Source organism: Trichococcus patagoniensis, assembly GCF_003051085.1.
GTDB classification, from domain to species: Bacteria; Bacillota; Bacilli; order Lactobacillales; family Aerococcaceae; genus Trichococcus; species Trichococcus patagoniensis.
This window is the reverse complement of sequence record NZ_QAOM01000006.1, coordinates 1-56,410: the sequence shown is the minus strand read 5'-3', so window position 1 is coordinate 56,410 and position 56,410 is coordinate 1. Positions and strand designations below refer to the sequence as shown.

The following is a 56,410-nucleotide window of genomic DNA, read 5'->3' as shown; positions in this document are numbered from 1 at the left end:
GCTTCACCGGGAAACAGCGCACGGATCCGGCCCGGATTCCCGGCGAGGGCTGATTCACCGGGAATTTTCCGATAGCGGCTCCGCTCCGTCAGCATGCGGAGCATGTGCATACTTTATTTTCCATCTTTGCAAATAAAAACGCTTCCCTTAGAGTCCACTCCAAGGTGTATACTTCTTTTCACAGGCGGCAAACAGACATTGCTTCCTGGATGAATGAGCATTGATCAAAATACACAACTTCGGGAAGGATGGAAAAGATATGACAACATGGTTGATTACAGGCTGCTCCACCGGCATCGGCAGGGGAATCGCGAAAGCAGTATTGAAGAATGGGGATAAGGCTGTCGTGACGGCGCGGAATATTGAGTCGGTGGCAGATATCATCGCAGCCCATCCGGAAAACGCCATTTCAGTGGCCTTGGACATCACGGACAAGGAAAGCATCTCTGCTGCCGTGAAAGCGGCCGAGGCTGCATTTGGTGGAGTGGATATCTTGGTGAACAATGCGGGGTACGGCTATCGGTCTTCAGTCGAAGAAGGCGAAGAGGACAGCGTGAATCTGTTGTTCGATACGAACTTTTTCGGCCCAATCGCGCTGATCAAGCAAGTACTGCCTCACATGCGGGCGCAGAAGAATGGCGCCATCATCAATGTTTCCTCGATCGCTGCGGCCCGATCCGGAGTAGGTTCCGGCTATTACGCCGCATCCAAAGCCGCTTTGGAACTGATGACGGACGGTTTGATGAAGGAAGTCGCACCGTTGGGGATCAAAGTGATGACCGTTGAACCCGGCGCCTTCCGCACCAAATTCTACGATACTTCCCTGAAAGGGACGCAGAAGCAGATCGGCGATTACGCCGAAACAGCCTGGAAGACGAGAAAAGAGAACATCATCGACAACCAGGACCAACCCGGCAATCCGGACAAGGCGGGAGAAGTCATTTACGAAACCATTCAAAAAGAAAACCTTCCGAAACGTTTGTTGCTTGGAACGGATGCCGTCAAAATCGTGTCCGCCGAAATGAAGGAGAGACTCCATGAAATTGAGGATTGGAGCGCCGTCAGCACACAGACGGATTACTGATCGGAATTCCGGAAAAGGTTAATGATGTATAAAGGCTGCGGAGGCGAGCATGCTGCCTCCACAGTTTTTTTACATGACTGGCAGTCCATTTCCTGAAGATTCAGTTTCAACAACGCGGCTCTTGCAAAAGCGGTTCACTTATAATAAGATATATGCATGCGCATGCAATTTTAGGGAACCGAGCAATCTGTTAGGATATTTTCGGCTGGCTCGGTAAGATGATTAAAAAGAAGATCCAAAGGGAGCGAATAATATGGCAACTATGAACAGCAAACTGACTTTCAAACGCGGCCTTGAGCTGAAGAACCGCATCATGATGGCGCCGATGACGACAAAGATGAGTTTTTATGACGGGGTTGTGACATCCGACGAAATCAATTACTACGCACTCCGTTCCGGCGAAATCGGCGCGGTCATCACAGGCGCCGCGAATGTCCAGAACGACGGCAAAGGTTGGGAAGGCGAATTGAGTGTCGCTTCCGATGTGTTCATTCCGGGCTTGATCAAACTGGCTGCGGCCATCAAGAAGAACGGTACGAAAGCCATCCTGCAGATCTTTCATGGCGGACGCATGACGGATTCCAGCGTCTTGCGTGGTATGCAGCCGGTCGCGCCGAGTGCGGTCGCCGCCGAAAGGCCGAATGCCGAAACGCCGAGAGCATTGGCCGACGAAGAAATACTGGACTTGATCGAAAATTTCAAGGCCGCGACCCGTCGCGCAATCGAAGCCGGATTTGACGGCGTGGAACTTCATGGCGCAAACACTTATTTGTTGCAGCAATTCTTCTCGCCACACTCCAACCGCCGGGACGATGAATGGGGCGGCAGCCTGGAAAAGAGATTCCGTTTCATCAATAAATTGGTTGATGAAGTGACGGCAGTCGTGGATGAATCGGGCGCCGAGAACTTTATCGTCGGTTACCGCTTTTCCCCAGAGGAATACGAAAATCCGGGAATCCGTTTTTCGGATACGCTCTTCCTGGTTGATCAATTGGCCGACAAAGGCTTAGATTACCTGCACATATCCTTGAAAGACCGTCATCTTGTCTCCGTTTCGGAGGATTATAAAGAGAAAAGCATCCTGGCCTACATCCATGAAAAAATCGCTGGACGCGTGCCGCTGGTCGGCGTGGGCGATGTGCGGACGAGTACGGATGCGGAGGAAGTTTTGGAGAATGCCGAATTGGTCGCAGTCGGACGTGCTTTGCTGATCGATCCGCATTGGGGCGCGAAAGCCCTCGACAACAAGGACGAGCTGATCCGCCAAGAAATATCCAACTACGACCGCGAAGAACTGTTCCTCGCGAACGGCGTATGGGGCTTCATGGAATTTATGATGCCGGACCGTTTGGGTAAATAAAACTGATTATTAAAGAGGCCAAATGGACCACCCGAGAAAGGGAGGGACCATTTGGCCTCTTTTTCACCTCCTATAGGGACAGCTGCACGCGATTCCCTGTAGAACGATATGGTATAATGAGGGCGAAAAAAGCGATTACAAGAATTCGTTGTGCCGCCGATTGGCATCTTTTTCCATGAATTGCACCAATAAAGGGGGAGTCTGATATGATCAGGATAAACAAGAATAAGCGCAAATTTTTCTTTGTTACGTTCCTCTTTCTGTTCATGATTTCCGGCTGCGGTTCCTCCAACGATGAAGCCGCCTCCTCTTCGGATCCTGAGGCAATCAGGGAGAGCCAGATCAGTGAGCTGGAAAACAGTGACCTGATCGGGAATGTGGATGCGTATGCCGCCATACAAGGTGTGATTGCAGAAGGACCGGCTCCGGCTGCAGCCAAAGTGTTCATCATCGAAAACGATGAATCGGTTGAGGAAGGCGCCGGAGAAAAGTACGTGTATTCGCCGTTGTATCTCGATTTTCCGGCAGAACTGCAGGCGAAGACGGATGCGGAGATGAATGTGTTGGTGAAGCTACGCAGCTATTACATGCAAACAGCCACCTATTCCAACGATGGCAAGGCCTATACGCGCTATGTCCAGATTACGATACTGGATCGGGCTGCCGGTACCATCATCCATCAGGAAACGCTGATCGGATCGGCGCCGTTCAGCATTGGTGAAAAGGAATCCTCCGGGTATGGCTATGTCGCCGATTATCAGGTATTGGATACGATTCTGGCATTCTTTGGATATGCAGAAAAATAAAGGAGGCAAACTGAAATGTCGGGTCCGATAGATTACAAAAAGGTGGAAAAAAATCTTTACCAGCCCAAGGAGGTTCCAACAATAGTCGATGTGCCAAAGATGACATTCATCATGGTTGACGGAAAAGGGAACCCCAATGAGGAAGCGGGGGAATACGCGAAGGCAATCGAAATGCTCTACGGGTTGTCCTACATGATCAGGATGAGCAAAAAAAGCGGGAATGCCCCGGCTGATTTTTTTGAATATGTCGTGCCGCCGTTGGAGGGCCTCTGGTGGACGGAGGCTGATCGCCCCTTTGATACGAGCCAGAAGGATAAACTGATCTGGACAGCGATAATCCGACAACCGGAATTTGTCACCGAGGAAGTTTTCCGATGGGCTGTTGGTGAGCTGAAGAAAAAGAAGCCCGATTTTGAGCTCACCAAGGCAAGGTTGGAAGAGTTCTCGGAAGGATTGTGCGTTCAGATGTTGCATTTGGGTCCATATGATACCGAAGCCGTTACTGTTAAGGCTATCGACGACTTTGCTGCAGCCAATGGATACGCCAATGGCATTTCAGAAGTAAGTCCGGGCGGCACCGTCCGCAGGCACCATGAAATATACCTGAACGATCCGCGTAAAGTTGCCCCGGAAAAGATGAAGACGGTCGTCCGCCATCCAATCAGAAAATAAATCTATTACTGGAAGGGCGAGGAGGGTTTGTCATGTCGGACAGCAATACGTTTTCTTTGGTCGCGCTATTCGCTTTGAGCGCGATGGTGGTGAACAGCATCGGAATTTGGGTCATCTATAAAAATAAGCAATGGGTCGATCGGAATATCGAGTACTTCATGTGCTTTGCTGCCGGCGTCCTGATTGCCTCCCCGCTGATCATCGCCTTTCCCGAGGCTCTTGAGAAAAATGCGGATGCTGGGCTGGCGGCTTTGGTGGGTTTCATTTTCATGTTCTTCAGCAACAAATACATCAAGCACCGGACGCATCAAGCGGAATTGGCTTTCGGGATCGTCGCCCTCGAAGGCATCGGCATCCATTCTTTTGTGGACGGCATCATCTACGCTGTTGCCTTCAGCATCAGCACGGCTACCGGGGTTATGGCGGGAATCGGTTTGGTCGTGCACGAGTTCGCAGAAGGCGCAATCACTTTCTCAGCATTGGTGAAAGCCGGCGTGAGCGGGAAAAAGGCCATCCTCTATGCATTCTTGGTCGCCGCTTTGACGACGCCGATCGGAGCTTTCATTGCCTATCCATTCGTGACCGGCCTGAACGATGCCGTTCTCGGGCTTGCTCTTGGTTTTGCGGTCGGGGTATTGATCTATGTTTCCGCTGCGCACTTGTTGCCTGAAGCGGAGGAGCACGACAAGGAACACTCCTATGTGGCTTTCCTTTGTGGTGTTGCTTTAGCGTTGTTGATTATGTTCACTGAGCGCTGAACCATAAAACTATATATGGATAGGGTCATCGTGCTGTGTTCACATTTTGTCCGCAATACTGTTGGATTATCGACAAAATGTAGGCGCTTAAAAATGCTATAATGAACCGGAAGTATATTTCAAGGAGGTCTGTGTTGATGAAAGATGAAAATTGCGCTTATTGCATGGAAGGCGAAATGGTGTTGGCTTTCGGCTACCCTTGTTGCGAATTGCCATACAGCAAAGTCTATGTTTTTAAAGAACAAAGTCATAAAGGCCGTGTGATCGTTGCCTACAAAGACCACGTGAGCGAATTGGTGAATATCACGGATGAGGAACGCAACGGCTACTTCGCCGACATCGCAACAGTTGCGAACGCGCTGCACAAAGCTTTCAGCCCTGAAAAAGTGAACTACGGCGCTTACGGTGATACCGGCAAGCACTTGCACTTCCACTTGGTGCCGAAATACAAAGATGACGCTTTCGAATGGGGCTCGACTTTTGATATGAACCCAGGTCGCGTGACTTTGACGGATGATGCGTACGAAGCATTGGCTGAAGAAATCCGCGCAAACATGTAGAGTGTGATGATTCGCGGGAGGGGATGAGCACTAAGATGACTAACACTAAGCGGACGTTTTTTGTCTGTGTGTGGTAGTAAGCTTAGGCGGAATCCCCTGCGAATCAGAACATGTTTCAGAGTGTTTCAGTTCCGATAATAAAGTCGACTCCAAAAAACGGGGTCGGCTTTTTTGTGCGTACTTACAAGATGGACAGGACAGAAAAATAGTCGGAGTGGCTGCGATGTTCTATAATGAGTATGATAACAAACGCAAAGACATACGGGGGAAATCGGATGATAATGGAAGAAAGAATCAAGCAATTGAACGAAAAGAACGCCATGGAATCGCGGCCTTTTGTGGTCTACTGGATGCAGAGTTCGCAGCGTGCGGAATACAACCATGCGCTGGAATATGCGATCCGCCAGGCAAACCGGCTCGAAAAGCCTTTGGTCGTCTACTTCGGGATAACGGATGGCTTTCCGGAAGCCAATGAGCGCCACTATGCTTTCATGTTGGAAGGGCTCAAGGAAACAAAGAACGCATTGGAGCAGCGCGGTATCCAATTGCTGATCCGGAAAATTTCCCCGGAAAAAGGGGCGCTTGAGATGACCGAATCGGCGGCCCAGTTGGTTGTGGACCGCGGCTATCTCCGGATCGAACGGCAATGGCGCGCTGCCTTGGCGGAGGATGCTGAGTGTGCCGTTGTCCAGGTTGAAAGCAACGTGATTGTACCGGTCGAGCTGGCTTCCCCGAAAGAGGAATATTCCGCCGCGACTTTGCGCTCCAAATTGAAGAAAGTCCTGCCGGATTGTTTGGCGCCACTGGAGGAAACAATCTGCAAGCATCCATCCATTGACTTGGAACTTCCTTACGAAGCATATGACATTTTGGATGTCGCAGCGTCCTTGGACGGATTGGATATCGACCGCAGTGTCCTGCGCGTTTCGGATTACATCGGCGGAACCGGGGAAGCCAAACAGTGGCTGGAGGAGTTCATCGAAAACAAACTGGCCGGCTACAGCGAGCGGAAGAACCGTCCGGGGGAGTCCTTCACCTCGAACTTGAGCCCGTATCTGCATTTCGGCCAGATTTCGCCGCTCTATGTTTACCGCAGGTTGATGGGGATGGACAGCGAAAGCCAACAGTCTTTCCTTGAGGAACTTGTTGTCAGAAGGGAATTGGCCGTCAATTTTGTCTACTACAATGAACAATACGATTCCTATGCAGCTGTGCCGGATTGGGCCAAGAAAACGCTGGACAAGCACCTGGCGGATGAACGCGGCTATCTGTATTTATTGGAGGAATTGGAAGCAGCCAAGACGCATGACGACTATTGGAATGCCGCGCAATTGGAGATGAACCTGACCGGGAAAATGCATGGGTATATGCGGATGTATTGGGCCAAAAAAATTCTGGAGTGGAGCAGTACGCCGGAGGAAGCCTATCGCAAAGCCATTTATCTGAACAATAAGTATCTGTTGGATGGTCGTGATCCGAACGGTTTTGCGGGAGTGAGCTGGTGCTTCGGCAAGCACGATCGGCCGTGGGGGGAACGGGCCATCTTCGGGAATGTCCGTTTCATGAACGACAAAGGCCTGAAGCGCAAGTTCGATATGCAATTGTATATGGATCAAGTTGCCGAGCGAGCAAACATGTAGAAGGGAGTGGGACGGATGAAGGAAAACGGGAAAAAGATTGAAACCTTGCATGTAGCGCTCTTGGTGCTGTTCATTGTAGCCTATATTTTTTCGGCCATCCGTCCGCTCGACCGATTGGCTTGGACGGGGCAGATGACTTCGGCGGTTCTGCTCGTATTGTTGCTGGTTGTTACCTACCGTAAGTTCAGGTTCAGCACTTTTGTCTATGTGATGGCATTTTTGTATGCGATGTTGTTGCTTTATGGCGCGCACTACACCTATTCCCAGAATCCGCTGTTCAATCAGTTGAAGGAACAGTTCGGTTGGGAGCGCAACTACTTTGATCGGGTAGGGCACTTCGCCCAGGGTTTCGTGCCGGCTTTTCTGGCGAAGGAATTTTTGCTGCGAGGAGGCTACGTCAAGAAAGGTAAGATACTGTCCCTCATCGTCATCACCTCCTGCCTCGGCTTCAGCGCGGCTTATGAACTGAGCGAATTCGCGCTGATCAAGCTTTTGGATGTGCCGGCTGAGAACGTCATGGGGATGCAGGGCGATGCCTTCGACAGCCTCTGGGATATGATTTGGGCATTGATAGGGGCAACCATCGCGGTGTTTTTGTTTGGGCCGGTCCATGACCGATGGATGCATAAAATGTCCGATTCGGATGAGTCACCGGATTAGCAAGCTGCTTCAGGATAGCTTATAATGTAGGAAAAGATAATATGCGTTAGTGTACTTACCATAAGAAAGGCAAGGTGTATGATGATGAAAGAGATTACAACAGGAAAACTGAGGCGTTTCAATCTGATCATGGGTGGATTGCATTTAGTTCAAGGCATTGCGATGCTGTTTCTGGCCACGAACGTTATCCAAAAAATTGGTGAATTCAGCCCTGAAATCAGCCAGTTCTATCTGGCTTTCAATCCCGAAACCCGCTCGCTGGAAACGGCCTCGCGTGTCCTTTTTGAATTACCGTTTGGAGTCATGGTCGCTTCGTTCTTGTTCATTTCTGCTATCGCACACGCCCTCATTTCCATTCCAAAAAATCTGAATGCTATCTATAATGCCGATTTGGCAAAAGGCATCAATAAGTTCCGCTGGTTCGAATATGCGCTCAGCTCCTCGATCATGATCGTTCTGATTGCGACGCTGTTCGGCATCTACGATATCGCTTCCCTTATCTTGATTTTCATCGTGAATGCTACGATGAATCTCTTCGGACTCGTGATGGAGCAGCTGAATGAGGGACATTCAAAGGATAACATCCAATGGGGACCGTTCATCTGGGGCTCGATTGCCGGAATCGCACCATGGATCGCCATCTTGCTCTACATGTTCGGGACCGGCAATTTCGGTGAGGTGCCTTGGTTTGTCTGGGCCATAGTCGGCACCTATTTCGTCGCTTTCAACACATTCCCGATCAACATGATCTTGCAGTACAAAAAAGTCGGGAAATGGACGGACTACCTTTACGGGGAGCGGGTCTATATCGTGCTGAGTCTGGTTGCGAAATCGATCCTTGCTTGGCTCGTGCTCTTCGGTGCGATGCAGCCATAAGATGCTTTGGCTCTTGACACCATCCTTTACACAATAAACATATTATTTTTCGAAACAGTTTACACTGACGGTGTATAGTGAAGGTGTGGAGGAAATGCAATTTATTTCTGCTTTGATAATATTTGAATAATCATGCTACAGCCGGACAGGTTGGGCGTCCACCAGAAAGCTTCTGATGGATGCCCAACCTGTCCGTTATTTGCATAGATTGAACGAGGAGGAAATCAGATGAAAGAACTGCAGAAAATTCCCGGCATCGGCCCGAAGATGGCGGAGATCCTTACTGTGTTGGGGATAAATAAAATTGCTGACCTGCGCGGCAAGGATCCGCAGGAACTCTATGACCGTTTGAACCGGATCACCGGTCAACGCCAGGATCCTTGCGTACTGTACACTTTCCGTTGTGCCGTTTACTTTGCGACCGAACCGCATCCCGATCCCGAAAAGCTTAAGTGGTGGAACTGGAAAAACTGATTGGTCTTCAGAATAAGCTTCTTTACTCTTTATACCTATAGGGGTATAATTAGTTTTATCAAATCTGACGAAACCTATAAGGTGAAGGAGACAAAAATGGCGCAGGAATTCTACAAGAAAATCTACTCGGTGCGGGAATTCTATACGATATTGTACGAAGGTATCCGCACAATGAAATACATGATAAAAGCCAAAAAGAAAAAAGAATTGAGTCCGGAATTCATCGAGAGGATCATGCTGGGCGTGACGGAAGTCAATGGCTGCGAAGTCTGCTCCTATGCCCACACAAAGATGGCTCTCGAGCAAGGGATGGCTGCGGAAGAGATCCAACAATTGCTGACGGGGTCCGCGGATGAGATTCCGATGGAGGAACTGCCGGCGTACCTTTTCGCCCAGCATTATGCCGACAGGAGAGGGTATCCGACGGAAGAATCTTGGGATCGGATCGTTTCGCTGTATGGAGAGGACAAGGCAAATGGGATTTTGGGTGCCGTTCGAGCCATCATGGTCGGTAATGCGCACGGGATCGCAATAAGTGCCTTCATGAGCCGTTTGAAAGGAAAACCTGTCAAAAAGAGCAGCCTGCTGTACGAAATCATGATGATGCTGAGCATCATCGTCTATCTGCCGCTGACGGTGATCCAAGCGCTGATTGACGGCCTGTTCAAAAAGCCGATCATCAGCTTCTGAGGACAAAATTGGGCTGAAAACATTCTCTTTGGAGATAAATATAGCCCCATCTATTTGGAAATTGCATTCATGCTCAAAAATAACCCGCCAAAACCATGGTGGCGGGGAAAATCAGTTCAAAATACAGTCAGAAAACCCGCCAAAACTACTTTGGCGGGGGAAACACGTCCGCGGTAAATACGAAATTCCCCGTCAAATCGATTTTGGCGGGGGAAAATGCCACTTTAACTGGCACCCGCAGGCACAAATCGTAAAACTAAAACGCAGATGGGGCTGCCTCGAAAAGGGGCAGTCCCATCTGCGTTTTGGTAGTAATGGCCGTCTGTCAGATCCGTTCCAGATTCTTCAGCGACAGATCCAGTATAGTAGAAGAGTGGGTCAGTGCACCTGAGGAAAGGTAATCCACTCCGGTGTCGCGTAAGGCAGTGATGTTTTCCGCAGTGAGGTTGCCGGAGCACTCAACCAAAGCACGCCCGTCAATCAAACGGACGGCTGCCTTCATCTCGGCCGGAGTCATATTGTCCAGCATGATGATGTCGGCCTTCGCCTCGATCGCTTCGTTTACCATATCCAGGTTTTCCACTTCGACTTCGATCTTATGCACAAAGGAGGCATATGCCCGCGCTGCAGCGACCGCCTGTTTGATGCCTCCCGCAGCGGCGATGTGGTTGTCCTTCAGCATCACGCCGTCGGACAGGCTGAAACGGTGATTCTTTCCCCCGCCGACTTTCACGGCATATTTTTCGAAAATGCGGTTGTTCGGCGTCGTCTTACGGGTATCGAGCAGCGTGATGCCGCTGCCTTCCAGCAGGTCGACGATCTTGCGCGTATGTGTGGCGATGCCGCTCATGCGCTGGAGGTAATTCAAGGCAGTGCGTTCGCCTGCCAGGATGACCCGGATGTCGCCAGTGACTTCAGCCAACAGCTCTCCTGATTTGACGGCCTCTCCATCCTGAAAATGGAAAATCACTTCGGTTTTGTCATCGAGGAGGGCGAAGGTACGGGCAAAGACAGCAAGGCCGGCGATGATGCCGTCCTGTTTGCACAATAGTTGGGCTGTGCCTTTCGTGTCGGCCGGGATGATGGCGTTGGCCGAAAGATCCTCGGTGGGGATGTCTTCCTGCAGCGCCGCCAAAATCAGCTGATCCATATTACTTTGCATGTGTTTCCTCCTCGATTCCGATTAATTTTAATAGCGTTTTTGTAGCTTCATTCAAGCCTTCCGCGATGGAGCGGGCATCCGGTTCGGGAAACAGGCAAGAAGGTTCACGATGGAACGCCGCTTCGATGGCTTGGGCGGCGCGTTTGCTGAAGACCAAGCTTTCCAACAGCGAATTGCTCGCCAAGCGGTTCTTGCCGTGGACGCCGTTGCAGCTTGTTTCTCCGGCCGCATAAAGGTTCGCCAGCGAAGTCTTGCTCTGCAGATCGACTTCTATGCCGCCCATGAAGTAATGTTGGGCAGGAACGACCGGGATGTAATCTTCGGTGAGATCATATCCTTCCTGCAGACAATGGGCATGGATGCCCGGGAATCTTTCGGCGATCGATCCGTCCATGTGCCCTTTCAGGAGCATCCGCACATAGGGCAAACGGTCCTTCTCCATCTGGGCGTAGATTTCTTTCGTCAGTAGGTCGCGCGGCAAGAGTTCATCAGCGAAGCGCTGGCCGTCTTTTCCGACGAGGATGGCACCTTCCCCGCGCAAAGACTCCGACATCAGGAAAGCTTTCCCCGGGCGGCCCGTGTAGAGGGAAGTCGGGTGGATCTGAACATAATTCAGGTCCTTGACGCGGATGCCGTGCTTCAAGGCGATAGCGATGGCGTCGCCCGTCAAATGCGCGAAGTTGGTCGATTTGCTGAACAGGCCACCGATGCCGCCGGTGGCAAGCAGCGTATTTTGGGCATAGACATTGGAAAGCTTACCGGATTTTTCGCGGAGCACAACGCCGTGGCAACGTTCGTCGGCGACCAACAGATCGATAAGTGTGTTGTTCTCAAGAAGGGTCACATTAGGCAACTCTTTTACGCATGCAATCAGTTTGCTGTTGATTTCCTTGCCGGTCATATCCTTGCAGTGAAGGATTCTGGCTCTGGAGTGTGCGCCTTCTTTCGTGTAGGAAAAGCCGGTTCCCTTCTTGTCGAAGGCGACGCCCAAACCGATCAGGTCGTTGATGATATTCTGTGAAGAAGTGATCATGGTTGCAACTGCCGCTTCGTTATTTTCGTAATGGCCGGCACGCAGCGTGTCCTCGAGGAAAGGCTCGAAGTCCGTTTCGTCGCGTTGGACGCAGATGCCGCCCTGGGCAAGGAAGGAATCATTCTCTTCCAAAGTCCCCTTGGTGACGATCAAGATTTTTTTGTCGCAGCCGAGGTTGAGGGCTGCAAAAAGACCGGCTACTCCAGTTCCGATGATGAGGACGTCATAGTTGCGCATAAGTCTTCACCTCGGCCAATTCCAGCATCCGTTCTAACGGCTGCAGTCCTTTTATGCGCAATGATTCATCCATTTCCACAGCAGGTTCGAAAGTCTCCAAAGCGGCGATGATTTTCTCAACGGTGTTCAGTTTCATGTCGGGGCAGACCTGCCCAACGGAAGGTGCATGGAACCTTTTGCCCGGCGATCGTTTTTCCATTTCATGGATGACGCCGATTTCCGTGCAGATGATGAAATCCTGGGATGGGCTCTTTTCGGTATAGGCGACGAGGTCCGATGTACTGCCGACAAAGTCAGCCAAATTAAGGATTTCCTCTTTGCATTCAGGGTGGGCCAGGACTTCGGCTTGCTGAAGGTCGCGTTTCATCTTCAGGACATCGACCACGCGGATGCTGGTATGAATCGGGCAATAGCCGTCATTGAAGAGGAAGGTTTTCTCGGGAAGCTGGCGGGAAATGTATCTGCCCAGGTGCTCGTCGGGAATGAAGTAGATGTAGCGATTGGGAAGGGCGGCGATGACATTTTTCGCGTTGGACGACGTGACGATGACATCGGCATAACCCTTGATTTCGGCGGTGGAGTTGATGTAGCAGACGACCGCGACATCTTCGTATTTCTCGCGGATATTCTGGATATCGCGGATCTTGACCATATGAGCCATCGGGCAATCCGCCTTCAGATCGGGCATCAGGACGACTTTATCCGGATTCAGCATCTTGGCGCTTTCGCCCATGAAGGCGACGCCGCAGAAAACGATCACTTTTTCAGTGACTTGTGCAGCAATTTTGCTCAAATAGTACGAATCCCCGATGAAATCTGCGATATCTTGAACGGCTCCAGGAACGTAGTAATGTGCGAGAATGACGGCATCCTTTTCTGCTTTCAGCTGCAATAGTCTTTCCGTAAGTTCATCCATGGTTGCTTCCCCTTTTTCGTGATAGTTTAATGAAAATGAATATATCACGTTGCTTTACAGGTGTCAAGACACCTTCAAGAAAGGGAGCAGTTTTTTTATCCCCCAATATTTGGTTTTCACCGTCATTTTGGGTGAAATGACGGTGAAAAAAGGGAGATACCTCGTAATGAGGCACCTCCCTTTTTAAGGTTTGCTTTTCAATACTTATCGAGACTCTTCTGGAATGCCTGTAAATGCCCTTCTGAAGCGTTGCGCAAAGCCGTGAAAGTGGCGCGCGCGTCATCTGGGATATCCTGTTCGAGGAATTTGTTGTACATCGCGATGTTGTCCACTTCCCCTGTGGCGCAGTTATCCAATGCTTCTCTTATACCCGCCGCCCGTTCGATGTGATCGGCTGATTCATCAGACGGAATAGCCAAACTGTATTTTTCGAACAGAATGGTCATTTCGTTGATGTGCTGGGCTTCAGAAGAAATGATGTTGTTGAATGGGGCTTCATCCCCGAAGGTTTCCAGTACGTAGGCGTATTCTCCGTGAGCCAATTGTTCATCCTGGATGGCATATACGAACATCTCTTCCATCGTCAAATCGGTGTCCGCCAGGGCACCGACCGCACCGACCGCACCGTAGCTGTTATAGGGTGATTCGATCGATTCTTCCTCCATGTCGCTCTCATCACTGTCTTCCATGATGGATTCCTCTTGTTCGGAACTGCTTTCGACCACGTCCGATGAACTGACTGCAGAAGACTCGCTTGTCGCGGTATCATTGTCCGCGGTACAACCGACCAACAGCAATAGACTCAACAATGTGGCCAACCCGTAGAGTTTCTGATTCCTGTTCATTTTTTCGTCCTTTCATTTCAAAGTGATTGGGATTTGGGATTGGGAAGGAGATAACGTTTTTTAGATGAAGATGGGTAAGAGTGAACGAATTTTCTGTCAACTTAAAGGTACTCCTCACTAGAAAAAATGTCAAAAAATTGAGACTTGACAACTGAAAAATTTCTCACCCAAAAAGCTATCTCAATATTTGCATAGATGCTCCTTTTTGAGTATTATTGACTTAGAAGAACATTTTTATTTTGCATGTAAAACCACATGCTGGAGGATACAACGGAAGAGGAGGAAATAAAGATGGAAACGAAACAACTCGATGCACCCATCAAACTCACTGTAGCGGTGACATACCTGATCATGATTGTCGTCAATGCCTTGGCCAACATCCTGCCGATAAACGGGATCGACACCGGTGCGGTCTCGGATTCCTATCCGAACTTGTTTGCGCCTGCTGGATTGACCTTTTCGATCTGGGGCGTCATTTATCTTTTGCTGGCGGGGTACACGTTGTATCAATACGGCATTTTTCAAGGCGACAAGAGCACAGTGAAGACGGAACTGTTGCGCAAAGTCGGCATCGTCTTTTCGGTCAGCTCAGTGGTGAACGCCGCGTGGATCTTCAGCTGGCATTACGGTATGATTGCGTTGTCGGTGCTTCTGATGCTGGTCATTCTGCTGAGTTTGATCTACATCAATGAGACGATCAAAAAGGAAAAACTCGATCAGAAGGAAAAACTGTTCATCCGTCTGCCTTTCAGCGTCTATTACGGCTGGATCACAGTGGCGACCATCGCGAACATCACGGCGCTTTTGGTAGATATCGGCTGGAACGGCTTCGGCATCCCCGAGTCGGTCTGGACGGTTCTTATCATCATCATCGGTCTTGCAATCGGAGCCGTCACGATGATCCGCAACCACGATATCGCATACGGACTCGTGATCATCTGGGCGTACGCGGGCATATTGATCAAACACATGTCCCAGGACGGCTTCGCTGGTCAATATACAAGCATCATCATGACCGTCATCGCCTGCATCGTGCTCATGGGCGTGGCGATCGGCTATGTGCTCTTCGCGAAGAAACAAGCGCCGTCCATACTGAAATGATTACCAATGATGTTGTTTGATTGATGAGAAATAGGTCCCGGCGGCAATTCACCTGAATTGGCGCCGGGACCTGTTTTGCGTTTACAGGCAGTTTCCCGGCAAGGCGGCCTTCACCGGGAAATAGGCGCGGAAAGGATAGGGAATTCCCGGCAAGGTGGCCTTCACCGGGAAATCGGCGCGGAAAGGATAGGAAATTCCCGGCGAGGCGGCCCTCACCGGGAATTCGTCCCGGAGCGTTCGTCATCTACCGGGCCCATCGTATTGATGGTTCTGCGCCTGCGTAAGTGATAAAATAAACATGAGACAATAGGCTTCGGAAAAGGGGACGAGGAAGATGAGTTATATTATCGAAATGGTTGAAACCCAGGAACAACCCACTTTGGTTTTGAGAACGGTTACTTACGTGGGCGAGCTTCCGAAAATATTGGGGAAGGCATTCATGGACATCGTAACGCACATCATGGAATTGGGCGAACAGCCAGTGGGTCCCGCGTTCGTCGGCTATTTCAACATGGATATGGAAAGGCTCGAATTGGAAATCGGCTTTCCGGTATCCAAAGAATTGCCGGGCAAAGGGGATATCCAACCCGGACACATCCCGGCTGGAAAACAGGTCGCGTGCATGTACAAAGGCCCTTACATGGAGATGCCGCCCGCCTATGAAGAAATCCAGAAATGGATCAAGGACCAGGGTTACAAGCCGCTTGGTCCGGTTTATGAGCATTATTATAATTCTCCGGAAGAGGTTCCCGAAAGCGAACTGCTGACGAAAATCGTATTCCTGGTGGAGTGACAAAGAGCGTGTGCCCAGAGATAACAAAGAATGAGGCGATAATATGACGGACGTACTGATCAACAAAGAAGTGGAAGCATTTTTTGCCGGGAAACCGGAAACCAACGCTTTGTTCATGGCTGTGGAAAGAAAAATCCGGGCGATCGGACCCGCCATCATCACGGTGACAAAGACCCAGATTTCTTTTGCGACGCGGACACAATTCGCCTGGGTCTGGATGCCCCAGCCGACGGACAGAAAGCGGCCGTTGCACAGCCTGGTGCTGAGCTTCGGCTGCGGGCGCCGGATTGTGGATGACCAGATTGTTGAAGCCATCGAACCGTACCCCGGCAGATGGACGCACCACGTCATCATTGCGGAAGAAGCAGATCTGACGGATGCCGTCGACGTTTGGCTGAGGGAAGCGTACCGGTTTTCGGAAACAAGGGGACGACAGCCTTCTTCAGAAATTAGGCAACCATAAAGAGAGCGTAAGGGGGGAAAACATCATGAGTGAGACGCATCTGCACAAAGGACGCCAGACAGTCAAATTGGGTTTGATCAAGGTTGTGCATGACCTCTTTCCGGAAGAGACGCTGAAGACATCCTACTCCATTTTGGAAGGTGTCTTCTGCAACCTGTACGGATCGATTCTGTCGACGAGGGAAGTGAAGCAGATCGAACGGAAACTGCGGGAGTGGGTCGAAAAAGACAGCAGCATCGTGTTGCTCCGGAAAGAAGGCGGCTATTACCATTATCAGGTGGGGGACATCATCGTGAAGGCTGTCTATCCGGCTTTTACGGATACTTTCCTTGTGGAACCTTTTACCATCTTGCCGTTTTCCTATGGGTTCATCGTGGATTTCGGGGACATCGACAAAGGCAGCGACAGACCACTGATTCCGCCGGTGCAGCTATCAGCTGCGTTCGAAAAGAATCAACGCTGGATGGATAATATCAACATTGAACAGGTCCAAGACGTGAATGACTATATCCGATCCGGCCGCACGATGAAGTTGGTCAGCATCGCCGAAGCTTTGCATGAAAAGGAAATTTCCATCATTGCGGACGCCATCCTGCAGCATCGGCGTGCCTTGCGCCTTCTGTTGGTTTCGGGGCCTTCCTCTTCAGGGAAAACGTCCTTCACTCAAAGATTATCAACACAGCTGGAAGTGAACGGGCTGAAGCCGATCGCACTGTCGTTGGACCATTATTTCGTGAACAGAGAGCATACACCTCGGGATGCCGACGGAAAGTACGACTTCGACAGTATGGAGGCGTTGGATTTGCCCTTGCTGAAGCAACAGATCGCTCAGTTGATCGCTGGCGAGCGCGTATCCGTTCCTCAATTCGACTTCATCACTGGCCAGCGTCTGGCCGAATATAAACCGATGCAAGTCGGCCCATCGGAGATCCTTATCATTGAAGGCATCCATGCGCTGAATCCGGAATTGGTCACCAGCATCAACCGCAACCTGATCTATAAAATCTACATCAGTGCACTAGGCGGACTTAACATCGACCTGATGAGCCGAGTTCCGACTTCGGAAATCCGTCTGCTCAGGCGTTTGGTGAGGGATGACAAATACCGGGGCGTCACACCGGAAAATACGATCCACCAATGGGACAGCGTGCGCCGCGGCGAATACCAGAACATCTTCAAATTCCAGGAAGAAGCCGACGTAATGTTCAATTCCAGCATGCTCTACGAAATGAACGCACTGCGACCCTTCGCGGAAACGGCGCTGCAGAAGATTCCCGCCGACAGCCCTTATTACGACACGCGCGAACGGCTCCTGAATCTGCTTAGTTTCTTCGAACCACTGGATGTGTCCAAAGTGCCGTTCAATTCCATTTTGAGGGAATTCATCGGCGGCAGCATTTATTACGATTGAAGCGAAAATAAGGAAGGACCGATGGAAATGAATAGGGAGGAAATCATCGCGTGGCTTTTGGAAGGTGATCCAGCCATCCAATATCAGACAAGGCGCGATCTGTTGCATGATGATCCGACTATATTGCCTGACTTGAAAAACAGGATAGCTGAAGAAGGCTGGGGCCGCGCCTTTTTGGAGCAGCAACAGCCTGACGGGCATTGGGGCCGCGCGTTCTATCAACCGAAATGGACGAGCAGCCATTACACCCTGCTGGATCTGCGGAACCTCTGCGCACCGGCGACACCGGAAATAAAAAAGGCGCTGGAATTAATCCTTGCGACCGTCATCGCGTCCGACGGCGGCGTCAATCCGGCGAAGAGCATCGAGCAGAGCGATGTTTGCGTCAACGGGATGTTCCTTAACTATGCCTGTTATTTCGGGACGGAAGAAGAAAAATTCCAATCCGTGGTCGATTTCATCCTCAGTCAGCAGTTGTCCGATGGCGGCTTCAATTGCCGGCTGAACCGATCCGGTGCCCGCCACAGTTCGATGCATTCCACGCTCAGCATTCTGGAGGGCATCCGGGAATACATCGTTGCCGGTTATGCCTACCGAGCGGATGAGTTGAAGCGGGTTGAAAGAGAGGCTCAGGAATTCCTTCTGCGGCACCGGCTGTATAAATCCGATCATACCGGCGCGGTCATCCATCCAAGCTTTTTGAAATTGGTCTACCCGCCGCGTTGGCGCTATGATATTTTGCGAGCGCTCGATTATTTCCAAAGTGTCGGTTATCCCTATGATGAAAGGCTGCAGGATGCTTTGGACGTTCTGAGGGAGAAACGCCTGCCTGACGGACGCTGGAAAATGCAGGCCCATCATCCTGGCGAGGTGCATTTTCAGATGGAACAGGCCGGAAAGCCAAGCCGCTGGAACACGCTCAGATGCCTGCGGGTACTGGAATATTATGATCAGGACGGTTGAGTTTTAAAGAAAAAAGTCGACGTGGAAGGAGCGCTCAGATGGCTGCAACCGGATTTCCAAAAGATTGGCTCAGCTTGCAACGGCCTCAGGAATGGCATGACTGGCTGGCGAAAAATTATGACCAAAAAGATCAGGTTTGGCTGAAAATCAAAAAAGCCCATGCTAAAGGCGAGGGTATCCTGCTCGCGGAAGCGGTCGAAGAGGCCCTTTGCTTCGGTTGGATCGACGGCAAAATGTACAGTTTGGATGCAGAAAGCTTCATCATCCGTATGACCCCCCGCCGGGCAGGGAGTGTGTGGTCGCTTATCAACCGGAGGCGTGCCGAGGCTTTGATGGAGGCAGGCAGAATGACCGAAGCCGGATTGGTGGCGATACAAGCGGCGAAGACAAGTGGGAAATGGCAAGCGGCCTATTCCTCGAAGGAAGTCCCGGAGCTGCCCGAAGAATTGGAGCAGGCATTCAAGGATGATCCGGTAGCCCGCGCGTGTTTCGAAGGCTGGCCGACCGGCGAAAAGGCCCACTATCTTTTCTGGATCGCACAGGCAAAACGTCCCGATACCCGCCAAAAAAGGATTACCGAAACATTGGAACGGGCACAAGCCCAAAAAAGCCATCCCCTTGAAGAGAATGGCCGAGCTTGATGCGGTAGACAGTCTAGAACAGCTCCTGCGCCAATAAGGAATAAGTTTTGAGCCGCGCCTGTTGGGAATGCGGCATGCTGATGATCATCGCTTCATCGAAACCGTATTGGTCCTGCAGATTCAGCAATGTTTCGGCGGCCTCTTTTGCGGTTCCGAGAATATGCGTTTTGCGGATGTCATTGATGAGCTGTTTCTCGATTTCCGTCAGCGGATAAGCAGCGGCTTGTTCCGGAGTCATCAGATGGTTGCGCATCATCCCACGATATAGCTGCATTTTGAAGATTGCATATGGCAACTCTTCATAGAGCGCTTCTTCGCGCGTATCCGCCACAATGGCGTGGAAGGCGACATTGATCTGCTTTTCGGGCATGGCTGCGGATGGGATAAAGTTGTTCTTGTAGAGATTGAAAATGCTTTTATCAAGCGTCCCGGTGAAGAACTGCGCAAAGGAATAGCCCACGCCCATTCTGCCGGCCTGCACGGCGCTGTTGCCGCTGGATCCCAAAAGCCAGGTCTGCGGAATCGTCACAGCGACAGGAGCAGCCGGAATGCCGCGATAAAGTGGATCATGCGGTGTCCGGTCCTCCAGGAGATCCAGAATTGTCTGCAATTTTTCGTAATGATTTTCTAGTTGGGGCGGGTTGCCTTGCGCCAATGCGTGCATGGATCGATGGTCGCCTCCGGGGGCTCGGCCAACGCCCAGGTCGATCCGGCCGGGCGCAAAGCCGGACAGCGTTTTGAAGACTTCCGCGATTTTCAATGGAGAGTAATGCATCATCATGACGCCGCCTGTTCCGACACGGATCCGCTCGGTCGCTGCTGCGATGAAGGCGGCAATGATTTCGGGAGCGGCACTCGCCATCAGTTGGCTGCCGTGGTGTTCGGCGAACCAGATGCGTTCATAACCGAGCGTATCGCCTAGTTGCGCTAGTTCTTTGGCGTTTTGCAGGGCCTGTTCGGCATTGCCTCCTGCAGTGATGTGGACTTGATCCAAGATGCTGAGTTTCATAATTTCCTCCATTTTTCCGAATGATCTATGCAGATAAGATACTGATATACTGACTATAACAAACCAGCATCTGTTGGACAAAGAATCAGCTTCTGAATTGTAAGCGTGAAAGGCATCCTAAGAAAAGGGAGTGGGGAAATTGAGTCTCATCCATCATATCGAAATCAATGTCAGCGATTTATCCGCCAGCAAGGCATTCTGGTCCTGGCTGTTGGAAAAGCTAGGCTTCAGCAAATACCAGGAATGGGAGCAAGGTTTCAGCTATAAGGAAGGTGATTCTTACATCGTCTTCGTACAGACATCCGACCGCTTCCTGGACGAATCTTATCACCGCGGTCGGACAGGATTGAACCATTTGGCCTTAGCGGTCGATACAAAGCATGAGGTGGACGAACTATATGCGGAACTGCAACGCCGTAACATCCCGTTGCTGTATCCCGAAAGGCATCCTTTCGCAGGCGGAAAGGAACACTACGCCGTCTTTTTCGAAGACCCCGATCGGATCAAAGTCGAGGTTGCTGCTAGGCCGGCTTCCGGACAGACGAAACACATCCATTAGAGGCGTAAATTAAAAAAAGAAAGTGGGAAAGGCTATGGAAATCGGGATCATCGTCCATTCATTGACCGGCAATACCTTGTCGGTAGCGGAGCGGCTGCAGGAAAGGCTGACAGCTGACGGGCATGAAGTGGAAATCGAACGGCTGCAGACTATCGGAGAAGAAAAAATTAATGAAGCAAAGATTGAGAATGTGAAGCTGAAAATCTATCCCGATCCGCAGGCGAACGATCTCTTGATTATCGCCGGACCGGTCAGAGGAGCTTCCGCTTCAGCTGTACTGAAGCATTATTTTTCGGAAATCGGCCAACTCGAGGGCAAACCTGCGCTCCTTTTCGTGACCCAGGCCTTCCCGTTCCCTTGGATGGGCGGCAACCGCGCCTTGAAGCAGATGGCGGCTTTGTGCGAAGAACACGGCGCCGACGTCATCGGCAAAGGCGTCATCAACTGGATGAATCCGCGCCGAGAAAGGCAGATTGAAGACCTGATGCAACAGGTCAGTGATATGGTCGCGAAACAAGATCGGCAATTGAAATGATTTTGATCCAAGGATAATCGGAAGGGGGCACCAAAAGATGATTACTATCTTCAATCCCGAGGAACAGAAGTGGCCGATCAAAGTATGGCTGGAAAATGAGGAACAAATCGGTGAGGAATGCCTACAACAGGCGAAGAACCTGGCGAATCTGCCGTTTCTGCATCAATGGGTCGTGCTGATGCCGGATACGCATTCCGGCTACGGCATGCCGATCGGCGGCGTCATCGCTGCCGAAAAGGTTATCATCCCGAATGCGGTCGGGGTGGATATCGGCTGTGGGATGAGCTTTGTCCAGACGAACATCCCGGTAGAACGGCTGATCGAAATAGAAACGCCGAACGGTAAACTGGCCCAGGCGATTGCGGGCGACATCCTGCGGAATATCCCGACCGGTTTCGAGCACCATAAGAAAAAACAGCAATGCGAATCGGTCGCCCGGTTCCTCGAAGGGCTGACGCCCGAGGAAAAGGAAACAATGCCGCAGGAATTGATGAAGGAACTGGACGATGCGGCCTATCAGGTCGGTACGCTCGGCGGCGGCAACCATTTCATCGAACTGCAGACGGACGACCAGGGACGGCTTGGAATCATGCTGCATTCCGGATCGCGCAATCTTGGCTTCAAGATCTGCCATTATTTCAACGAATTGGCCAAGGAAGTGAACAAACAAGACCAGTCTCCGGTCCCTCCCGAGTGGGATTTGGCCTATATTTCCACCGAAAGCGCACTCGGAAAACTGTATCTCCGCTGGATGCAATTGGCGATGGATTTCGCCGAGGAGAACCGCAACCAGATGATGGAGAAGGTGCTCGATATCGTCCGGCTCTGGGTGAAAAAGTACGCAGGCATCAACCATGTCAACTTGTCGGATGCCGTCCACTGCCACCACAATTACGCCGCGCTTGAGGAGCATTACGGGAAAGATGTCTGGGTCCACCGCAAAGGCGCCATCCGCGCCGGAAGAGGTGAAATGGGCATCGTCCCGGGTGCGATGGGGACGTATTCCTATCTGGTGAAAGGCAAAGGCAATCCGGAAAGCTTCCTCTCCTGTTCGCACGGCGCAGGCCGGCGCATGAGCCGTTTGGATGCAAGGGAACAATTCAGTGTCCAGGACACGATCCTGGATTTGAGGGCATTGGGCGTCTTTCTCGCGAAAGCCAAACGGACCGATGTCGGCACGGAATCGCGCTTTGCCTATAAAGCCATCGACTTCGTACTCTCGCAAGAACTGGATCTTGTCGAACCGGTCCGCCGCCTCAAGACCGTCGCAGTAGTCAAAGGCTGAAAGGGAACTAAGAAAAGAGGGGTAAAAATGGAACTGCAGGAAAGGTACATCGCTGCCGGACTGAAGCATATTCCACCAGGCGAAAAGGCTGAAGTGGAAAAGGCCATGCGCCGCATCATTGCGGAACGATTGGCAGGACGCGGAGATGTCTCGGAGGAAACGGAACGCGAAGTGCTGAGAGGATTGGGGAATCCAAGACTATTGGCTGAAAGGCAACTGAAGGAAGCGCCCCATCTGATCGGACCGGAACTGTACGGAACTTACTTTATGATCGTAAAAATCGTCATGACGGTCGCAGTCATCGGAACGTTGATCGGGAATACCGTCGATTTCATCGTCAACGGCGAGAGCGTTTGGCGTTTCGTCGGACAGCTATTTGCAACGGCACTGAGTGTGGCGATCGGGGCTTTCGGGTGGGTGACACTCGTGTTCGCCATCATGGAAAGGACGGCAAAAGAGAAAATTTTGAGGGAAATCCAGGAAGACTGGAGTCTGGCTGATCTGCCTGAGAAGGAAGTTCCGCAGAAACCGTTCAGCAGGATTGGGGTCATCATCGGCATCATCTTTACGGTGCTTTTCCTCGTCCTCGTCAACCAATACAGCCATCTCTTGGGATTCTACTATACGATGGACGGCAGCAGGGAAATGATTCCGATGCTGGATCAGGAAGTGTTCCGCAATTACCTGCCTTACATCAACGGCATGTTGGTGCTGCAATTGTTCTTCTCAGCCAGCAAGCTCGTTTTCAGGAAGTGGACTTACCCGGTAGCGACCGCCAATCTGATCCTGAATGTCCTGTCCTTTTTGCTGCTGTGGTTCATCCTTCGAGATACAGCCATCCTGAATCCGGAGCTAGTCGCGAAAATCGCCGAAGCCACCGATGGGCAACGGGTACTCAATACCGCATTCAATTCGATCAAAGCCGTCTTCCTGTTCATTTTCCTGTTGGACTCTTTCGAAGGCTTTCATGATGCCTACCGAAACAGCAAAAAGCCGGTCTGAACCGGCAAACTATCGCTGTAGGTATGTGAAAAGCGGGATGGATGGTCTATAATGGAATTGCAAACAAAACAGGTTCCCGTTGAGCGGCGGACCGGTATTTTTGGAGGGAACCAATTAGTTATGGAACAGACAAAAGCAAAAGAATACATCCTTTACAATGAGGACACGAATGAATATTTGACTAGGATCACCTTCATGGGCAGCACCGTCTACAAGACGACGACGCTCGATTTGGCGATGCGTTTCTCCGAGCAGGACAAAGAAAGCTTGGAAATGATGGGAGCCGGCAATCCGGAAAAGGTGCTGAACAACATCGAAGCGACAGCCTTCGGAAACGACAGCGATGTGAAGGAAACGTACAGACTGTCCAACCTGAGTTTCCTGTCGATCAACGACTTGACTCCGGAAGAACGGGCAGCCTTCGATCTGGAAATCGAAGAGGGCAAAAAGAAAGCCGCCAGGATCCATTGTTGCCGGATCGTCAACAGATAGTCCGCCAAGATGCGACCAATAAAAATCAATCAAACCCAGTCATTATTCAGGACAGAGCAGTAGGTATATTTTCAGGTCAGGTTGCACAAGCCAGCCCCGTAAAACGATTGCTGCTGACTTCGAATGACACTCCTCAACGGAAAATCGAGGAACGCCACCGAAAAGGCAAAAAACGGGCGCTATGCAATCATGTTGCATAGCGCCCGTTTTTTTTATTGGATTCAGTCGTTTATTTGCTTGTAGCTACTTCGATTTTTGCTGTTTTCTTGACAGTCGTCACATTGCCCAACGGCAGGACTTCTTCGCCGTATACTTCGTTCAGAACTTGTGCCAAAGCGCCGTAGATTGCTGAGAATCCGCAGAAGATACCTTCGTATCCAGCGATTCTAGAAATCATTTCATTGCCGGTGAAGTCTCCCAAAGCGAGCAGGAAGAAAAGCAATGTCAAAGAACCGAAGACGATCTGCAGGTTTTTGCTGATGCGCAAGGTTCCGACGAACATTCCCAAAGTGAACAGCCCCCACATGAACAGGTAAGCAGCCATCGCTTGAGCCGAAGCCGCTTCGCCCATACCAAGACCGGGCATAACGATCGTTCCGACAAGGGAAAGCCAGAAAAAGCCGTAAGAAGTGAAAGCAGTTGCGCCGAATGTGTTATTTTTCTTGAATTCCATGATGCCTGCAATGACTTGCGCCATGCCGCCGAAGAAAATGCCCATAGCCAAAATCATCGTGTTCATCGGGAAGTAACCTGCATTGTGGATGTTCAACAAGACTGTTGTCATTCCGAAGCCCAATAAGCCAAGCGGCGCTGGATTAGCAGTGAATTCTTTCAAGCTGACGATTGTGTTGTTCTGTGTATTTGATGCGTTTTTCATTAGTAGTCCGTTCTCCTTTGATTTCAAATCTGAAAATAATGTCAGGGTGATTATATCCATATTGCTTGCTGTCGTCAATCTGTTTCGGGAAAAGTACACTTAAAGTTCACTTATATTGCGAAAGGATGGAAGAGAAAATGATAGCGATAAAGAAAATCATTGCGGTTGGTGGGGTCCTGCTCGGGACTGCCGGTGTTGTCCATGCTTACCTGCGCACAACTCCCTCGAAGGCTGCAAGGGAATTTACCGATTTGGCGGAGGATTTGTTGAAGGAAACGGAGCCGGTAAAGGGGCGCTTCACGGAAGCGGATATTGCGACGCTGCCTGGCCCTGTCCGACGCCATCTGCGCCGCTGCGGACATCTCGGGAAACCGAAGATGGCCTACATGAAGGTCGTTTTTCCGGATGTCGCCTTTTCGCTCGGAAAGGGAAAAAAGACCATCAAGATTGCCTACACGCAATATAACTTTGTGGACGGGCCTGACCGCATCGCCTACATCGACAGTTCGCTCTATGGCATACCTTTCGAAGGGGTGGATGCCTATGTCGACGGCAAAGGCTCGATGAAGGGGATTGTCGCAAAAAATATCACGCTGTTCGACATCGACGGGGAAGCGATGGACAGGGCCAGTTTGGTGACGTTCCTGTCCGAATGCCTCTTCGTTCCGAATGCGGCCCTGCAGGATTATATCCGATGGGAAGCAATCGATGCGCACCACGCCAAAGCGGTGATCACGGCGCACGGCATCAGTGCGGAAGGGATTTTCACGTTCAATGAAGATGATGAAATGGTAGCCTTCACGACCGATGACCGGGAAGCCACGACGATGGATGGGAAAAGCGAAAAAGTCAGATGGTCGGCGCTCTGCGGCGGCTACAAGGAGATCAACGGCATCCGCCAGCCGATGGAACTGCAGACGGTCTGGCATTATGACGAAGGGGATTTCACTTATTTTGATGCGAAAGCTGCGATGATGAGTTATGACAAACAAGACTGAATGGAAAGGATTGACGGAAGCGGAAGCGGCTGAACGGAGAGCCCGATACGGACCGAACGCATTGCCGGTACCGCGTAATCGACTCCTTGGCCTGATTCTGAGACAATTCCGGGGCATCTTCAATTTGATGCTGCTGATTGCGGCGGGGGTGACCTTTTCTCTGGGAGAGCCGATCGACGGTGCTTTTATCCTGCTGTTTGTGTTCCTTGGCACAGCATTGAATGTCTATCAGGAGCACAAATCGAATCAGGCAGCCGATAAATTGAAAGCTTACTTATTGAACACGATTACGGTGATGCGGGATGGAATGGAAAAGGAAGTGCCGACGGATTCATTGGTTCCCGGTGACATACTGAAGCTTGAGTCGGGAGACATAGTGCCGGCCGATGCCATTGTCCGCGTTGCCCGCGATCTTCTGGTCGATGAAACGACCTTTACGGGAGAAAGCATCCCGGTTTCGAAACGCGCGTCCGCTTCAAATGCAACCGGCGCCGACAAGGATACAGTCGCTGCCGATGAAGAGCGCTTGCTGCAAGGGATTGTTATCGTGAGGGGGAATGCCTTGGCTGAGGTCATCGCAATCGGCCAGGAGACGCAATTGGCGCATATCGCTAAGACGGCATCCGCGGTCCAGCCAGAGAGTGAACTCGTCAAGAGTGTGGACAAAATAAGCAACTTCATCATGAAGGTGACGCTGCTGACGCTCGGATTCGTCGTGGTGGCCAATATCCTGATCGAAGGCCGGCAGGCGGATGTCACGGGCCTGCTGATTTTCGCGATTGCCCTGGCAGTATCGGCCATCCCGGAAGCTTTGCCTTTGGTGCTGACGTTCTCCCTTTCGAGAGGCGCTCTGGAATTCGCCAAACGCGATGTCATCGTCAAGCGGCTTTCCGCAGTCCAGGATTTGGGATCCGTCAATCTGTTGTGCACCGATAAGACCGGCACAATCACGGAAAACCACCTTGTTTTCAGCAATGTTTATCCGATGGCGGGATCGCCTTACGATCCGCTGGTCTTGGCGCGCTTGGCCGCCATCAACCTGCATGATCGGATACCGGAACCTTTCGACCATGCAAGCGATGAGGCCCTATCGGCAGAGCAACGCCGAATCGTGGAGGGATACAGTCTCGAGCAGGAGGAAGCCTTCGATCCGGCGTTGCGCAGCAACGGTGCAGTCGTGAAACATTCGGATGGTACGACGCTGCACATCCGCCGCGGAAGCCCGGAATATTTCTTCGGGGAAGGGCTGATTTCCCATGATGTAGTTGAGGATTGGCTGCAGAATGAGGAAGAAAAAGGCCACCGGGTGTTGGGAGTGAGCTATGATGATGGCACCGGAGCGCGTTTCGGTGGATTTGTCTCTTTTGTTGACCGTATCAAGGATTCCACTATTGCGACGGTGGCTGCCGCAAAACAGATGAATGTCGCCATCACAGTCATCACCGGCGATGCCCTGAAAGTGGCTGAGGCAGTGGGAAGGGAAGCAGGCCTGGTTACGGAGAGCGCTGAAGTCACTGAGGCTGCCGCCTTTTTGGAATTGCCGCCTGTCGAAAGGAAGAAACGCCTGTCCTCGATTCGGGTCTTTGCCCGGACGACGCCCGAGCAGAAGTTGGAAGTGATCCAACTTCTGAAGGAACAGTTCACGGTCGGTTACTTGGGTGAAGGGATCAATGATGCACCGGCTTTGAAGGCGGCGCATGTCTCGATGGTCGTGCAGTCGGCGGCCGATGTCGCCCGTGAGACCGCCGATATCGTATTGCTGCAGAACGATCTGCGGGTGATCATTGAAGGCATCCGCTTTGGTCGGGAAACGCACGCCAATACGATGAAATATATCCGCGCCACTTTGATTTCGAACTTCGGTAATTTTTATGCGGTCGCCATCGGTTCGCTCTTCATCAGTTTTTTGCCGATGTTGCCGAAACAGCTGCTGCTACTGAATCTGCTGTCCGACTTTCCAATGATGGCCATCGCGTTTGACCGGGTATCGGCTCAGGAAGTGGAACGGCCGCAGCGGTATGATCTTCATTCCCTCTACATCATTTTCGTCACGATGGGGCTCGTGAGCACGGTCTTCGATTTCATTTGCTTCGGGCTGTTCTTTCGGATTTCTCCGGCAGTGCTGCAGACCAACTGGTTCATTGCCAGCGTATTGACGGAGATATTGTTGATGCTTTCCATCCGCTCCTTGGCGCCGATCACCAAGGCAGGCTGGCCCGCACCGTCGATTGTGTTCCTCTCGGTGATCGCCATGGCACTCGCCGTCGGATTGCCGATGATTCCCGCCACTGCAGCCTTCTTTGGATTCCAAACGCCGACAATGACGCATTTGGGGATCATTTTGGGAATCGCCTTCGCTTATCTTATCGTCACGGAACTCGTCAAACGTCCGCTTTCTGGATTCGTCAAAAAGAAATAGCCACCGACAAATCAAAAAGGCTGATTCCGTTTGGAAGTCAGCCTTTAGGGAATGGGACAGAGGAAAAGCCGGATCAATTTCCCTCTGTCCGCAGCATCAGCACGCCTCCGATGATGAAGAGCAGGGAAATGCTGGCGAGCCCGTTGCGTGAGTCGCCGGTCAATTGGCTCGTGAGCGCATAGAGGGCCGGCCCCATGATGGCCGCAAACTTGCCGAGGATATTGTAGAAACCGAAATACTCATTGGCATTCTCCTTCGGCACAAGCTTGGCGAAATAGGAACGCGACAGTGCTTGGATACCGCCTTGCGAAGTGGCGACCAGCGTAGCGAGGATCCAGAATTCCACTGCGGTGGTCATCCGGAAAGCCAGCAGACAGGCGAACAGATAAATGACGATGCCCACCAAAATCATCTTTTTACTGCCGAAACGTTGGGCCAGTTTTCCATACAGGATAGTGAAGGGAAAGGACAGGATCGGGATCACCAGCACGGCGATCATAAGCATGTCGGACACGATCCCGATGCTGTCGCCGAAGACGGCGGCCATGTGGGTGATCGTGTTCAGGCCATCGATGTAAAAGAAATAGGCGATCAGGAACAGGAACATTTTCCTATTGCTGCGGATTTGATGGAGCGTTTGGTAAAGCCGGGCGAAACTGTCATGGATGATGTGTTCGCTGGCCGGGACAAAATAACGTTGTTTCACATTGCGCAACATCGGAATCGTGAAGGCAATCCACCAAAAAGCCGTGAACAGGAAGGAAGTTTTGATGGCCGTCTTCCGCGGAATGCCGATCCTCTCGCCGAACATGATCAGCAGGATCGAAAGCACGAATGGGATCGTGCTGCCGCCAATGTAACCCATCGCAAACCCGTAAGTGGAGACCCGGTCCATCCGATCCTCGGTCGCGACATCTACCAAAAAGGCATCATAGAAGATGTTTGCGCCTGAAAAGCCGACCGTCGTGAGCATATAGAAAACCAGCAACAGGCGCCAGTCGTCCGTAAAACTGAGTGCTGCGGTCGCGACAACGCCGATCACAAAGAAGAACTTGAACAGCCGCATTTTCCATTTAGGGTAATCACCGATCGTGCCGAGTATCGGTGCGGAGATGGCGATGACCAGCGTCGCTGCCGAGGTCGCGTAGCCCCAATAGGAATCGGCTAAATTCGGAGCGATTCCTTCACCGGTCGTGATCGATTTATAAAAAAGCGGCAGAATGACCGAAGAAATGATGATCGAGTAGGCGGAATTGGCCCAATCATACATGATCCAACTTTTTTCCTGCAACGAAAAACTTTTCAGCATGGCTTCCGCCTCCATTCAACTGTATTGGTATCGCTCTCATTTGCTTGTAAATTATTTATAACAGTTGTTTGTGGATAGCACAAGCCCCAAACCGGTCAAGCAGTCTAACTTTTCGGAAAAAAGGAAAAATCATGGTAAAATTCAGCTGTAGAGAACAGAAAAGAGGAGGGAATATCATGTCTAAATATGAACGCCCGGAATACACGGTCGTGCTGTCGGAGGAGCCATTTGAATTGCGGGAATACCGGGATTTCTACATCGTGGAATACGACAATGCCGGTGATCCGGATGTGGACAGCGGGTTCGGCACCTTGTTCCGCTATATATCAAATGACAATCAGTCCAACCGGAAAATCAGCATGACCGTTCCGGTGATCCAGGAACTTTCGGATGAGCGCATGAAGATGGCGTTTGTTGTCCCAAAGGAGGAATGGGACGATATTCCGCAGCCCAACAGTCCCTCGTTGGCCGTCAAAAAGTTCGATAGCGGTCTTTTTGCGGTCATCCAGTACGGTGGTTATTCGAATGATCGGAAAGAGCGCGACATGCTGGAGAAGTTGGCGCAGTGGCTTCAGCAGAAAAAGTACCAACCTTCTTCGAATTATATGCTGGCGTCCTTCAACGCGCCATTCGTGCCGCCGATGTTCCGGCATAACGAAATCATGGTGCGGGTCGGAACGGATCAACAGGATTCCGATTAAATACTGGACAATTTGGCGTTCCTTTTGTATCGTATCGGGGAACACATTTGGCAAAAAGGGGATTAGTGGATGAAAAATTTAAAAAGCGGCCTGAAAGGCTTGTTCGCGCTTTTGGCGATCATTTTGGCCGTATGGTTCAATGGCGTCGACTCGCTTTTCGAGGAACGGACACCCGATTCTTCAATCAGCATCGCCGCCAGCAGCTCGCAAACAATTGAAGAAAATATCCAAGAAAGTGAGACGCAGGAGTCGGCCGAAACGGCAACCAGCAATGGTGTCACGGAAGGGCAAGCCTATTCAACGAAAGACGAAGTGGCGGCCTACCTTCACCAGTTCAACGAGCTGCCGCCCAACTACCTGACGAAGGACGAAGCCGAGGATCTTGGTTGGGACAACTCCGAAGGCAACTTGTGGGAAGTTACGGACAGAATGTCCATCGGCGGTGACTTCTTCGGCAATCGCGAGGGACTGCTTCCGAAGCAAGCGGGCAGGACCTATTATGAGGCCGACATCGATTATGACGGTGGCTTCCGTGGGGCTGAGCGCATCGTCTATTCGAATGACGGTCTTATCTTTTACACGGATGATCATTACGAATCGTTCGAACAGCTGTATAGGGAGGGGGATTGATTGAAGATGGAAATCATCCGTTTGGAAGGCAGCGAAATGACCGATCGGAAAGCAACGCATACCTATATGAAAAAGAAATTGCATCTCCCCGAATACTATGGCAATAACCTCGATGCCTTGTGGGATTGTCTGACGACCGATTATTCCGGCAAAATGATCATCCTACAGAATCCGCAAACCGTGAAAAACCAACTCGGTGATTATGGAGACTCCTTGGTCCGCTTGTTCAAGGAAGCTGCTGCAGCCAATTCCGCCATCCGTTTGATCCTGGCTTATCCGCTGTGAAGTTTATGCAAGTAAACGAAGTGGGAAATGCCTGATTGTCAACCTAAAAATAAGGCTGAACGCAAAAAAGACGATTCGCACTGAATCGTCTTTTTTGCGGTTTTCCCAATTTCCGAACGAAAAATTCTTTCCTTGATTGTCAACCAAGCGTATAGTTGACTATATGGGGTAGACAAGTCATGGGGGTGTTCAGGTGGAAAAGAGAAACGTCAAAGTATATATCGCAGTCAGTCTGGATGGCTACATCGCGCATTCGGACGGAAATATCGAGTGGCTCGACAGTGTCGCCAGATCTGATGAAGATTACGGTTATGCGAATTTTATCGAAACGATCGATACTGTCATCATGGGGCGGAAGACCTATGATAAGGTGCTGTCTTTCGGCGGGGAATTCCCGCACGCAGGCCGTGAATGTTTTGTGTTTTCGCGAACGGAGCGAGGCTCTGATGGTCAGGTCCATTTTTACAACGGACCAGTGGAGGATCTGTTGGATCAGATCCGGCGCAAACCCGGAAAGGACATCTTTATCGATGGCGGGTCCGAAGCGATCGACCTGTTCCGTGAAAAGGGCCTGATCGACAGCTACACCGTATCCATCATCCCGATTCTGCTCGGTGAAGGGATTCCGTTGTTCAAAGAGAGCAACAAAGAGCTGCCTTTGCAATTGATAGCGGCGAAAACGTTCGATTCCGGTTTGGTGCAGCTCACTTACGAACCGATAAACGAATAAGAATATTTTCGGTCAGACATACTTGCTGCCTTCGCGGATGCTCAGATTGGACAGTCCGTCCTTATGCAAGGAAAGGAACGTGCGCACCCAATCGGGATTCGTTTTGCTGAAGTCGCGCAGACTCCAACCGATCGCTTTATTGATGAAGAATTCCTTTTGGTTCAAATTATTTTTGATGATTTCTGCCAGTAAATCGGTGTCCGTCTTTTCTTTGAAACCGAGTTGATGATCGATGGCGACGCGCCGAAGCCAAATGTCGTCCGCCACGCTCCATTCCAAGAGAATCGGTTTGCATTCCGGATAACGTTGGACGATCGATCCGACAACTCCATCCAGTCCGTCGACGGTATCCCACCAAGATTTTGTCTGGATGTACTGCTTCAGCTTCGCCAAGTCTTCCGGACCCAGGCAATCCTGGACAGCCAGCAGATAGTCGACGCCCGCATACTGGAATTCCCGTTCAACCCGTTCGAAGCACTGATCGACGAAATCGAAGTCGACTCTCTTTTCTTTTTTTGCAGTTGCAAGAAATTTTTTATAGGCTGCTTTCCGCGGAATCGTTGTGATACCCAAAAACGGGAATTGATTCCGCATATAGGCCGACATCTGGAGGGCGCGCTCTTCATCACGTAATGCCAGCAAAGATTCAAAAATGCCATCATACCACATCGTTTTAACCTGCCTTTCATAAGCGATGGGACGCATAGGTCACTCATCATGATTACTTTAGAACAGTTTTTATAAAAGTGCAATCATGATCCAAAGGAGGATATTATGGAAAAAAACAGGAAATCCAACTGGATACGTAAAATACTGATCGGCTTGGCTCTGCTGATAGTAATTGCTGCAGGTGCGTTTTTTTGGTACGTGAATGACTACTACCAAGCGACAGCGGATGCTATCGAAGCGCTGCAATCGGATGGATCGATCACCATCACCGAGACCGAGGATGCGATCACGTTTGCGCCGAATGGGGAAAATCCGGAGGAAGGCATTATCTTTTATCCGGGCGGAAAGGTGGAAGCGGAAGCCTATGCGCCTTTGCTGCGCAGCTTGGCCGAAGCGGATTTGTTGGTGGTCGTCGCCAAGATGCCTTTCCATTTGGCGGTCTTTGATGCCAATGCGGCAGAAACGATCATGGAACAGGAAGATAGTGTGCAGGATTGGTATCTCGCGGGGCATTCCTTGGGTGGAGTCATGGCTTCCAGTTTTGCGGCTGACCAAGCTGACGAAGTCGCGGGTCTCATTTTCCTGGCATCCTATCCGTCAGGAGATTTGACCGCAGCACCGTTTCCGGTCCTTTCCCTCTACGGTTCGGAAGATGAAGTCCTGAACCGCGAAAGCTACGACGAAGCGCAACGAAAGCTGCCGGCTGACTATACCGAAATCGAACTGGTTGGCGGTAATCATGCCCAATTCGGCGATTATGGAATGCAGGCGGGAGACGGGACTGCATCCATCAGCGCCGAACAGCAGCAACAACAATCTGTTGAAGCCATCACAACGTTCATCGGAAACAACCGCCAGCAATAATGCAGCGGATCAAATAATAAGAGAGATTTGCATGAAGGGAAGAAAAACATGACAGAAATAACGATAGCGAAAATGAGCCAATTATCGGAAACACAAAAAGAGGAAGTCAGAAAAATTTTCGTCACCAGCTACTACAAGGACATGAAGACGCTGCATCGCGATATTGAGCGCCTATTGGGAGGATTCCGCAGAGTCCTGCAGGAGGACCTGATCCGTGTTGCGATGTACGGCGATCGCCCGGTCGCAATGGTGGGGTGTTCGACCAACCAGCGCCGCGCCATGGAGGTAAACAAAGAAGATTTCCTGGCCAATTTCGGATTTATATGGGGACATGTCGGGTATTTCAGCTTCCATAAAGAATACGGAAATCCCTTACCAATCGATGATGAGACGCTCTATTTTGAGTGCGTGGCGACCAATGAAGCCGATCGTCGCCAGGGTGTTGCCGGCCAGATGCTGCTCAAACTAATCGAAACGGAGCCTTACCGAACTTTCGCCTTGGATGTCGTCGACAGCAACGGAAGGGCCCAGAGTGTTTATGAACGGATCGGTTTCCGCGAAGTGCACCGCAAAAAATCGTGGATCGGAAAAATTTTCATGGACTATTCGGAAAGCATTTGGATGAGCCGTCCCAAGCAGCTCACGGATCCAGCTGAATGATGCGGCATTGAAAATCCATTAGACAAACTGGGCCGGCTTTGATATAGTATTACAGATAGTAATCACATTCATTGATGAAGAAAGTACTTCGAGCAATGTTCACAGCGAGCGGGGAAGGTGGAAGCCCGCAATGGAGCGAAGAAGGAAACGCCCTTCAGAGAAAATGACTCGAAAACAAGCGCAGTCCTCTGTTCATCGGACAGATTGTAAGGAACATTTGTGAGTAGCGTCATTCGGTTTAGCCCCGTTAACGGTTCAAAAGGATAAACTAATCAGAGCCCATCTGTATTGCTTTATCGAATTAGAGTGGTACCACGGATGTTCGTCTCTATTTTGCCAGGGCAGAATAGGGGCTTTTTTTATCGTTATCGCGCATTTGCGGCACCTACGAGAAGACAAGTGATCCATTCATCATGAGGATAGGCAGAGGCATATAATAAAGGAGCAGAAAAAATATGGATTATAAAAAGATTGTTGCTGAAGAGATTCAAAAGCTGGTACCGGAGCATTTAACCTACGATCAAGTGTACCAATTGCTGGAAGTACCTAAATATACAGAGCACGGGGACGTCGCATTTCCGGCATTCGCACTAGCGAAAGCGTTGCGCAAAGCGCCGCAAGCCATCGCCGGAGATTTGGCGGCACAACTGAACCATCCTTACATTGAAAAGGTGGAAGCGGTGGGCCCGTATGTCAACCTGTTCCTTGAAAAAGCAGCGGTAACGAATGCGGTCTTGCATGAAATTGCTGCCGAGAAGCAAGCATTCGGAACAGCCGACATCGGAAAAGGCGGCAATGTGCCGATCGATATGTCCTCGCCGAACATCGCGAAACCGATCTCGATGGGACACTTGCGCTCTACGGTAATCGGAAATTCTTTGGCCAACATCATGAAAAAAGTCGGCTTCAACCCGATCAAAATCAACCACTTGGGCGACTGGGGAACCCAATTCGGCAAGCTGATCGTGGCCTACAAATTGTGGGGCGACGAAGAGAAAGTCAAAGCTGAGCCGATCAATGAATTGCTGACTTTATATGTCCGTTTCCACACGGAAGCAGAATCAGACGATACCATGAACGACGAAGCCCGCGCTTGGTTCAAAAAATTGGAAGATGGCGATGAGGAAGCTTTGCATCTTTGGGAGTGGTTCCGTTCCGAGTCGCTGCAGGAATTTATGAAAATCTACGATATGTTGGGGATCACTTTCGATTCCTTCAACGGCGAAGCTTTCTACAACGATAAGATGGATGAAGTCGTTGAACTGCTGGACAAAGCCGGTATCCTGACCCAAGACCGCGGCGCAACCATCGTTGATTTGGAAAAATACAATCTGAATCCGGCTCTAATAAAGAAATCGGACGGCGCAACACTGTACATCACCCGCGACTTGGCTGCGGCAATCTACCGCAAACGCAATTATGACTTCGCGATGTCCCTGTATGCAGTCGGCAATGAACAAAGCAACCACTTCAAACAACTGAAAGCCGTTCTGAAAGAGCTTGGCTACGACTGGGCAGAAAACATGCACCATATCCCGTTCGGCCTGATCACGCAAGGCGGCAAGAAACTGTCGACGCGTCAAGGCAAAGTCATCCTGCTTGAGGAAGTCCTGAACGAAGCGACCGAACTTTCCTTGAAACAGATCAATGAGAAGAATCCTACCTTGGAAGACAAAGAAGCAGTCGCGAAAGCAGTCGGCGTCGGCGCCGTCGTTTTCCATGACCTGAAAAATGACCGTCTGAACAATTTCGACTTCGATTTGGAGGAAGTCGTGCAATTCGAAGGCGAAACGGGCCCTTACGTCCAATATACAAATGCACGCGGCTTGAGCATCCTGCGCAAAGCAGCAGTCGAACTGGACACGACCGAAGCGGCTGACCTTGGCTTGGATGACGCTTACGCATGGGAAGTCGTGAAATTGTTGAACAGTTTCCCTGAAATCATCCAACAAGCCTACGAAAAATTCGAGCCATCCGTGATCGCGAAATACACGATCCACTTGTCCCAAGCATTCAATAAATACTATGGCAACACAAAAGTGCTGGTGGAAGACAACAAACGCAATGCCCGTCTGGCACTTGTGCAGTCCGTAGCCACAGTCCTGCAAGAAGGCCTAAGACTCCTAGGCGTCCAATCCCCAGAAAAAATGTAGAGCGAGATGAAAAGCGTTTAGATACCCGGACGTTGGAGCAAATAACGAAGTGAACCGCTTTTGTTCACTACGTTATTTGCGAAACGGTAGTGGTATCTGCTTTTCAGAACGCGTTTGCGTAGGATACGATGAATTGCGGTAGGGGGTGAGCACTAAGAGGACATTACGAGAACGGCCGTTTTTTGGCCGTGACGTAATGTCAGCTTAGGCGGAATCCCCTGCAATTCAGAGTTCGACTAAAAGGGATGAGATGATTCGCGGGTAGAGTTCGAGCACTAAGAGGACAAACACAAAGCGGACGTTTTTTGTCCGCGTGTGGTTATCAGCTTAGGCGGAGAACTCTGCGAATCAGAACTCGACTAAGTAGAGCGAGATAAAAACCAAAACCGCCTAAAATTATGCACATAGTTTTAGGCGGTTTGATTTATTCGAAACATTAAAATAAGAGAAAGAAGGGATAACCTTTGGATATCTACAGGAAGCTCATGGCTGATGAACGCGTAGTTTACCTTGCAAAAGGAACACTTGTAGGTTTATCGGCAGGCTTCATTGTCAGTCTTTTCAGATTAGGAATTGAATTTATATTGGAGAAAGTGATTGAAAGCTATCACTACATGCAAGAAGAACCAATCTGGCTTATCCCTTGGGTGATTTTTTCAGTGGTAGCCGCGGTCATCGTCGGAAAACTTGTCAAAAGCGAACCCAACATCAAGGGCAGCGGTATTCCGCAAGTGGAGGGACAAGTCCAAGGAATCATCAGCCTTAACTGGTGGCCGGTGCTCTGGAAAAAATTTGTCGGAGGTCTGCTGGCAATCGGATCGGGTCTCTTCTTAGGAAGGGAGGGCCCTTCCATCCAATTGGGATCCGCAGTGGGACAAGGTATCAGCAGTCTCACAAAAGGGGATGACGTCGAAGAGAAGATTTTGCTTTCGAGCGGTGCCGGCGCCGGTTTGGCGGCAGCTTTCAATGCGCCCTTGGCAGGCTTGATGTTTGTCCTCGAGGAAGTCCATCATAATTTTTCCCCTTTGCTTGCCATCACGACCTTCTCCTCCGCGCTTGTGGCAAATTTTGTGTCCTTGAACATCTTTGGTTTGACTCCAGCGCTGGACATCGGCATGATGAACACGATCCCGATCGCCTATTACGGCTTGGTTATTGGCTTGGGCGTTTTTCTGGGATTGAATGGCTGGCTATACACCAAAGTGGTCCTGTCTTTGCCGAACATCTACAGCAAGCTTCCATTCATCCCGGCTCGGTATAATGCAATCTTGCCATTCATTCTGGTCATCCCGATCGGCTATTTTCTTCCCCAGGTCATCGGAGGAGGCAGCGAACTGATCCTGCATTTGAGCAATTGGCAACTCTCATTGGGAGTGTTGATTGGCTTATGGGTTCTGCGCTTTGTATTTTCGATGATTTCCTATGGCGCGAATGTTCCCGGCGGCATTTTTCTGCCGATCTTGTCGTTGGGGGCAATCTTGGGCGCCATCTACGGAAAAGCGGCTTTAGCCCTGCTTTCGTTCGATCCTCAATATTTGCCGCACTTCATCATTTTTGCGATGGCGGGTTATTTCACAGCCATCGGAAAAGCGCCTTTGACTGCCATCATTTTGGTGACTGAGATGGTCGGCGGGATGAATCAGTTGATGCCGCTTGCCATTTGTTCATTCAGCGCCTTTGTCACCGCCGATCTGCTGGGTGTGGATCCCATCTATGAAAGCCTTTTGGAAAGGCTTATTGCTTCGCATGACAGCAAGCGCAACGGGAAAAAATATCTGTTTGATCTACCGGTCAGAGCCGAAAGCCATTTCTCCGGCAAAGAGATCCGTGCTGTACGCTGGCCTGAGGATGTGTTGGTTACCTCGATCCGCAGAGGCCAACAGAATGTTGTCGCTACAGGGAAAACGGTCATGCAGACGGGGGATACTTTGCATGTTTTGACGGACCTAGGTCTGGCGAAAACCGTTCAGAAAGAACTGAAGCAATTGGAAAAGAGGCAACTTTTCGACACTTGATGCATCAAGTGGGTTTTTTTCTGAAAAATATGCTATCCTTATATTGAAGTTTTAAAGTCGGTGCATCGCAAGCCTTGTTAAAGGGGGTTTTGTAAAATGGGAAGAATTTCAGACATCACATTGACCAATCAGCCGGAGCAACGCGTCATTTCCATCAAAACGGAAACGACGCTAAAAAATATGCAGACGAAGATAGAGGAATGCCGAGAAAAGATCCTCACCTATCTGAATCTGTTGGAAGAACTGCCTGCAGGTCCCTGTTTCACAATCTATTACTCATTCACGAAGCAAAACGTCGAAATTGAAGTCGGCTATCCGATCGTAAAAATGTTGCCACCGCAGGATGATATCCGCATGTCCATCATTCCGTCAGGGAAACGAGTATCCTGTCTGCACATCGGCCCTTATAATGAAATCCCGAAACTTTACCAGGAAATGGACCAGTGGTTGACATTCCATGATTTCGAAACAAATGGCATCTCCTATGAAACTTACTACAACGGCAAAGGCTTCACGCCTAAAGAATTCTTGACCAAAATCGAATTGCCTATCCAAGAGGCAGATGAATCATAAAAAATTATAGCTACAAAAAAGGCGAGCCGTCGAATAGACGGCTCCACTTTTTTGGAAAGGAAAAAAATATGCAACAAAACAAACAGCCAGCAATGGCGGAAAATAAGATGGGTGTCATGCCCGTCAACAAATTACTTATCTCGATGTCCGTACCAATGATGATCTCCATGGTGGTGCAGGCTTTATATAATGTCGTGGACAGTATTTTTGTGGCCCAGATCAGTGAAAAAGCTCTGACGGCCGTATCCTTGGCGTTCCCAGTGCAGAACTTGATGATTGCTCTGGCGGTCGGGACCGGGGTCGGAATCAATGCGTTGGTTTCCAGACGCCTCGGCGAAAAAAATTACCCAGCCGCAAACAGCACGGCCGATAACGGCATCTTTTTGAATGCAATGCATTTCCTGCTGTTTTTGGCGCTGGGATTGTTCTTTATCCCGCTTTATTTCTCCTTCCAGACGAAGGATGCAGAAATCATCGCTTACGGAATCGATTACCTGCAAGTCATCTGTGTCTTCTCAATCGGAATATTTATGCAGGTCAGCATGGAACGCTTGCTGCAGTCCACAGGCAGGACCTTGTTCACGATGACGACCCAAGCGACAGGTGCGATACTGAACATCATTCTCGATCCGATCTTCATCTTCGGCTGGTTCGGCGTTCCGGCGATGGGAACAAGAGGCGCTGCGATCGCAACCGTGATCGGACAGATAACCGCGGCTTCACTGGCGTTCTTTTTCAATGTCCGTTTCAATAAGGAAATCACTTTATCGTTTAAAGGCTTCCGCCCGGACATGCAGACGATCAAAAAAATCTATTCCATCGGCGGCCCTTCGATTCTGATGCAAGCTGTCGGCTCCTTCCTGAACTTGAGCCTGAATAATATTTTGATTCGCTTCACACCTACAGCGACTGCTGTTTTCGGTGTCTACTTTAAGCTTCAAAGCTTCATCTTCATGCCGGTTTTCGGCCTGAACAACGGGATGGTTCCAATCATCGCCTACAACTACGGTGCCGACCAAAAAGAAAGGATCAAGGAGACCATCACCTTGTCGAAAAGGTATGCGATAGCGATCATGTTCATCGGCGCTGCCGTTTTCTTGCTGATTCCCGGCACACTGCTGCAGCTGTTCAACGCGTCCGAGGAAATGCTGGAAATAGGCATACCGGCTTTGCGGATTATCAGCCTTTGCTATGTTGCTGCAGGCTATAACATCGTTTCTGGTTCCGTGTTCCAAGCCTTCGGAAGAGGCGGTCTGAGCCTGTGGGTTTCCATGATTCGTCAAGTCGTGGTGCTGCTGCCGGCAGCCTATCTGCTTTCCTTGATGGGGGATGTTTCGTTCGTCTGGTGGGCGTTTCCCATTGCGGAAGTCTTTGCGTTGGTCATGAGCATCTATTTCAACAAGAAAATCGACAAAGAAGTCATCGCGAACATCTATCCGCATACAATCGGGGATGTAGTTCCGGAATAGATAGAAAAGCGGGACAAGCCCGCTCTGCCTCGAAAGAAATTTAGGAAATCTGGCCCTGAATGAGCATCGTAGAGCGCAATGGGTCAGATTTATCTAATTTCCGAGAGGTAGGCTTGGCCCGCTAGACATCTTATTGAAAAGCAAAAGCCTTGCAGAGCCGAAAGGATTGTGCAGGGCTTTTTTAGTGCGATTGTGGGAAGGGGTGTTTTCGTTTCCGGAAAAGTGTCCGGCTTTACTTTTATTGCTCGGAATCCTAAAATGAAAGAGACAGAAAGACGTTCAAAATCAGGATGGAGGGATTTCAGTGAAGATCGGAATCATCGGAGCGACAGGCAGACAAGGCAGGTTGATTTTGGAAGAAGCACATGCCCGGGGACATGAGGTGACCGCCATCATCCGGAATCCCGCCAAGCTCGCAGACAAAAGCGTAGCCATCATGGAGCGGGATATTTTCGATGTGCAGGTGGAGGATTTGAAAGGATTCGATGTGATTGTGGATGCGTTCAATGCGCCGGCGGGGATGGAAGAGGAGCACGTCACCTCGCTGCAGTCCTTGATCGATGAACTGGAGCACCTGCCGGAAACGCGTTTGATCGTCGTTGGTGGCGCCGGTAGCCTTTACGCGGATCCCGGAAAAACGATCCGGGTGATGGAAACGGCCAATTTTCCGGAAGCCTTCAAACCGACTGCAACGAATATGGCTAAGGCCCTTAGCATACTGAAGGAAAGCAAGGTCAATTGGACGTACCTATCGCCATCCGCTTACTTTGACCCTAACGGCAACCGGACCGGAAAATACGCGGAAGGTGCAGAAACGCTGCTGCTGAACAGCGAGGGTGAAAGTTACATCAGTTATGCGGACTACGCGATTGCGCTGGTGGACGAAATCGAAAGACAACGACATCTAAAGCAACGCTACACAGTCGTCGGTGAACGGCAGTAGGTCCATACGCTGACAGGCACGACAATGCAGATCAGGAGGGGAATTCATGGAAACATTGGATTTGATCATCGATTTTCATAAAAACAACCCACGCCAAGGTCCAGGCAGCCAACAGAGCACCATCAAAGCGTTGCAATTTCTGCCGCAATTGACCCCGCAAGCACAACTTCTGGATGTAGGCTGCGGAACCGGCGCGCAGACCATGGTGCTGAGCGAACAGACGCCAGCCCATATCACTGCGGTCGACAGCAGCAAGGAATTTTTGAGCATCCTCAAACACAAAGTCCTGGAACAAGGCATCTCGAACCGTCTGACGGTCAAAGAGATGGATATGGAACAGCTTGCCTTCGCTCCCGAATCTTTAGATGTCATCTGGGCAGAAGGTGCCATCTACAACATCGGCTTTTCCAGAGGCATCCGTGAGTGGAGACCATTGCTGAAAAAAGACGGATACTTGGTTGTTTCGGAAATTTCCTGGCTGACTCCTGAGCGTCCGCAGATTGTGGAAAAGTATTGGACCGACGTCTATCCGGAAATGGGGACGATTGCGGAAAAGATTGCTCAAGTGGAGGATGCCGGCTACATCCCGGTGGCTCATTTCGTCCTGCCAGAATCGGACTGGACGAGCCATTACTACCATTACTATGAGAAAAATGAAGCGGCATTCCTGGAAAGGCACGGCCACAGTGAGGACGCAAAAGCTTTGGTGGAAGAAAACCACCAGGAAATGAAGCATTTCGAAAAATACAGTGCCTATTACAACTATGTTTTCTATATCATGCAGAAACGTTGAAACGACTGAGGCGCCCTGTCCGTTGGATGGACAGGGCGCCTCGTTTTTATTTTGTCAGAAAGGTCTTGTAGGTGCGGTCGATGAAGGTGGCTCCGATCGGCGCGGTCAGGATGATCGCTAAGACGGCGACGCTCAAAATGACGCTGCCGGCTTCGACTCCGGCAGCCAACGGGATCGAACCGATGGCCGCTTGGACAGTGGCTTTCGGCGTGTACGCCATCGCGGAGAAAATACGTTCTTTTGTATTCAGATTTGTTCCTGAAACAGCCAGGAAGACCGCGACCATCCGGAAAATCAAAGCGCCGAAAATCAAGGCAACGGCCGCAAAACCGGCGCCGCCCAAAGCTGTGATGTCGACAGCCGACCCGACCAGCACGAACAGGAAGATTTCGGCTGCGGACCAGATTTTTGAGAACTTGTCATTCAGATGTTTGGCCAATTCCGGGCGTCTTTTCAATAAGGTCGCTCCGACAGCCATGACACCGAGCAATCCTGAAAATGGAATGAATTTGGCGAACGAATCCTCCACCGTCACCAAAAGGAAACAAGCGCTCAGCACCAACATGACTTTCATCGTGTCGCGGATGTGGAAAGTCTTGAAGAGAAAAACGAGACCCAAGCCCACCAACAGACCTCCAAGCAGACCCAAGGCAATCGAAACTGGAACGGAAAGCAGTGTGATGGCCTGGAAACCGCTGCCTGTGTACATGCCCATGAACGAGGTGAACAGGACGATGACATAGACGTCGTCGACGGATGCGCCGGCCAGGATCATCTGCGGAATCCCTTTGGCTTTGCCGTAGCCGCTCTCGATCAGCATGATCATGCGCGGAACGACAACCGCCGGTGAAACGGCCCCAAGCACGGTTCCAAGGATGGCAGCCTCCAATAAACTGATGCCCAACAATTTCGGCGCCAACAGGATGACCGCCAAAATTTCGAAGGTCGCCGGCAAAAAGGTCATCAGGACGGCGGGACGGCCGATTTTTTTGAGATCGCCCAAGTCCATGGTCAAACCTGCACGGACGAGAATGACGATCAAAGCGATTTTCCGGATATCCGCGGATATGGCCAACAATTCCGGCGCCATCAGATCCATTCCATATGGACCCAACACGATGCCGGTCAAAATCAAGCCCAACAAACCGGGCAGTTGGAGCCGGGTGAAAAGAGAACTGAGAAGAAAACCAAGAATAAGAATAAGCGCGATACTGTAGATCAAAAGCTGCACCTCCAAATTTTTGCCACTAAAAAAGCTGAAGACGGACTGCGCCTATTGCGCAGAAGTCATCAGCTTGTATAAGCGGTTTAAGCGATTGGCTTAGGGAGACATTCATTCCCTGATATAAATAATATGATAGCATGCTTTCAGGGGGCAGACAAGGGGAATAAGCAGCAGTATTTTGGCTCTACTTCAAAAGCGAATGATCCTGATAAGCTGATAACATTGTCAAAATTGCGATAATCGCCCAAAAATGATAGGATAAAAGTAATTAGATTGCACGATTTAAGGCCGGGAACCAGTGATTATGGTTGTTTGAAATTTCCCAACCGGCCGCTCCGATAAGTTTTTCCATCAGAAAAATACGAGGTGACGTGTGTGAACGAAGTGAACAGAGAGAAAATTGTGAGCGAACTGAAAAGCATTCCCGGATTGAAAGGCATCGTGGGTTGCAGCATTGGAGGCAATAGCATGGAATCAGCTATTTTGCTGTACTATGTCGCCGGAGAACTGTCCGATCAGGAGCTGGAACGAGTGGTTCGCCGGGTGGATGATATTGAGGTTTCGATACATTACAATCTAAGGGAAATTGATCCTGTGGTGCACGCCATTGCGGATTGCCTTGACGGGAAGATTACGATCAAGCACGAGAGCGGTCATCCTTTCGGTATCGTGAACAGCAGCTATGCCGCTGAAATCCATTATGGCAGGATTCTTTGGGAAACACCGGACCGTCCGATTACCGCAATGAAGAAAAAACTTTCAGCGCAAGAGGCATACCCGGAAAAGTTGCGCCAAGCAACAATTGCTTATTTCATGAAGGAGGCGGCACTTTCGCTCGATAATGGCCACAGTTCGGCTATGCAGGGGGGCATCCATTACGCCAGCGGCAGTTTCTTCCAGGCAGTCAGCTCTTGGGTTCAGGTCATTCATGCGCTGAACGGGAAGTTCCTGCTCAGCGAGAAGGGTGGTGTGAAGCATGCGAACCAGTTGCCAATCACCCCGAAACAATTCCGCGTGCGCGTGAACCAAGTTTACCGATATTTTGCCGCGAACAACCCGAAGCTTGCCTATTGCGAAATCGATATGCTGGAAAGTGAAATGAACGTATTGGTCGGATCTTTTGCGGAAGCTATGGAGGGATGAATTTGAAATTTTATGATGAGTATCAGAAAAAGGTTCGCTACAAATTCGGCTTTTATAGTTTATTGTTGATGACAGTATTGCTTCTTGTTTATATCTCTAGGCCGGATGATACCCTTGGCGGGATTTCTTACAAAAATGCAATCATGGTCATCATCATGATCAGTGCCCTGTTCTTTTTGGTTAACGTAGTTTATCGGCACGCTTTCTTTGACCAATATACGCGCCGACCATTTTTGAGCAACGCCTTTTTTCTGGTGATGGCCGGACTGCAGGTGCAACGGGCTTATCAGTTGTATCATTTTGGCATGGATCTTCCTGATCCGATCAATACCGTGGAATTCCTGCTGCTGCACGGTCTGCAGATAGCCATACACCTTTCGATCCCTTTGACGTATGGTGTGCGTACGTTAGTCGATTGGCTTTCGGTAAAGAAACAGAATGCGGAAGAAACCCGACAGTCGTCTTGAACGGCTGTTTTTTTGTTTGGCATACTCGATAGGCTTATCTGTCGGGCGTACGCCCAGGATGGTATCCCGCACTGTCGAGAGATTATGTATTTGTCGGGTGAACGATTACCGGAGACCCCAAAATACCAGACAAAACGCCAATCTGTCGGGCGTACGCCCAAGACAGTATCCTGAACAGTCGACAGAATGCCAATCGGTCGACTATTTGAAGAGTGAAGAAAGTGGAAAAGCCGACAAAATACCAATATGTCGGGTTTCAGAGGAAAACATAGCTTATGAATGTCGACAGCAGCCAAGAACTCCGCTAGCAAACCCGATCAGCCACATCCAGTAATAGTTTTTTCGGTAATCGGAGCTTAATTTTTGCGAAACCGCTTTCCGGTTGCTAGGATTAAGGAAAATGAACCAGATTCGTTCAAAAAGGGGATAACTAAAATGGGAATTTCAAGAATGACTGTCAAGGGCAAAGGTTTCGCCAGCGCGCCACCGGATGCGATCGCCATTTCACTGCAGTTGGAGGACATCAAGGACACGTATGAATTGGCGATGCAACATGCGGCCTTGGCTTTGGATCAGGTCCGGGAAACGCTGTTGCCGCTTGGATTCCCGAAAAAGGAAATCCGCTCCACGCACTTTTCGATCGACAGCGCGTATGAGTACAGGAATGACTTCCGCGGCGAAAACAAGCGCTACTTCCTGGGCTACCGCTACCGGAACGACCTGAAGGTAACCTTCGGAAACGACAGCAAGCGCCTTGGCGAAATCCTGTTAGCTTTGTCGACTTGCGAAGCGGATCCGGAATTCTCGGTCTATTTTTTCATGAAGGATCGGCAGGCGGTCGAGCAAGCCCTGCTTGAGGATGCCGTGCGTGACGCCAAGGCGAAGGCACAGATATTGGCTGCTGCGGGCGGTGTCATGCTCGGGAAAATTTTGGCGATCGATTACGATTGGGGCGAAATCGAAGTGCGCTCCCGCATTTATGAAGCCTCATCGAAGATGGCTTATGACAGTGCTCCGATGATTGATCTCGAGCCGGAAGACATAAGCAACAGCGATACGGTAACGGTCGTGTGGGAAATACTGAATGCGCAAAAAGGATGACCGGGAAGTTTTCCGAAATCGATAAGGCAAGTTTGAATGATCAAGGGCTATCACAATGTTTCCACCAGCCACTGCCAATTTCTGCAACATAACAGTACCGGAAAATGCCGTGATGTTATATCCTGTACAGAGCAAAGCGTGTTTCTTACAAAAATTCATAAAAACTTCGCATTTGGAAAGTATACTGAAACTCGCTACAACATCATTAAAGGAGCAAATCCATGAAACTGAAAGAAATGCTGTCTGATTATCAGCTGGGAGAGCAGCCGAAGTGGGATGGAGAACAAATAATCACCGGCATTACCGATAGTTCCAGGGACATCACGGACGGAATGGTATTTGTCGCCATCGCTGGCTTTGAACAGGATGGCCATGATTATATCCCGCATGCAATCGCACAAGGGGCCGCTTTGATCGTCGGCGAACACGATAGCCCAGAGGCATTACCGATTCCTTACCTACAAGTCGCCAACAGTCGCCAAGCTTTGGGACAGTTGGCGGATAAGTTCTATCAGCATCCTTCCGGCAGGAAACGCGTCATCGGCATTACCGGCACGAACGGGAAGACGACGACTGCTTTTTTCCTTAAGCACTTACTGGAGCAACAAGGCTTTAGCGTTTCCCTGATCGGCACCATCTACAATGAAATCAACGGGATCCAATATTCGACGCCGAACACGACACCGAATGCCGAAAAGGTGCATGAGTTGATTGCGGCTTCAAATGATGACTTTGTTGTCATCGAAGTGTCCTCGCACGGCCTGAAGCAATACCGTCTGGAGGGTGTCGCTTTCGATTACGCTTTGTTCATGAATCTGCAGCACGACCATTTGGATTACCACAAAACGATGGCGGCCTATTTCGAAGCCAAGGCGCTTCTGTTCAACAAGCTGAAGCCGGATGGGGAAGCGGTCGTCAATACCGATGACAGCTGGGGTTTGAAATTGGCGCAGCGTCTGGTCGCAAAGGGGACTCCGGTAATCACCGTGGGTCATCAAGAGGATGCCGTTATGTCCATCAAAAAGATGACGAACCAAGCGGTCACATTGGACATTTCGGGTAAGTTGGCGGCGCTGGATCCGCATATGCCCGGTGAACACAATCTTTACGATATCGCGATGGCGGGTGCTGTCATTCAGGATCTCGGCTATCCGTTGGCGGCTGTCACGGAACAGATGCGTTCTTTTGCGGGCGTGCCGGGCAGGTACGAAATCGTCGATCTGAAGAATGGGGTCCACTGTATCGTCGATTACGCGCATACACCGGAAGCGGTCAGTTCCATTTTGACATCGATGCATAAGGACGGTGCCGAGCGGATCACGCATATCTTCGGCTTCCGCGGCAACCGGGATGCGACGAAGCGGGATGAAATGATCGCGGATTCGACAGCCCAGAGTGCGCGCGTGATCTTGACGACCGACGATCTGAATGATGTTCCGGAAGAAACGATGAGGCAGGAATATGCCGAGTATCAGCAAAAATTTGCAGGGATGCATAAAATTGACGTCATGATGGACAGGACATTGGCCATCCAAACAGCCGTGAATGATTCTCGGAAAGGCGATTGGATCCTGGTGACCGGTAAAGGCCATGAGAAATACAAGACCGCCTACGTTTTGCCGACTGCCTCCGACAAGGAAACGGTGCTGTACCTGAAGAATTCAGAAAAATAGAATAGATGATACCGGAAAAGGACCGAAAAACACTGTAATAATGGGTGTTTATCGGTCCTTTTTGTGGGAGTGGGAGCCGAAAAACCGATGAGGCCCCCCTCATCGGGAAACAGGTGCGGAACCGCTATTAAATTCCCGGTGAGGGTCGCTTCGTCGGGAAATAGTCGTGCATCTCGGGCTGGATTCCTGGCGCTCACTTTGGGGCACATCATCGCTTATTTCAAAAAAATAATCATAGAAGCAATCAGTTGACCGTTCTGAACGGAATCGATATAGTAGTGGAACAAGGCCACCGGAAAGCCGGATGGCAATCCGCAGCAGGTCTGCACAAAATAATTCCTGAAACAACTAGTGAAAAAGATGAAAGCTGAGACTAAAAGGGAGAATGATACCATGACTGTAACGCAAACGGACACACAAACCAAAACAGGGCTCTACGAAAAGATGGTCGCTTACCGGCGCGAACTGCATGCGCATCCGGAATTGTCCGCAAAGGAATTTGCGACGACCGAGCGCATACGCCACTGGCTGTCGGAGGAAGGGATCACGATTCTCGACTTCCCGCTGGAGACCGGTCTGATTGCGGAAGTCGTGGGCGCACTGCCGGGTCCGACGATCGCGCTGCGTGCGGATATCGACGCTTTGCCGGTCAAGGAAGCGTCCGGTCTGCCGTTCGCTTCCGAAACGGAAGGACTCATGCATGCCTGCGGTCATGATTATCATACGGCTTCCATGATTGGGGCGGCAATCCTGCTTCAGGGCAAAAAAGCGTCACTGAAAGGCACGGTCCGATTCATTTTCCAACCAGCCGAAGAGATCGCGCAAGGTGCGAAGTGGGTCGAAGCAGCCGGTGCTTTGGAGGGCGTTTCCGCCATTTTCGGGATGCACAACAAGCCGGATCTGCCGGTCGGCACGATCGGCATCCGTGAAGGCGGACTGATGGCTAGCGCGGATCGTTTTGAACTGGAAATCCACGGTGTCGGCGGACATGCCGGCATTCCGGACTCGACCATCGATCCGATTGTCATCGCAAGCCAGATCATCACCAGTCTGCAGACGATCATCAGCCGGAATACGAGTCCTTTCCACAATGCCGTCATCAGCATCACCCAGATCCACGGCGGCAACTCTTGGAACGTCATTCCCGAGAAAGTCTACATGGAAGGGACCGTCCGTGCTTTCCAAAAAGAAGACCGCGAGAAAATTCCAGCCTTGATGCGCCGCGCAGCTGAAGGGATTGCGGCCGGTTTCGGAGCGGTTGCCGATTTCCGCTGGCACCCGTACGTTTCCATCGTGGACAATGATGCCCGTTTCAAGGTGATCATGGAAGAGACAGCTGCCGAACAGGGCTATCGATCCGTAGAGCCGAAACCGGTCGCCGGTGGGGAGGATTTCGCGCATTATCAGACGCTTATCCCCGGTTTCTTCGTGTTCATGGGCGTCGAAGGCACGCGCGAATGGCACCATCCTGAATTCAACCTCAAAGAGGAAGCTTTGGCTGTCGCCGCTGATTACTTCTCGGCTTTGGCGATCAAGGTGCTGGATCAATGGAAAGCCTGACAGCTCTCACTGGAATGATGGCGGCTGAAATCCTGCATGCGGTACCGACCGAAAACCGCAAAACACCCGACAAAGATTAAAACCAAAAACACGTTTTTCGAAAAAACGCGGATATTTTAAATGAAGCGCGGGTTGCGTTATAATAAAGAGGTAAGTTGCCGATCCGAAAACCGATCAGGCGGCAGTCCACATATTCCCAAAAAAGAAAGGATCCTAACCATGGCAGACATCACATTTGAAATCGTCGAAGAACTCGGCGTCCTGTCCACATCCGCAAAAGGCTGGACGAAAGAGTTGAACTTGGTCAGCTGGAACGGCCGACCGCCAAAATACGACATCCGCGAATGGAGTCCGGAACACGAAAAGATGGGCAAAGGACTGACCTTCAGCGAAGAAGAGATGGCGGCCCTCGCCAAATTGTTGAAATAACCGAAAAGGCTGTAGCAAATCAGAATTGTACGTTCTGGTTTGCTACAGCCTTATGTTTTGGAATTGAATTTATGCGGCGAGATTCCCCGCCAAAGCAAGCTTGGCGGGGGAAAATGGCAGCGAACAACAAAAGATTCCCCGCCAAAACCATTTTGCCGGGGAATCTCGCCGCAGGCCCGTCCCCTTTGAATGCAACATTTTACTACGCGTGCGCGGATCCATTACGTTTGCCGCGCTGATAGAAGAGGAACATTAAAAAGGCGGAAAGCAGGGCGGTAGCGGAACCGAAATAGAAGGGCACCTGGTTGTTGAACTTGTCATAGAGCCACCCGCCGATCAGACTGGCCGGAAGCAGCGTCATCCCCAAGATGGCGTTGTAGAGGCCCAGCCCGGTGCCTTTCTTTTCCTTGCCGATGATGTCGGAGACCAGCGCTTTCTGGATGCCGTCCGTCGCAGCGCTGTAAAGGCCATAAAAGGCGAACAGAACGACGATGGCGAATGGGGTCGCAGCCTTGCCGAAACCGAAATAGATCAGCGCGAACATCAGGTAGCCGCCGATGATGATCCGCTTGCGGCCAATTTTGTCGGACAGTTTCCCTAGCGGAACGGCAAAGGCGACCGATACCGCATTGAACACCAGGTACATGATCGGGATGAAGGCATCGCTGACGCCGACGTCGCTCGCTTTGATCAAAAGCAGGGCATCCGTCGAATTCCCCAGCGTGAAAACGAAAACGATGAGCAGAAAAAGGGAGAAGTCCTTGGGGAAATCACGGAAGGCCAATTTGCCGAGCCGCTCCGATTTGGCGCGCTTGGCTTCCTTAACAAAAAAGATGATCGACAGCAGCCCCAAAAATCCCGGGATAGCTGCAAACAGGAAGACACGCCGGTAATCGCCGGGGAAAGCAGCCAATACGGCAAAGGCAATCAGCGGCCCGACGATGGCGCCGCTGTTGTCCATCGCCTTATGGAAACCGAAATTCAAACCGGCGTTGTTGTTTTCCTCGGAAGATCCGGCCACAAGACTGTCCCGGGGAGCGGTGCGGATACCTTTGCCGACGCGTTCGACAAAGCGGATCGACAGAACCTGCAGCGGCGTCGTCACGAATGCGAAGAGCGGGGAAAGCAGGGCGGTGATGCCGTAACCGATGATCATGAAAGGTTTGTTGCGGCCAATTTTGTCGCTCCACCAGCCGGAGAGGGATTTGAGGACGGAAGCAGTGCTTTCGGCGATGCCTTCGATCAGTGAAATTTCGGTTTTTGAAGCGCCTAATGTGGTCAGGAATAAAGGCAGGATACTGTAGACCATCTTTGTCGTTGTATCCGTCAGGAAACTGGTCAAACCGACAAAGAAAATATTGCTTTCGACGCCGAGGATCCGCTTCTTTTTATTTTGGTTGTCCGCCATCTCGAAAACCTTCTTTCCGCTTATTTCTTCATCTTCATTTAATTCCTTTTCGGGTCAAAAGTCCAGAAGAGCGCCCGCTCAGCGAGGTCAAACCGACCCGATTCGGCCAAATGGATAATCAACCGGAATTTTGGTAAAGTGTACGTGTTGAGATGTCCGGACTGAATAGGTATTTAGGGAGGAATGGGAATGAATAGAGTGCAGATCAATCAAACAACATTGCGCTTGGAGAAAGGCGACATCACCAGATGCGAAGTCGATGCCGTCGTTAATGCCGCCAATGAAAGCCTGCTCGGCGGGGGCGGAGTAGACGGCGCCATCCATCGTGCCGCCGGGCCGGAATTGTTGGCCGCTTGCCGTCTGTTGAACGGGTGCCGAACCGGCGAGGCGAAACTCACGCCAGGCTTCCGGCTCAAGGCCGCTCATGTCATCCACACTGTCGGTCCTGTCTGGCGGGGCGGAACGCACGGTGAATCGGATTTGCTTGCCTCGTGCTACCAAAAATCGTTGGAATTGGCCGACGCCAACGGAATCCGCACGCTTGCCTTCCCGGCGATCAGCACCGGCATTTACGGTTATCCGCTGGAACGGGCGACCGCAATCGCTGTCGGAACCGTCCGGAAATATCTGGAAAAGCATCCGGGATCCGACGTCACAGAAATAACTTTTGTCTGCTTTGACGATGCGACAGTGCGCGCATACGAGCAGGCATTCGAAGAATTGGAAAGGGGAACTGACTAATGTTTTTATTTTTTGACGTATTGCCGTTCCGCAAGCAACTGGAATACAACCAGACGATCACGTGCAGCCGCTGCGGACACTTCGGGCGCTATGAGGTCTATCTCGTGGGCAATCGTTTCCGCCTGTTTTTCATCCCGGTCATCACATTCGGGAAAAAATATCTCGTCCGCACAACCTGTTGCGATACCTGGTATTTGCTGGATCCGCAGGTAGGCAAAGCAATCCAGCGGAAAGAAACGGTTTCGATCCGGGACAGCGATCTACAGCTGTATCAGACAGGCGAACCGCTGGAAAGCAGATGTTCCAACTGCGGTGCTTCCTACCCGCAAGGCGCGCATTTTTGCCCGAATTGCGGAGCGAAAGTTGACGAACAACAACGCTGACGTATTAGTGATGAAATTAATGAAAGACAATTATCTGAAAGCGTTGCAAATTGTTCAATTATGGTATACTTATACTATCGAAAATTGTAAGGGGTGGTCATAATTATATGTTAACGAACAAAGAAATTCGATCCATGGCTAGAGAATATTTACGCGGCAATTATAAAATGGCAGTACTCAACCTGATCCTGATCACGATCGCGAACAGCGTCATGCAATCAGTAGTAAGAACGCTGACGGGCGAAAGTGCGTTGAATATGCAGATGACGGGCGATACCTTGCCGAATTGGGATTCGGTCTTTTCGATGCAGTCTTCACCTTTCCAAACGACCCTGAATGTTGTCCTTTCGATCATCGTGGCGCTGATCATCGGCTCCATGCAGATGGGGAATGAATGGGGCTATCTGGATATGCTGGACGGTACGCCGCTTTCGTCGGGGCATTTGCTCAAACCGTTCGAAAACCAATTGTCCAAAACTTTAGGTGTGTTGGCGCTGCAGGCCGTCTACGTCATTTTGTGGTCCGTTCTGCTGATCATACCGGGCATCATGAAGCTGTACTCTTTGGCATTATCGAACTTCATTTATTTTGATAATCCGGACATGAAAACGACGGATATCCTGAGACAAAGTGAAGCCTTCATGAAAGGCAAAAAGATGCGCTTGTTCCAATTGGATCTGACTTATTTTGTCGTCTACCTGATTCCGGTCGCATTGTTCTTGGGAATCGGTGTTTCCGCGTTTTCAATGTACGCCGGAGCGGCAACGGCTGACTCCGATGCATTACTGTATCAAGCGTTGTTACTGGTCGGACTGATGTTGGCGGCATTCGCCATCTTCGGCATCCTGACCTTCATCGTTGAGCCGAGAAGAAAAGCCGCGCGTGCAGTCTTCTATTCGGAAGTCCTGAAGGAAGAGAACCTTATCATCGGCTGATCGGCACATAACTTATGATCTAAATTTTCAGAAAAGGAGCGAAATAATGGAACCAAGAATCAAAAGAGAAGCACCAAGCATCACAACCGATTTGCGCAGTGATACCGTGCAAGTCCCTAGTGTGATCCGAAACTGTTCCGGAATCCGGATTTTCGGAAAACGAATCAAATCCCTGATCTTTACGACGGATATCGCCATCATCCTGAATAACGATGCGGATGCCGTCATCGCGGTTTATCCATTTACCCCGCATCCGGCGGTCATCCAAAGTATCGCAAATGTCTCAACCATTCCGATCCTTTCCGGTGTCGGAGGCGGGACGACCCAAGGCAAGCGCAGTGCCAACATCTCTTTGTTTTCGGAGGCGCAGGGTTCCTTGGCAGTCGTCGTCAATGCGCCGACACCGATCGATACCATCAGACAAATCGAGGAAACCGTGGACATTCCGATCGTCTGTACGATCGTGACGGAATACATGGATATTCAAGAACGATTGGATGCCGGTGTAGATATCCTGAACGTCAGCGGAGGGAAGGATACGGCCTATATTGTGAGCCGCATCCGTGAAAATTTCCCTGATGTTCCGATCATCGCGACTGGCGGCCCGACGGATGAAACGATTCTGGATGTGATCAACGCTGGTGCCAATGCCATCAGCTGGACGCCCCCTTCCAACGGCGAATTGTTCCGCCGCAAGATGGACAAGTACCGCAACAAAGAAAGAGAGCGATACATGCAGGAGCACCAAGGTATGACGATCGAAGAAGTCGAAGACTTGGAAGAACAAGAAGATTGAGTAAACGCGCAACAGCTGCCAGAACTATCTTGGCAGCCGTTGCGCGTTTTTTTTCGGTATGATAAGACCCTTGTTATTTCAAAGAATCTCAAAGATCGGAAATCATCCCACCGTCGACGACGAATTGCGAGCCGGTCGAGTAGCTCGAATCATCAGAAGCAAGGTAGATGACCAGATTGGACACTTCCTCCGGTTTTGCGGTCCTTCTCAAAGGGATGTCCTTTTCCAATTGTTTGATGTATTCATAGACGTCTCCCTGTTCGGCCAGAGGAAATGTTGACGATGAAGCCGACGCCTGCATTGTTCACGAGTACCGTAATCGGTCCGAATTTTTCCTCGGTCTGCGCAATGACTTCTTCCCGATTTTCCCATTATGCATCGCTCCTTAGCTTCTTTTTTTGCCGCGGCCTAACTCTTCTGGATAAGTTGTATAGGCTTATATTCATGGTGTTCCCCTAAACGGAAGTAATCAATATAATTTCAGTATATTTATATATTCACAAATGAATCCGATCCGAAAAAATCGGAAGCACCCGAAAAGATCACACGAATAGTAGGTTTTTTGGGCATTAGGGACAATTGAACGGAAAATGAACAAAAGTAATAAGGGCCATCATGGATATTTTTTTATCAATATGCGCGCAATCGGGTGCCGAAATAAGGCGTCCTGTCTAGCTGTGGTTAAATCGTTGGATCATTGCATAAGCATCGATCCAGACCTCGTTCAGGTGTATTTTTTTTAAATTATCCGTCAATACTATATAATAAGTGTAAGAAAGAAATCGATTTTCGGATTGCGGTAAAAGTCTGGTTGGGTGGGCAGAACCAGAACCAGAGCCAGCGATGCCAAAAATAGAATATTTGGAGGTATTCCTATGAAATGGAAAGGTGGAAGGAGAAGTTCGAACGTTGAGGACCGGCGCGGCAGTGGCGGCTTTTCGACGGGGGGCGGCGGCCTGGGCATGAGCGGTATGGCGGGCGGCGGTATTTTTGGAATCATCATCATGATCCTCATCGCTTTGTTTGGAGGAGGCGATCTGTTTGGTGGGGTCGGCAGCACGCCGACTGAAACACCACAGACTGGCATCACCGAAACAAGCAACAAGACCGAGGACGAGATGGCCGAGTTTGTATCGGTCGTACTGGCATATACAGAAGATGCCTGGACCCAAGAATTTGCGAACAACAACATGGAATATGTGAATCCGACGCTGGTGCTCTTCAGCGGCCAGGTGCAATCCGCCTGCGGGGTGGCCGGTTCCCAAGTCGGACCGTTCTATTGTCCAGCCGATCAAAAATTGTATATCGACTTGAGTTTTTATGACCAATTGTCGCAAGAATACGGTGCGTCCGGAGACTTTGCGATGGCGTATGTCGTCGCCCATGAAGTCGGCCACCATGTCCAGAACCTTCTGGGCATTATGGATCAGGTGCAAGGCTACCGAAACCAAGTCAGCGAGACGGAATACAATGAGTTGAATGTGCGTTTGGAACTGCAGGCCGATTATCTGGCCGGCGTATGGGCAAACTATGTCCAGGAGCAAGGTGTCTTGGAGGAAGGCGACTTCGAAGAAGCCCTGCAGGCTGCCTTTGCCGTAGGGGATGATACCCTGCAGAAACAGTACCAAGGCTATGTCGTACCGGATAGCTTTACGCACGGCACATCGGAGCAACGCATGCGCTGGTTCACGAAAGGCTTCGAAACCGGCAATCTGAGCGGCGCAGATACATTCAATATCGGATATGACGAACTGTAATTTATAATAAATTTCGTTAAGTCTGTCGCATTGCGGCAGGCTTTTCATTTAGTTACTTAGGAAAATTTGAAAAATAGCGTTGACAAGGGAAGGTCGCCGGTGGTAATATTTAAAAGTTGTCTGCGATAGCAAATAAAACAATCGAAAAAAGTTGTTGACATGCAATCGTGTGGGTGATAAGATATAAAAGTTGCTGCTTCGAGCGGTCGTCAGTAAAGTTTTTTGAAAAATATTTCAAAAAAAGCTTGACGGATAAACGAAGCCGTGCTAATATGAATAAGCAATCACGTAACACGTGATACACGATTGACCTTTGAAAACTGAATAAAGAATGAACGAACCAAATGTGCAAGGAGCTTAGACTTCGGTCGAAGCAAACGAAGACGATACTTTGTATCGCAAACATCAAGTCAGCAAGAAATTAAGAGCTATCAGCTTAACATGTAGGATTTCTGTACAAGAGTCCACATTTACATGAGAGTTTGATCCTGGCTCAGGACGAACGCTGGCGGCGTGCCTAATACATGCAAGTCGAACGGTCTTTTCTATGGAAGCTTGCTTCCACTGAGAAGATAGTGGCGGACGGGTGAGTAACACGTGGGTAACCTGCCCATAAGAGGGGGATAACATCCGGAAACGGGTGCTAATACCGCATAGTTTTCTTGATCGCATGATCG

General features: G+C 50.4%; 57 protein-coding genes, 1 rRNA gene, 1 pseudogene, 1 riboswitch and 1 other annotated feature. Of the genes and pseudogenes, 48 read left to right on the top strand and 11 right to left on the bottom strand.

Translation table 11 applies throughout. From position 1 onward, the window contains the following. Nucleotides 1–259 precede the first annotated feature (259 nt). From C8U37_RS05160 to C8U37_RS05110, 11 genes are all read left to right on the top strand, one after another. Nucleotides 260–1,084, top strand: a complete 825-nt coding sequence (locus C8U37_RS05160) for an oxidoreductase (protein ID WP_108032301.1) — start codon at nt 260–262, stop codon at nt 1,082–1,084. A 253-nt stretch (nt 1,085–1,337) separates the two neighbouring features. After that, nucleotides 1,338–2,444 carry an NADH-dependent flavin oxidoreductase gene (locus tag C8U37_RS05155; RefSeq protein ID WP_108032199.1) on the top strand — a complete coding sequence of 369 codons (1,107 nt, stop codon included), beginning with the start codon at nt 1,338–1,340 and terminating at the stop codon, nt 2,442–2,444. Between the two features lie 206 nt (nt 2,445–2,650). Next, nucleotides 2,651–3,250, top strand: a complete 600-nt coding sequence (locus tag C8U37_RS05150; RefSeq protein WP_108032198.1) for a hypothetical protein — start codon at nt 2,651–2,653, stop codon at nt 3,248–3,250. 15 nt (nt 3,251–3,265) lie between these two features. Next, on the top strand, nt 3,266–3,922 hold the full coding sequence (locus tag C8U37_RS05145; RefSeq protein WP_108032197.1) for a GyrI-like domain-containing protein: 657 nt from the start codon (nt 3,266–3,268) through the stop codon (nt 3,920–3,922). Nucleotides 3,923–3,954: 32 nt separating this feature from the next. Continuing rightward, nucleotides 3,955–4,680, top strand: coding sequence for a ZIP family metal transporter (locus C8U37_RS05140; RefSeq protein ID WP_108032196.1), 726 nt, complete (start codon nt 3,955–3,957; stop codon nt 4,678–4,680). A 137-nt stretch (nt 4,681–4,817) separates the two neighbouring features. Then, the gene (locus C8U37_RS05135; protein WP_108032195.1) at nt 4,818–5,240 is read left to right on the top strand and encodes an HIT family protein; all 423 of its coding nucleotides are present in this window, start codon (nt 4,818–4,820) and stop codon (nt 5,238–5,240) included. 275 nt (nt 5,241–5,515) lie between these two features. Then, nucleotides 5,516–6,880: a deoxyribodipyrimidine photo-lyase gene (locus C8U37_RS05130; RefSeq protein ID WP_108032194.1), complete on the top strand. Its 1,365-nt coding sequence runs from the start codon at nt 5,516–5,518 to the stop codon at nt 6,878–6,880. A gap of 15 nt (nt 6,881–6,895) precedes the next feature. Further along, nucleotides 6,896–7,540, top strand: a complete 645-nt coding sequence (locus C8U37_RS05125) for a DUF2238 domain-containing protein (protein WP_108032193.1) — start codon at nt 6,896–6,898, stop codon at nt 7,538–7,540. A 78-nt stretch (nt 7,541–7,618) separates the two neighbouring features. Then, nucleotides 7,619–8,416: a heliorhodopsin HeR gene (gene heR / locus C8U37_RS05120; protein WP_245879762.1), complete on the top strand. Its 798-nt coding sequence runs from the start codon at nt 7,619–7,621 to the stop codon at nt 8,414–8,416. Between the two features lie 228 nt (nt 8,417–8,644). Continuing rightward, on the top strand, nt 8,645–8,890 hold the full coding sequence (locus C8U37_RS05115) for a helix-hairpin-helix domain-containing protein (protein ID WP_108032192.1): 246 nt from the start codon (nt 8,645–8,647) through the stop codon (nt 8,888–8,890). A gap of 96 nt (nt 8,891–8,986) precedes the next feature. Continuing rightward, complete coding sequence (locus C8U37_RS05110; RefSeq protein ID WP_108032191.1) at nt 8,987–9,580, top strand: carboxymuconolactone decarboxylase family protein; 594 nt, start codon at nt 8,987–8,989, stop codon at nt 9,578–9,580. 325 nt (nt 9,581–9,905) lie between these two features. Here the strand turns inward: C8U37_RS05110 and nadC are convergent, their stop codons facing one another. The 4 genes from nadC to C8U37_RS05090 all read right to left on the bottom strand — a co-directional run bounded on the left by nadC (nt 9,906) and on the right by C8U37_RS05090 (nt 13,773). Next, nucleotides 9,906–10,742 (bottom strand): carboxylating nicotinate-nucleotide diphosphorylase, encoded by an 837-nt coding sequence (gene nadC / locus C8U37_RS05105; protein WP_108032190.1) that lies wholly within the window; start codon nt 10,740–10,742, stop codon nt 9,906–9,908. Then, complete coding sequence (locus tag C8U37_RS05100) at nt 10,732–12,012, bottom strand: L-aspartate oxidase (RefSeq protein ID WP_108032189.1); 1,281 nt, start codon at nt 12,010–12,012, stop codon at nt 10,732–10,734. Before C8U37_RS05100 ends, nadC begins: the two co-directional genes overlap by 11 nt. After that, a complete protein-coding gene (gene nadA / locus C8U37_RS05095; protein ID WP_108032188.1) occupies nt 11,999–12,928 on the bottom strand; it encodes a quinolinate synthase NadA in 930 nt (309 codons plus the stop codon). Before nadA ends, C8U37_RS05100 begins: the two co-directional genes overlap by 14 nt. 197 nt (nt 12,929–13,125) lie before the next feature. Continuing rightward, a complete protein-coding gene (locus C8U37_RS05090; RefSeq protein ID WP_108032187.1) occupies nt 13,126–13,773 on the bottom strand; it encodes a DUF2202 domain-containing protein in 648 nt (215 codons plus the stop codon). 291 nt (nt 13,774–14,064) lie between these two features. On the opposite strand from C8U37_RS05090, the gene C8U37_RS05085 reads away from it, so the two are divergent. From C8U37_RS05085 to C8U37_RS05060, 6 genes are all read left to right on the top strand, one after another. Then, the gene (locus C8U37_RS05085; protein WP_108032186.1) at nt 14,065–14,874 is read left to right on the top strand and encodes a lantibiotic ABC transporter permease; all 810 of its coding nucleotides are present in this window, start codon (nt 14,065–14,067) and stop codon (nt 14,872–14,874) included. Between the two features lie 334 nt (nt 14,875–15,208). Then, a complete protein-coding gene (locus tag C8U37_RS05080; RefSeq protein ID WP_108032185.1) occupies nt 15,209–15,667 on the top strand; it encodes a GyrI-like domain-containing protein in 459 nt (152 codons plus the stop codon). Between the two features lie 43 nt (nt 15,668–15,710). Beyond that, complete coding sequence (locus tag C8U37_RS05075; RefSeq protein ID WP_108032184.1) at nt 15,711–16,130, top strand: DUF5655 domain-containing protein; 420 nt, start codon at nt 15,711–15,713, stop codon at nt 16,128–16,130. Nucleotides 16,131–16,155: 25 nt separating this feature from the next. Next, nucleotides 16,156–17,541, top strand: a complete 1,386-nt coding sequence (locus tag C8U37_RS05070) for a uridine kinase family protein (RefSeq protein WP_108032183.1) — start codon at nt 16,156–16,158, stop codon at nt 17,539–17,541. A gap of 21 nt (nt 17,542–17,562) precedes the next feature. Beyond that, a complete protein-coding gene (locus C8U37_RS05065) occupies nt 17,563–18,504 on the top strand; it encodes a prenyltransferase/squalene oxidase repeat-containing protein (protein ID WP_211306131.1) in 942 nt (313 codons plus the stop codon). Between the two features lie 38 nt (nt 18,505–18,542). Continuing rightward, nucleotides 18,543–19,145, top strand: coding sequence for a YdeI/OmpD-associated family protein (locus tag C8U37_RS05060; RefSeq protein ID WP_108032182.1), 603 nt, complete (start codon nt 18,543–18,545; stop codon nt 19,143–19,145). Nucleotides 19,146–19,158: 13 nt separating this feature from the next. On the opposite strand, the gene C8U37_RS05055 is transcribed toward C8U37_RS05060, so the two are convergent. Further along, the gene (locus tag C8U37_RS05055) at nt 19,159–20,154 is read right to left on the bottom strand and encodes an MsnO8 family LLM class oxidoreductase (protein WP_108032181.1); all 996 of its coding nucleotides are present in this window, start codon (nt 20,152–20,154) and stop codon (nt 19,159–19,161) included. Between the two features lie 139 nt (nt 20,155–20,293). Between C8U37_RS05055 and C8U37_RS05050 the strand changes: the two genes are divergently transcribed. Genes C8U37_RS05050 through C8U37_RS05030 form a run of 5 tightly spaced genes read left to right on the top strand, consistent with a single transcriptional unit; the run spans nt 20,294 to nt 24,027 of the window. Beyond that, nucleotides 20,294–20,713 carry a VOC family protein gene (locus C8U37_RS05050; protein ID WP_211306130.1) on the top strand — a complete coding sequence of 140 codons (420 nt, stop codon included), beginning with the start codon at nt 20,294–20,296 and terminating at the stop codon, nt 20,711–20,713. Nucleotides 20,714–20,747: 34 nt separating this feature from the next. Beyond that, on the top strand, nt 20,748–21,248 hold the full coding sequence (locus C8U37_RS05045; RefSeq protein WP_108032180.1) for a flavodoxin family protein: 501 nt from the start codon (nt 20,748–20,750) through the stop codon (nt 21,246–21,248). A gap of 37 nt (nt 21,249–21,285) precedes the next feature. Further along, the gene (locus C8U37_RS05040) at nt 21,286–22,533 is read left to right on the top strand and encodes an RtcB family protein (RefSeq protein WP_108032179.1); all 1,248 of its coding nucleotides are present in this window, start codon (nt 21,286–21,288) and stop codon (nt 22,531–22,533) included. 27 nt (nt 22,534–22,560) lie between these two features. Beyond that, complete coding sequence (locus tag C8U37_RS05035) at nt 22,561–23,535, top strand: hypothetical protein (protein ID WP_108032178.1); 975 nt, start codon at nt 22,561–22,563, stop codon at nt 23,533–23,535. 51 nt (nt 23,536–23,586) lie between these two features. Further along, on the top strand, nt 23,587–24,027 hold the full coding sequence (locus C8U37_RS05030) for a hypothetical protein (RefSeq protein WP_108032177.1): 441 nt from the start codon (nt 23,587–23,589) through the stop codon (nt 24,025–24,027). A 229-nt stretch (nt 24,028–24,256) separates the two neighbouring features. On the opposite strand, the gene C8U37_RS05025 is transcribed toward C8U37_RS05030, so the two are convergent. Further along, complete coding sequence (locus tag C8U37_RS05025; protein WP_108032176.1) at nt 24,257–24,904, bottom strand: acetate uptake transporter; 648 nt, start codon at nt 24,902–24,904, stop codon at nt 24,257–24,259. Between the two features lie 137 nt (nt 24,905–25,041). On the opposite strand from C8U37_RS05025, the gene C8U37_RS05020 reads away from it, so the two are divergent. Further along, complete coding sequence (locus C8U37_RS05020) at nt 25,042–25,902, top strand: DUF6544 family protein (RefSeq protein WP_108032175.1); 861 nt, start codon at nt 25,042–25,044, stop codon at nt 25,900–25,902. Beyond that, entirely contained in the window at nt 25,886–28,321 is a 2,436-nt protein-coding gene (locus C8U37_RS05015; RefSeq protein WP_108032174.1) for a cation-translocating P-type ATPase, read from the top strand. The genes C8U37_RS05020 and C8U37_RS05015 overlap by 17 nt, the downstream gene beginning before the upstream one ends. A 73-nt stretch (nt 28,322–28,394) precedes the next feature. On the opposite strand, the gene C8U37_RS05010 is transcribed toward C8U37_RS05015, so the two are convergent. Further along, on the bottom strand, nt 28,395–29,630 hold the full coding sequence (locus tag C8U37_RS05010; protein WP_245879761.1) for an MFS transporter: 1,236 nt from the start codon (nt 29,628–29,630) through the stop codon (nt 28,395–28,397). Nucleotides 29,631–29,806: 176 nt separating this feature from the next. On the opposite strand from C8U37_RS05010, the gene C8U37_RS05005 reads away from it, so the two are divergent. From C8U37_RS05005 to C8U37_RS04990, 4 genes are all read left to right on the top strand, one after another. Then, a complete protein-coding gene (locus tag C8U37_RS05005) occupies nt 29,807–30,331 on the top strand; it encodes an SOUL family heme-binding protein (RefSeq protein ID WP_170100195.1) in 525 nt (174 codons plus the stop codon). A gap of 69 nt (nt 30,332–30,400) precedes the next feature. Further along, nucleotides 30,401–30,961, top strand: coding sequence for a ribonuclease domain-containing protein (locus tag C8U37_RS05000; RefSeq protein ID WP_108032172.1), 561 nt, complete (start codon nt 30,401–30,403; stop codon nt 30,959–30,961). Nucleotides 30,962–30,967: 6 nt separating this feature from the next. Beyond that, nucleotides 30,968–31,246 (top strand): barstar family protein, encoded by a 279-nt coding sequence (locus tag C8U37_RS04995; protein ID WP_245879765.1) that lies wholly within the window; start codon nt 30,968–30,970, stop codon nt 31,244–31,246. Nucleotides 31,247–31,439: 193 nt separating this feature from the next. After that, nucleotides 31,440–31,976 carry a dihydrofolate reductase family protein gene (locus C8U37_RS04990; protein WP_108032170.1) on the top strand — a complete coding sequence of 179 codons (537 nt, stop codon included), beginning with the start codon at nt 31,440–31,442 and terminating at the stop codon, nt 31,974–31,976. Nucleotides 31,977–31,988: 12 nt separating this feature from the next. Here the strand turns inward: C8U37_RS04990 and C8U37_RS04985 are convergent, their stop codons facing one another. Further along, a complete protein-coding gene (locus C8U37_RS04985) occupies nt 31,989–32,645 on the bottom strand; it encodes a DNA alkylation repair protein (RefSeq protein ID WP_108032296.1) in 657 nt (218 codons plus the stop codon). A 105-nt stretch (nt 32,646–32,750) separates the two neighbouring features. On the opposite strand from C8U37_RS04985, the gene C8U37_RS04980 reads away from it, so the two are divergent. From C8U37_RS04980 to C8U37_RS04945, 8 genes are all read left to right on the top strand, one after another. Then, complete coding sequence (locus C8U37_RS04980) at nt 32,751–33,509, top strand: alpha/beta hydrolase (RefSeq protein ID WP_108032169.1); 759 nt, start codon at nt 32,751–32,753, stop codon at nt 33,507–33,509. A 48-nt stretch (nt 33,510–33,557) separates the two neighbouring features. After that, nucleotides 33,558–34,169, top strand: a complete 612-nt coding sequence (locus C8U37_RS04975; protein ID WP_108032168.1) for a GNAT family N-acetyltransferase — start codon at nt 33,558–33,560, stop codon at nt 34,167–34,169. A gap of 62 nt (nt 34,170–34,231) precedes the next feature. Then, nucleotides 34,232–34,502 (top strand) — a binding site (T-box leader). A gap of 122 nt (nt 34,503–34,624) precedes the next feature. Further along, nucleotides 34,625–36,322, top strand: a complete 1,698-nt coding sequence (gene argS, locus C8U37_RS04970; protein WP_108032167.1) for an arginine--tRNA ligase — start codon at nt 34,625–34,627, stop codon at nt 36,320–36,322. A gap of 485 nt (nt 36,323–36,807) precedes the next feature. Further along, nucleotides 36,808–38,337 (top strand): ClC family H(+)/Cl(-) exchange transporter, encoded by a 1,530-nt coding sequence (locus C8U37_RS04965; protein WP_108032295.1) that lies wholly within the window; start codon nt 36,808–36,810, stop codon nt 38,335–38,337. A 96-nt stretch (nt 38,338–38,433) separates the two neighbouring features. After that, nucleotides 38,434–38,910: a GyrI-like domain-containing protein gene (locus tag C8U37_RS04960; protein WP_108032166.1), complete on the top strand. Its 477-nt coding sequence runs from the start codon at nt 38,434–38,436 to the stop codon at nt 38,908–38,910. A gap of 68 nt (nt 38,911–38,978) precedes the next feature. Next, nucleotides 38,979–40,379: an MATE family efflux transporter gene (locus C8U37_RS04955; RefSeq protein ID WP_108032165.1), complete on the top strand. Its 1,401-nt coding sequence runs from the start codon at nt 38,979–38,981 to the stop codon at nt 40,377–40,379. A gap of 304 nt (nt 40,380–40,683) precedes the next feature. Then, nucleotides 40,684–41,322, top strand: a complete 639-nt coding sequence (locus tag C8U37_RS04950) for an NAD(P)-dependent oxidoreductase (protein ID WP_108032164.1) — start codon at nt 40,684–40,686, stop codon at nt 41,320–41,322. A gap of 46 nt (nt 41,323–41,368) precedes the next feature. Next, nucleotides 41,369–42,115, top strand: a complete 747-nt coding sequence (locus tag C8U37_RS04945; protein WP_108032163.1) for a class I SAM-dependent methyltransferase — start codon at nt 41,369–41,371, stop codon at nt 42,113–42,115. A 46-nt stretch (nt 42,116–42,161) separates the two neighbouring features. Here the strand turns inward: C8U37_RS04945 and C8U37_RS04940 are convergent, their stop codons facing one another. Continuing rightward, complete coding sequence (locus tag C8U37_RS04940; RefSeq protein WP_245879764.1) at nt 42,162–43,346, bottom strand: cation:proton antiporter domain-containing protein; 1,185 nt, start codon at nt 43,344–43,346, stop codon at nt 42,162–42,164. Between the two features lie 43 nt (nt 43,347–43,389). Continuing rightward, a riboswitch (Fluoride riboswitch) is annotated at nt 43,390–43,465 on the bottom strand. A 343-nt stretch (nt 43,466–43,808) separates the two neighbouring features. Between C8U37_RS04940 and C8U37_RS04935 the strand changes: the two genes are divergently transcribed. From C8U37_RS04935 to C8U37_RS04910, 6 genes are all read left to right on the top strand, one after another. Beyond that, nucleotides 43,809–44,483, top strand: a complete 675-nt coding sequence (locus C8U37_RS04935; RefSeq protein ID WP_146161812.1) for a hypothetical protein — start codon at nt 43,809–43,811, stop codon at nt 44,481–44,483. A 2-nt stretch (nt 44,484–44,485) separates the two neighbouring features. Continuing rightward, nucleotides 44,486–44,950, top strand: coding sequence for a hypothetical protein (locus tag C8U37_RS04930; RefSeq protein WP_146161811.1), 465 nt, complete (start codon nt 44,486–44,488; stop codon nt 44,948–44,950). A 435-nt stretch (nt 44,951–45,385) separates the two neighbouring features. Continuing rightward, on the top strand, nt 45,386–46,051 hold the full coding sequence (locus tag C8U37_RS04925) for an SIMPL domain-containing protein (protein WP_108032159.1): 666 nt from the start codon (nt 45,386–45,388) through the stop codon (nt 46,049–46,051). A 221-nt stretch (nt 46,052–46,272) separates the two neighbouring features. After that, nucleotides 46,273–47,724, top strand: a complete 1,452-nt coding sequence (locus C8U37_RS04920) for a UDP-N-acetylmuramoyl-L-alanyl-D-glutamate--2,6-diaminopimelate ligase (RefSeq protein ID WP_108032158.1) — start codon at nt 46,273–46,275, stop codon at nt 47,722–47,724. A gap of 393 nt (nt 47,725–48,117) precedes the next feature. Further along, nucleotides 48,118–49,284, top strand: coding sequence for an amidohydrolase (locus C8U37_RS04915; protein WP_108032157.1), 1,167 nt, complete (start codon nt 48,118–48,120; stop codon nt 49,282–49,284). A 219-nt stretch (nt 49,285–49,503) separates the two neighbouring features. Continuing rightward, complete coding sequence (locus tag C8U37_RS04910) at nt 49,504–49,713, top strand: YdbC family protein (protein WP_108032156.1); 210 nt, start codon at nt 49,504–49,506, stop codon at nt 49,711–49,713. 202 nt (nt 49,714–49,915) lie between these two features. Here the strand turns inward: C8U37_RS04910 and C8U37_RS04905 are convergent, their stop codons facing one another. Next, nucleotides 49,916–51,121 carry an MFS transporter gene (locus C8U37_RS04905; protein WP_108032155.1) on the bottom strand — a complete coding sequence of 402 codons (1,206 nt, stop codon included), beginning with the start codon at nt 51,119–51,121 and terminating at the stop codon, nt 49,916–49,918. 189 nt (nt 51,122–51,310) lie between these two features. On the opposite strand from C8U37_RS04905, the gene C8U37_RS04900 reads away from it, so the two are divergent. The 4 genes from C8U37_RS04900 (at nt 51,311) to C8U37_RS04885 (ending at nt 53,976) form a co-directional block, all read left to right on the top strand. Continuing rightward, nucleotides 51,311–51,862 carry an O-acetyl-ADP-ribose deacetylase gene (locus C8U37_RS04900; RefSeq protein WP_108032154.1) on the top strand — a complete coding sequence of 184 codons (552 nt, stop codon included), beginning with the start codon at nt 51,311–51,313 and terminating at the stop codon, nt 51,860–51,862. After that, nucleotides 51,862–52,245, top strand: coding sequence for a zinc ribbon domain-containing protein (locus tag C8U37_RS04895; RefSeq protein WP_108032153.1), 384 nt, complete (start codon nt 51,862–51,864; stop codon nt 52,243–52,245). Before C8U37_RS04900 ends, C8U37_RS04895 begins: the two co-directional genes overlap by 1 nt. A gap of 134 nt (nt 52,246–52,379) precedes the next feature. Further along, nucleotides 52,380–53,180, top strand: coding sequence for a DUF975 family protein (locus C8U37_RS04890; protein WP_170100194.1), 801 nt, complete (start codon nt 52,380–52,382; stop codon nt 53,178–53,180). 46 nt (nt 53,181–53,226) lie between these two features. Continuing rightward, nucleotides 53,227–53,976, top strand: coding sequence for a beta/alpha barrel domain-containing protein (locus C8U37_RS04885; protein ID WP_108032151.1), 750 nt, complete (start codon nt 53,227–53,229; stop codon nt 53,974–53,976). Between the two features lie 88 nt (nt 53,977–54,064). Here the strand turns inward: C8U37_RS04885 and C8U37_RS14635 are convergent. Beyond that, a pseudogene (locus tag C8U37_RS14635) lies at nt 54,065–54,247 on the bottom strand (SDR family oxidoreductase); the annotation flags it as partial. Nucleotides 54,248–54,851: 604 nt separating this feature from the next. Here C8U37_RS14635 and ypfJ point away from each other — a divergent pair. Both ypfJ and C8U37_RS04870 read left to right on the top strand, forming a co-directional pair. Beyond that, the gene (ypfJ, locus tag C8U37_RS04875) at nt 54,852–55,733 is read left to right on the top strand and encodes a KPN_02809 family neutral zinc metallopeptidase (RefSeq protein WP_108032149.1); all 882 of its coding nucleotides are present in this window, start codon (nt 54,852–54,854) and stop codon (nt 55,731–55,733) included. A 470-nt stretch (nt 55,734–56,203) separates the two neighbouring features. Next, nucleotides 56,204–56,410: ribosomal RNA gene (locus C8U37_RS04870) — 16S ribosomal RNA — on the top strand; the annotation flags it as partial.

What these genes read in the sequence shown, in the direction of transcription:
- C8U37_RS05000 (WP_108032172.1), top strand. Translation starts at nt 30,401, where the DNA reads ATGAAAAATTTAAAAAGCGGCCTGAAAGGCTTGTTCGCGCTTTTGGCG.
- C8U37_RS04945 (WP_108032163.1), top strand. Translation starts at nt 41,369, where the DNA reads ATGGAAACATTGGATTTGATCATCGATTTTCATAAAAACAACCCACGC.
- C8U37_RS05085 (WP_108032186.1), top strand. Translation starts at nt 14,065, where the DNA reads ATGGAAACGAAACAACTCGATGCACCCATCAAACTCACTGTAGCGGTG.
- C8U37_RS05010 (WP_245879761.1), bottom strand. Translation starts at nt 29,630, where the DNA reads ATGCTGAAAAGTTTTTCGTTGCAGGAAAAAAGTTGGATCATGTATGAT.
- C8U37_RS04895 (WP_108032153.1), top strand. Translation starts at nt 51,862, where the DNA reads ATGTTTTTATTTTTTGACGTATTGCCGTTCCGCAAGCAACTGGAATAC.
- C8U37_RS05075 (WP_108032184.1), top strand. Translation starts at nt 15,711, where the DNA reads ATGACGGACGTACTGATCAACAAAGAAGTGGAAGCATTTTTTGCCGGG.
- C8U37_RS05025 (WP_108032176.1), bottom strand. Translation starts at nt 24,904, where the DNA reads ATGAAAAACGCATCAAATACACAGAACAACACAATCGTCAGCTTGAAA.
- C8U37_RS05100 (WP_108032189.1), bottom strand. Translation starts at nt 12,012, where the DNA reads ATGCGCAACTATGACGTCCTCATCATCGGAACTGGAGTAGCCGGTCTT.
- C8U37_RS05040 (WP_108032179.1), top strand. Translation starts at nt 21,286, where the DNA reads ATGATTACTATCTTCAATCCCGAGGAACAGAAGTGGCCGATCAAAGTA.
- C8U37_RS04985 (WP_108032296.1), bottom strand. Translation starts at nt 32,645, where the DNA reads ATGTGGTATGATGGCATTTTTGAATCTTTGCTGGCATTACGTGATGAA.
- C8U37_RS04965 (WP_108032295.1), top strand. Translation starts at nt 36,808, where the DNA reads ATGGCTGATGAACGCGTAGTTTACCTTGCAAAAGGAACACTTGTAGGT.
- C8U37_RS04905 (WP_108032155.1), bottom strand. Translation starts at nt 51,121, where the DNA reads ATGGCGGACAACCAAAATAAAAAGAAGCGGATCCTCGGCGTCGAAAGC.
- C8U37_RS04915 (WP_108032157.1), top strand. Translation starts at nt 48,118, where the DNA reads ATGACTGTAACGCAAACGGACACACAAACCAAAACAGGGCTCTACGAA.
- C8U37_RS04960 (WP_108032166.1), top strand. Translation starts at nt 38,434, where the DNA reads ATGGGAAGAATTTCAGACATCACATTGACCAATCAGCCGGAGCAACGC.
- C8U37_RS05090 (WP_108032187.1), bottom strand. Translation starts at nt 13,773, where the DNA reads ATGAACAGGAATCAGAAACTCTACGGGTTGGCCACATTGTTGAGTCTA.
- C8U37_RS05030 (WP_108032177.1), top strand. Translation starts at nt 23,587, where the DNA reads ATGGAATTGCAAACAAAACAGGTTCCCGTTGAGCGGCGGACCGGTATT.
- nadC (WP_108032190.1), bottom strand. Translation starts at nt 10,742, where the DNA reads ATGCAAAGTAATATGGATCAGCTGATTTTGGCGGCGCTGCAGGAAGAC.
- C8U37_RS05045 (WP_108032180.1), top strand. Translation starts at nt 20,748, where the DNA reads ATGGAAATCGGGATCATCGTCCATTCATTGACCGGCAATACCTTGTCG.
- C8U37_RS04955 (WP_108032165.1), top strand. Translation starts at nt 38,979, where the DNA reads ATGCAACAAAACAAACAGCCAGCAATGGCGGAAAATAAGATGGGTGTC.
- argS (WP_108032167.1), top strand. Translation starts at nt 34,625, where the DNA reads ATGGATTATAAAAAGATTGTTGCTGAAGAGATTCAAAAGCTGGTACCG.
- C8U37_RS05035 (WP_108032178.1), top strand. Translation starts at nt 22,561, where the DNA reads ATGGAACTGCAGGAAAGGTACATCGCTGCCGGACTGAAGCATATTCCA.
- C8U37_RS04890 (WP_170100194.1), top strand. Translation starts at nt 52,380, where the DNA reads ATGGCTAGAGAATATTTACGCGGCAATTATAAAATGGCAGTACTCAAC.
- C8U37_RS05150 (WP_108032198.1), top strand. Translation starts at nt 2,651, where the DNA reads ATGATCAGGATAAACAAGAATAAGCGCAAATTTTTCTTTGTTACGTTC.
- C8U37_RS05125 (WP_108032193.1), top strand. Translation starts at nt 6,896, where the DNA reads ATGAAGGAAAACGGGAAAAAGATTGAAACCTTGCATGTAGCGCTCTTG.
- C8U37_RS04900 (WP_108032154.1), top strand. Translation starts at nt 51,311, where the DNA reads ATGAATAGAGTGCAGATCAATCAAACAACATTGCGCTTGGAGAAAGGC.
- C8U37_RS05110 (WP_108032191.1), top strand. Translation starts at nt 8,987, where the DNA reads ATGGCGCAGGAATTCTACAAGAAAATCTACTCGGTGCGGGAATTCTAT.
- C8U37_RS04980 (WP_108032169.1), top strand. Translation starts at nt 32,751, where the DNA reads ATGGAAAAAAACAGGAAATCCAACTGGATACGTAAAATACTGATCGGC.
- C8U37_RS05070 (WP_108032183.1), top strand. Translation starts at nt 16,156, where the DNA reads ATGAGTGAGACGCATCTGCACAAAGGACGCCAGACAGTCAAATTGGGT.
- C8U37_RS04995 (WP_245879765.1), top strand. Translation starts at nt 30,968, where the DNA reads ATGGAAATCATCCGTTTGGAAGGCAGCGAAATGACCGATCGGAAAGCA.
- C8U37_RS05140 (WP_108032196.1), top strand. Translation starts at nt 3,955, where the DNA reads ATGTCGGACAGCAATACGTTTTCTTTGGTCGCGCTATTCGCTTTGAGC.
- nadA (WP_108032188.1), bottom strand. Translation starts at nt 12,928, where the DNA reads ATGGATGAACTTACGGAAAGACTATTGCAGCTGAAAGCAGAAAAGGAT.
- C8U37_RS05020 (WP_108032175.1), top strand. Translation starts at nt 25,042, where the DNA reads ATGATAGCGATAAAGAAAATCATTGCGGTTGGTGGGGTCCTGCTCGGG.
- C8U37_RS05080 (WP_108032185.1), top strand. Translation starts at nt 15,209, where the DNA reads ATGAGTTATATTATCGAAATGGTTGAAACCCAGGAACAACCCACTTTG.
- C8U37_RS04885 (WP_108032151.1), top strand. Translation starts at nt 53,227, where the DNA reads ATGGAACCAAGAATCAAAAGAGAAGCACCAAGCATCACAACCGATTTG.
- C8U37_RS04925 (WP_108032159.1), top strand. Translation starts at nt 45,386, where the DNA reads ATGGGAATTTCAAGAATGACTGTCAAGGGCAAAGGTTTCGCCAGCGCG.
- C8U37_RS05015 (WP_108032174.1), top strand. Translation starts at nt 25,886, where the DNA reads ATGACAAACAAGACTGAATGGAAAGGATTGACGGAAGCGGAAGCGGCT.
- C8U37_RS05130 (WP_108032194.1), top strand. Translation starts at nt 5,516, where the DNA reads ATGATAATGGAAGAAAGAATCAAGCAATTGAACGAAAAGAACGCCATG.
- C8U37_RS04975 (WP_108032168.1), top strand. Translation starts at nt 33,558, where the DNA reads ATGACAGAAATAACGATAGCGAAAATGAGCCAATTATCGGAAACACAA.
- C8U37_RS05160 (WP_108032301.1), top strand. Translation starts at nt 260, where the DNA reads ATGACAACATGGTTGATTACAGGCTGCTCCACCGGCATCGGCAGGGGA.
- ypfJ (WP_108032149.1), top strand. Translation starts at nt 54,852, where the DNA reads ATGAAATGGAAAGGTGGAAGGAGAAGTTCGAACGTTGAGGACCGGCGC.
- C8U37_RS04935 (WP_146161812.1), top strand. Translation starts at nt 43,809, where the DNA reads ATGGAATCAGCTATTTTGCTGTACTATGTCGCCGGAGAACTGTCCGAT.
- C8U37_RS05145 (WP_108032197.1), top strand. Translation starts at nt 3,266, where the DNA reads ATGTCGGGTCCGATAGATTACAAAAAGGTGGAAAAAAATCTTTACCAG.
- C8U37_RS05115 (WP_108032192.1), top strand. Translation starts at nt 8,645, where the DNA reads ATGAAAGAACTGCAGAAAATTCCCGGCATCGGCCCGAAGATGGCGGAG.
- C8U37_RS05135 (WP_108032195.1), top strand. Translation starts at nt 4,818, where the DNA reads ATGAAAGATGAAAATTGCGCTTATTGCATGGAAGGCGAAATGGTGTTG.
- C8U37_RS04910 (WP_108032156.1), top strand. Translation starts at nt 49,504, where the DNA reads ATGGCAGACATCACATTTGAAATCGTCGAAGAACTCGGCGTCCTGTCC.
- C8U37_RS05065 (WP_211306131.1), top strand. Translation starts at nt 17,563, where the DNA reads ATGGAAATGAATAGGGAGGAAATCATCGCGTGGCTTTTGGAAGGTGAT.
- C8U37_RS05055 (WP_108032181.1), bottom strand. Translation starts at nt 20,154, where the DNA reads ATGAAACTCAGCATCTTGGATCAAGTCCACATCACTGCAGGAGGCAAT.
- C8U37_RS05060 (WP_108032182.1), top strand. Translation starts at nt 18,543, where the DNA reads ATGGCTGCAACCGGATTTCCAAAAGATTGGCTCAGCTTGCAACGGCCT.
- C8U37_RS04920 (WP_108032158.1), top strand. Translation starts at nt 46,273, where the DNA reads ATGAAACTGAAAGAAATGCTGTCTGATTATCAGCTGGGAGAGCAGCCG.
- C8U37_RS05155 (WP_108032199.1), top strand. Translation starts at nt 1,338, where the DNA reads ATGGCAACTATGAACAGCAAACTGACTTTCAAACGCGGCCTTGAGCTG.
- heR (WP_245879762.1), top strand. Translation starts at nt 7,619, where the DNA reads ATGATGATGAAAGAGATTACAACAGGAAAACTGAGGCGTTTCAATCTG.
- C8U37_RS05005 (WP_170100195.1), top strand. Translation starts at nt 29,807, where the DNA reads ATGTCTAAATATGAACGCCCGGAATACACGGTCGTGCTGTCGGAGGAG.